This is a genomic window from Candidatus Binatia bacterium (assembly GCA_036504975.1).
GTDB lineage: Bacteria > Desulfobacterota > Binatia > UBA9968 > UBA9968 > JAJPJQ01.
The window spans coordinates 1-54,406 of record DASXUF010000170.1; the positions used below are offsets into that span (position 1 = coordinate 1).

Consider the following 54,406-nt stretch of genomic DNA (forward strand, 5'->3'; position numbering starts at 1 on the left):
GCCAAGGGAATCGGGCGCTACATCGCGCACAACTTTGCCCGCGAGGGGGCCAAGGTCGCTATCGCCGACATCGACGTGGAACGGATGAAACAAACCGAGAACGAGCTGCGCGAGATCGGCGCGGACGTCTTCACGCGGAGATGCGACGTGCGCGTGGAAGATGAAGTACGTTCGGTGATGAAGGATGTCGCGGCGCGCTACGGACGGATCGATGTTCTCGTCAACAACGCGGGCATCGTGACCCACTTCGGCTGGGGCGTGCCGCGCTGGCCGGTGATTCGCGACATGGACAAGAGCTTTTGGGATAAGGTCATCGAGACCAACCTCGCCGGGACCTTTCTCTGCACCAAGCACGCGCTGCCGTTCATGCAAGAGCAACGCGCGGGCCATATCATCAATCTTTACGGCGGCAGCCCGCCCAACACGATCGGTTCTTGCGTCTACTCGGTTTCCAAAGACGCGATCCGAACCTTCACCCGTTTCGTCGCCGAGGAAGTGAGAGAATGGAATATCTGCGTCGTCGCGGTCTCGCCGGGAGGCGCGATCGCGACGGAAGACGCTCCCGAAGAGGTGCGAAAAAAAATGCCCGGCCCGGAGACGGCGGGAAATCGCTTCGCCCTCGCGGCGGAAGCAAGTATGGAATTGAGCGGCCAGCGCCTTACGCTCAAAAACGGGCGGTTGGAGGTAGATCCGCGGTAGGGGCAGGCCCCCGTGCCTGCCCGGCGTGTGGGCGACCACGAGGGATCGCCCCTACGAATCTTTGCGCAAGCGAATCCGTCTTCTGACTATGGAACCAGAATCGTCTTGAGCTTCGCCACCCAGGCCGGCTCCAGCTTGAACAAGTCGGTTACGATCGTCTCTATCTGCCCGCCGGTAACCGGCTCGATATCGAGATTGCCTTTCTTCGCCTCCGCGAGAAACTCGGCGTCCTTCAGCGTATCCGCCAATGCCTTGCGCAATATCTGGACGCGATCCTTGGGCGTTCCCGGCGGTAAAAAGTACGGCCGCGTAATCGTCGAGATGTCGTGAATGCCGTACTTGAGCAGTTGCCGCGATTCGTTCGTCTTGGCGAAATCGACGGCCAACGGGACATTGGAAATTTCGGGCAGCTTTTTCGGCATCGCCAAAACCACAACGGATACGTCGCCCTTTTCCAGCCCGGCCCGCCACATCGCCTTCATCGACTCCCACGCCCAGCAGCCACCGGCGAGCTCGCCGCTTTCCGCCGCCAGCTTGATATCCGCCGTCCCTTTGTACGGCTCCACGACCTTTAGCGGCAGACTGAGCGCCGCCTGAAGAACCCGCGCAACGTCGGACGCCGTACCACCCGGTCCCACGCCGCCGAGCTTCAGCGGCTCTTTCGCGGCCAGCCATCTTTCTATACTGGTGACGCCGCTCGCTTTCGTCAGCACGCACACGGGATGGTCCACCGCGGGCGCGCCGATGAATTCGAACTTGCGCCCGTCGAACTCGATCCCCTTCGCGCCCATGATCTGTTGCATGAAGAGCCCGCCGATATTGTTGCCGATCGTGAGTCCGTCGGGCTTCGCCTGCTTGAACATGTAGTTGGCCTGAACGATGCCGCCCGCGCCGGTCATGTTATCGACGACGATCGTGGGATTTCCGGGGATGTGCTTTCCGAGATGCCGTCCGATCGCGCGGCTGTAGGTGTCGAAGCCGCCGCCGGGCGCGAAGGCCACGATCAAGCGCACGGTCTTGCCTTCGTAGGGCGCCGCTGCGTGGACGGCTCCGATCGCTGACACAAACGCAAAAATAATTCCTAGGTACATTCGAATCATAACGGGCCTTTCAGTTTATTTTAGACTTTCCGACCACCCGGAAATCTATTGCAGGATCTCCTTGAGCTGGGCCACGAGCCCGGGCTGAATCTTGAAAAGACCGGCGACGGTTTTTTCCACTTCTTCGCCGGTCAACGGATTCGTGTCGAGCTGCGATTTTTTCGCCTCCGCCTGAAAATCCGCATCCTTGAGAACGTCCGTGAAGGCTTTGCGTAAAATCTGGACGCGGTCTTTGGGAGTTCCCGGAGACACCGCATAGAGCCGTGTGACCGCGGCCGGGTCGTGGATGCCGAACTTGATCAACTGTTTTCCGTTCTCGCTCGTCGCCAGGTCGATGGCGTTGGGCACGTTTTTCAGCTCGGGATGGGGCTTGGGATTGACCTGCAAAGCGATCGAAACGTTTCCCGATTCCAATCCCTGGCGCCAGATCACTTTGATCGATTCCCATTGCCAACAACCGCCCGCCACTTCGCCGCTCTCGGCCGCGAGGCGGATCTCGGCCGTGCCTTTGTATCCGGCAACCAGTTGAATCGGCAGATGAAGGGCCTCTTTCAAAATCTTCGACGTGTTATAGGTCGTGTCGCCGGACGCGACGCCGCCGAGCTTGACCGGAGTCTTGGCGGACTTGAGTTGCTCATAAGTCGCAGCGCCGCTCGCCTTGGTGAAGGCGCACGCGCCGCTGTCCTGCGTGGGCACGCCGAGGTATTCGAATTTGCGCGCGTCGAATTCTATGCCCGGCTTGCCGATCACCTGGTTAAGAACCTGGTTGCCGTGAAAATTGAGGATCGTGAGGCCGTCCGGCTTGGCGACCTTGTACACGTGGTTGGCCGAGATGAGGCTCGCCGCCCCGGTCATGTTTTCCACGATGATCGCCGGATTTCCGGGTATGTGCTTGCCCATATAGCGCCCGATCACCCGCGAGTAGGTGTCGAAGCCGCCCCCCGCGGAAAAGCCGACGACGACGCGAATCGTCTTGTCCTTGAAAAACGTTTCTTGAGCGAGGGCGGAAGCACTCAACGAAGCGAGAGTTAATAGCGCAAAAATCCCCACGACAAGTCGATGCATAAAAGTTTTCTCCTCTAGATCGAATCCTCCAGCCGCCTCATAACTTTAAACTGGAACCGTTGTCAATCGTCGTGCCTATTGCAATCCGGGATCTGTCATTAGAGATCTGCGGTTATGAATCGCGGCAGGACATCGCGCGCGAACCGCTCCATCGATTGCAGAACCAGCGTGTGGGGCACGCTGCCGATGTTCATCCAGGCGAGAATATGACGGGCGCGGGTTTTCGCGGCAAGCTCGCTGAGCGCCGCCGCCGCACCATCGGCGTCACCGACGACGGCGTGCTCGGCGCATACGCGATCGAAGGTCAAGTCGCCCGTCGCCGTTTTTAGCAACCGCGGCGGCAACGGTGATCCGCGACCGGTCAGCCAGTCGATGTAGCCTTTTCTCATCTCGGCGATCGTCCGATAGTAGCGCATGATCCCGTCGCGCGATTGCGCTTCGGCTTCCCTCGCGCTCCCGGCCAGGTGCATCGGCACGAGGAGGCCCAGCTCGCGCTCCGCGCCGTCATGGCCATTCCTTTTGAGGCCTTCCCAATAGGAATTCGACAGCTCGATGACCTGCTCCCGCGTGCGCGTGTGAATCGGTAGGAAGAGATTCACGCCCATCCGCGCGGCAAGCTCGACGCCTTCGTTGGAGCTTGCCGCGATGTAAACGGGCGGATGAGGTTTCTGCACCGGCTTGGGATTGACGACGACCCCGGGGATTTTGAAGAACCGCCCGTCGAACGAGAGAACTTCTTCCGTCCATGCCGCCTGGATGACCCTGAGACTCTCTTCCACAATCTCATGCGTCGCTTGATGATCGGCGCCGAAGCATTCGTAGACGCGGCTGTGCGGATGACCTCCGCCGGCGGCGAAGTCCATGCGCCCGTGTGAGAGCAGATCGAGAGTCGCCGCCTGCTCGGCAAGCTGGACGGGATGGTGCACGGGCAGCGTGTTGACGGCGACGCCGAGGCGGAGCCGCTTGGTTCTCTGTGACGCGGCGCCGAGCACGGCGTACGGCGCTGAGAGCAAAGACATTCCGGGCTGGCAATGGATCTCGGCGATCCAAAATCCGCGAAACCCGAGCGCGTCCGCAAGCTCGGCCTGTTCGAGAAACTCTTCCAGCCGCTCCACCGGCACGGCTCCCGCGGGACACTGGATTTCGGTAAACAGGCTGAATTTCACGGAGCGCGCTGGCTGCGGTTAGACTTTCCAACCTAAGGATAGATCGACACGCGTGCCGACCGGGTCGCGGACGAATCCTTCGGCGAAGCGCCCGTCTCTCGGAAGCGAATCCGCGCCCTTAGTGGCGCCGGCTTCGATCGCCGCGTGCATCGCTTGCTCGACGTTCTCGACTTCGAAACCGAAATGGAAGATGCCTTCCGGCCGCCCGCGCGCCGGCAGGATGGCGAGATTGACGTGGCCGTCGGATAAATAAATCGCGTCCTGCTTCTCGCCGCTCCGGGCAACTTCCTTCATGCCAAACGAATTGCGGTAAAACTCCGCCAGCTTGGGCGGGTCATTAGTGAGAAGCGCAATGTGACGGATCTTGGCCATGATTGTTCTCCTTGTTTGTAGGGGCGACCCTCCGTGGTCGCCCAAATACCGGGCAGGCACAGAGGCCTGCCCCTACATTAAGCTTTGTCCTTTTTATCCGCCAGTCGCTTGGCCGCCGCGGCAAGCTGTTCGATGATCGGCAGCTCGACGCCTGAGCGGCGCGCCAGATCGCCCGCCAGTGGAACGTCTTTTTGAAAAACGTTTCTACCGACGCGCGGCGCCGGCGCCGGCAAAGAAGGATCAAAGGTGTGCCGCCACCGATCGCTGGACCGTGTCTCGTCGAGCCGCTCCAGCATCTCCAGCACTTTCGGAAACTTCAGCCCGGCGGCCTCGCCGAGTCGAAGAGCTTCATGCATGACCAGCGTTTCGGCGCCCGAAGTTAAGTTTTTGATCAGCTTGGCCGTGTTGCCTGCGCCGGTCTCGCCCATGTGGATGACTTGCTTCGACATCTTGAGAAGATGCGGCTGCGCGCGCTCGAAGAGTTTGGCCGGTCCGCCGACGACGAAGGTCAATTCGCCGGCCCGCACCGACTTGGGCACGCCGAGCATGCAAGCGTCGATAACCGGCACGCCGCGCTTCGCGGCAACCTCAGCGACTCGTCGCGTTGTCTGCGGCAGGATCGTGCTGTGGAGAATGACGAGAGTTTCGGGCTTCGCGTTCTCGACGATTCCACCCTTCCCTACCGTACATTCCAACACCTCCTCGTCAGTGCGCACGACGACATCGACGATCGTCGATTCCTGAGCGACCTCGGCCGCGCTATTCACTATCTCGGCACCCAGCGTGCGCGCCGTTTCCAGCGCGGCTGCGTCGATATCGAAGACGGTCGCACGGACGCCGGCGAGCTTCAAGCGCTCCAGCAGCGCGCTCCCCATTGCGCCGACGCCCACCATTCCAACTCGTTCCATCATCGTCTCCTAGGATAAGCAGCACCAACAGCAACCCTGTAACAGCGCGCACGGGGGTTTCTCGCAGGACCGATATGTCCTCGCGTGGCTCGGAATCTCAAATTGCAGATTTCAAATCTCAGATTTGTAATTTGAGATTTGAGATTTGAAATCCCGAAGGACTTGCATCGGCCCGGAGAGAGACTCAACGGTCGGGCGGACGGCATATCAGAATTCACCGGCCTGCTAGTCGACGATCTGTCCGTCGTCGCGTCCGCCGCCGTGCTGATAGACGATCCTCTTGCCCGTCTTCTCGTCGATCTCATTCCGCGCGCCGCCCGCCTTCGCCAGATCTTCAGCGGTCGGTTTCGGGCTGTTGCCAAGCAGGACCATCGGCTCATCGTAAGGATTCGAGCCTTCATAATATTCGTGGGCGGGAATGCTGAGAATCATGCCGGGTGAAAGCTCGTGCGTCTCGTTCAGACCTTTCATGATGCCGCGCCCGGTGACCACGTAATACGTCCGGTCCGAGGGATGGTTGTGCATTCTCTGCACGTCGCCGGGCGGAAAAAAGAGCAGCCACGTATGCAGGTTGTCTCTGCGGAAAAGATCGATCCTGCGTTGGCCCTTCTTCCTCTCCTTGGCGGTTTCCTTAGTGTCTAAGAGCTTCATGCGCACCTCCTTTGGCTCCGGATTCGATCCGGAGCTTGTTGAATTATTGATAGATCTTGTCGATAAAGCCCGACTTCCCCAGCTCGGCGATCAGCGAATTGTCGATGAATTGTTCCGGCTTCGCCGTCTTGGCCGCCGGATTGGCGGCAAAATCGAGCATAGTCTGCACGCCCGCGAGGGACACATAAGGCACTTTTTCCCATGCCGGCAGAAATGTTCTGTAAGTCTCATCAAGAGCATCCGCGTCGGTCAACTTGGTGTACTTGCCGATCGCCTGCTTGGCCTGCTCGGCATCCGTACGCGCGATCTTGAGCCCCTCTAAATATCCTTGCAGATAGCGCCGGACGCGATCGGGATTTTCCTTCAGGTATTGCCGGCTGCTCGCAAATGCCACGTGAATCATCGGAATATTTTTCTCGGTTATGTTCACCAACTCCTTCAGGCCCGCTTTCCGCGCCCTCAACGTCGTCGGCGCGGAAATGACTCCGGCGTCGATGTTTCCTTGCGTCAGCGCAGTCATAATCGCCGGAATGCCGTCGAGGTGCAAGACTCGAATATCCTTTCCCACGGTCATGCCGCCCTGTCGCGCCAGGATGCGCGCGACGAAGTCCGTGGTCGAGCCCGGTTGAGTCACGCCGATGACCTTGCCTTTCAAATCGGCGAAGCTTTTCAACTCCGGCTTGCTGTAAAGCGAAAACACGGCGCGATTGAGCACTCCCAGCATAAAGACGACGTCATGACCGGCGAGTCCCGCCTCGATCAGCTCGCCGCCCGGGTTGCAAATGTCCAGGCTTCCGGCGATGAGCGATTGGGTCGCGGTGGCGGGCAGGATGTATTTGAGATCGACGTTGACGCCGTATTTGCCGAAGAGTCCTTTGTCTTGCGCAATCCAGATCGGCGCAAACGCCCCGCTCACCGCGGCGTAGCTCGATCGGATCGTCACGGGCTCAGCGGCGCGCGCGGCCGCCGTCGCTAGAAGAAAAGTCAGCGCGCACGCGAGAACGCGGAGAGGTCTCGTCGGCGTAAACAATCCTATCCCTTTCATAGCACCCCGCGCCTTTCTTACCATCCGATCGCGTAGCCTTCTCTTCGCGGATCGGCAGCGCCCATCCAAGCGCCGCCGACCGGATCGCGCGTGATCACTTGCGCCGCGCCGAACGACCAACGGTCGACGACCTTTACCTTATGGCCTTTCCGCCTTAGTCCCTCGATAACTTCGGCGAGAACACCTTCTTCCATGCGAAGCTCCTCCGGCAGCTTGTCGCGCGGCGGCGTGCCGGGCATGTGGCTCCAGCGCGGCGCCTCGACGGCGGACTGCGGGTCGCTGTCGTGGTCGAGGAGCTTGTGAAGTATCTGAAGGTTGCTCTGCGGTTGATCGTCGTTGCCCGGCGTGCCGCCGACAGCGCGGAAATCCCCGCCGCGAAAGGCCATGTAAGAATTCAGCGTGTGCGCCGGTCTCTTTCCCGGCTTGAGCGCGTTGGCTTTCTTTTCGTCCAGTACAAAACTGCAGAGACGGTTGTTCATCGCAACGCCGGTGTCGCCCGCAATGACGCGCGAGCCGAACGGGGCGAAGACGCTCTGGATCAGCGAGACGACGTTGCCGTCGCTGTCGGCGGCGCAAAGATAGGTCGTGTCGCCGCCGGCCGAAGCCGCGCGAACCGTGGGCTTCGCGTCGTCGGAGATTGCGCCGCGTCTTTTTTCGGCGTGCTCTTTGGAGATCAAGCGCGCAATCTGCGGATCGCCGAAGCGCGGATCGTCGAGGTGCGCGAGGCGGTCCGCGAAGGCGATCTTCTTGGCCTCGATCATCGCGTGGATCGCGTCCGCCGGCTCCATCCGCGCCAACGGATAGCTTTCGATGATGTTGAGCATCTCCAGGACCATGAAGCCCTGTGAGACCGGCGGCTGCTCGTAAACCGTGAAGTCGCGATACGAAGTCTTGAGCGGCTCCAGCCACTCGGCGAATTTTCCCTGAAGATCCTCCGTACCGATGATCGCGCCTTCGGCTTTGAGCGCGCTGCACATTCGCCGGGCCAGCTCTCCGCTATAAAAGGCGTCCCTGCCTTTTTGCGCGATTTGCTCCAAGGTCTGCGCCAGACCCTTTTGAACCAGGATCCTTCCCGGCGTCACCGAATCCATGACCTTTCGATAATTCAAATCGACCAGCGGAAAAGATTTGCTGAACTCGCCGATGCGTTTGCTCAAATGGTCCGAGATCGGAAAGCCGTCGCGCGCGTAGTGAATCGCGTCGGCCGCGATGCGTCGCAGCTCCAGTGTGCCGTACCTGTTGTGCAGCTCCATCCAGCCGTCCACCGCGCCGGGCACGGCGATGCTGAGCGGCCCTTCGCTGGGTATTTTCGCATGGCCATGCGCGCGGAAATACTCTATCGTCGCTTGCTTCGGCGCCGGCCCGCTCGCGTTCAAAGCTTCGACCTTGCCGGTCTTCTTCATATAAACCAACACAAAGATATCTCCGCCGGGACCCGAAGTCTCCGGCGTGACCACGCTCAAAGCAAGCGAAGCGGCGAGCGCCGCGTCGACCGCGTTGCCGCCGTCGTGCAGCATCCTCATGCCCGCGAGCGACGCGAGATAATGGCCGGAGGACACCATGCCGTTCCGGCCCATCACGACCGGCCTGCTTGTTTTGCCGAAGTTCATGACGCGAAACGGAGAACCCTTGCCGCGTTGAAGCCGAGGATTTTCTCCTTGTCCTCCTTTTTTAGCTCCAGCTCGGAGAGCGCTTTCAAGCTATTCTTCACCAGAACACAGCCGTCTTCCGGACCATAAGGGTAATTGGTGCCGAGGACCATCCGGTCAGGTCCGAAGAAGTCCAGCACGCATCGGAGCGTGGACGACGGATGATCGGCCGTGTCCACGTAAAATCTTTTAAAAGAGTCCAGCGGATTTTCCGTGAGCCCGTACCTCTGGCGGATCTCTTCTGTCCTGCCTTTGTAAATATTGATCGCGCGCTGGGCGAAGAACGCCAGCACGCCGCCGACGTCGGCGACGACGAAATTGATCTCCGGAAATCTTTCGAGCACCCGTCCGTAAACCAGACGCGTCATGGCCACCGTAGAATCGAAGGCCCAGCCGAAAATCAGCGTCGGCATGATGTCCAGGCCGACGGCCGCGGTCGCCAGCGGCGCCGTGGGATGGAGATAGACCGGAAGCCGAAGTTTTGCGAGCCGTTCGTAGAGCGGAAAAAGCTCCTCGCTGTCGAGCGCCCTGCCGTTGAGATTCGTAAAGCAGCCGAAGCCCCGGAGGCCGAGACCGTTCACGGCGCGATCCATCTCGTCCAGCGAAGCGCGGATGGACGATGTCGGCAAGGTAAAGAGACCGGCGAAACGCCGCGGATATTTCCTGCACAGAGCTGAGAGCGCGTCGTTAGCTGCGCGAGCGAGCGAAACCGCCCCCTCACCTTCGAAGCGGTCCGCACCCGGTGCCGGTATGCTTAGAACCTGGACGTCGATACCGAGTCTGTCCATGTGCTCGATCCGCCGCTCAACGTCGCGTCCTTGAAAAGTGGCGGTATTGATCCGGCAGCCGAGCTTGCGGTCGTAAAAATAGCGCATGCCGCTGTGCGGGTCGGGCGGCTCCAACACGACCTCCCCGTTCAACCGGTCCATCTCGGCGATGTAGCTTTCAGGAAAAACGTGGGCTTGAAAATCGATCACCATAACGAACCTAAAGTCACCATGCCGAAGTCGGTCCAAACCCCCTCTTAGTCTCCCCCTTTGTAAGGGGGAGATTCAGTGGGGGTACGCTAGAGTCCGTAGAGCGCCCGCGGATTGTCATCGAGAATCTTATCGATCACATTTTTGCCTAGCTCGCCGGTTTGCTTGAGCGTCCTCAGCGCGTCGAGCTCGCTCGCCGTGTCCGCGTGGCCGTAGTCGGAGCCGATCACGAGATTATCGGGCCCTGCGTATTGGAGAACATAAGGTAAATCGTCGTCCGTCTGGCAGGCGACGTAGATCCGGTTCTCCCGCAGAACGTCTTTGGCCAAGCTTTTTCCTCTGCGTTGCCAACGCCGGGCGATGTCGTGAAGGGCGTAGGGGATCCACTGGGCGCTGACTTCGATGAAACCGAGCTTGAGGTTGGGGAATCTCTGCGGAATGTTTTCAAAGATAATCGAATGGAACGATCCGACCACGGCCAGCTTGAATTTATTGAACCCGCATTCGCGCTCGAAGAAATCGTGAACCGCGAAACTTCCCGTCGCCGAGTGGACGCAGACCGGCATATCGAGCCGGCTCGCCTCTTCGTAGAGCGGAAAAAAATAAGAATCGGAGAGAAGCCTGTCGCCTTCCAGGCCGCGGATGAAAATGCCGCAGGCGCCGTTTTCCTTTGCCCACCTGGCTTCGGCGAGTGCTTTTTCCATCGTCAGCAGCGGCAGCACCGCGACCCATCGGAGCCGCCCCCGCCCCTCTTTCCAGATATCGGCGAGCCAGCGGTTGTAGCTCCGGCAGAGCGCCAGTTCTACTTCCGGTTTGGTCGTGAAGGGCCGTAGGAAGACCGTAGGATAGAGGACCTGGACGTCCACTTGCAGCTCGTCCATGTGCTTGATCCGAGCCTCGATGTCCGCCATCTCACGCGACGCTTGAGGCGTGTCCGCGCCGACGTTGCGCGCCTTACCGTGCAGCCTGCCGTCGATCAGCCATGACTCGCCGCCGCTGTCTTTCTCATTCGGCGTCGCGACAACCCGGGGCCTGAATTCGCGCTCCGAGTCGAGCATGTAATCCCAAGTCCGATCGGTTTCCAGGACGTGGGCGTCGGCGTCGATCGTGGGCATAAACCTAACTTCGGCTCCCCGGTCCCAACAAAGCCGATTCGGGCGTCGAGCGCTCGGTCTTGGAACCGAGCGAGCTGCCGCATTTTTGGCAGAGATATTCGTAGAGGTCGCCGTCGGGCAGGACAAGGAGCAGCCGTTCGCGCACCGGCATCGCCCGGCCGCAGCGGTTACAGTGAAGGAGCGAGGCCCTGAGCTGGTCGAATTGCTTTTCCATGGTTGCCGTCGCGCTCGTTACACTTGGTCCAGGGAATCACAAACGCGAGTCACGATCACGCTTTATGATGCGCCTCCGCCGCTTCCGTCTGAGCTTTGGTCTGCTTCACCACTTTATCGACGAGATGAGGCGGCAGCTCTTCGTAGTGGGAGAATTCCATCGTGAAGCCGCCGCGGCCGCTGGTCATGGCGTTCAAGTCCTGCGAGTACTTCAACACCTCGGCCATGGGGACCCGGGCTTTGATGACTTCGGTATGGCCGCGGGTCTCCATACCTTCCACTTTGCCGCGCCGGCTGTTCAAATCGCCGATCACCGCACCCATGCTCTCGTCGGGGACGGTGATGTCCATGTGCATGATCGGCTCGAGAATGATGGGCTTGGCTTTGTCCACGGCGGCTTTGAAGCCCAGCGACGCGGCGATCTTGAACGCCATGTCGGATGAATCGACGTCGTGGTACGAGCCGTCGTACAGCGTCGCCCTAACATCGACCATCTGATATCCCGCGAGGTGTCCTTCGGCCATCGCTTCGCGGATGCCTTTTTCCACCGCGGGGATATAGTTTCGCGGAATCGCGCCGCCCACGATGTTATCCACGAACTCGAATCCCTTGCCGCGCGGCAGCGGCTCGATCTTGATCCAGGTGTCGCCGTATTGTCCCCTGCCGCCGGATTGCTTCTTCAGCTTTCCCTGCGAGCTGGCGCTCGCTTTAATAGTCTCCTTGTAAGGTACCTTGGGCGCTTTTAATTCCACTTCCGCGCCGTATTTTCGCCGCAGTTTTTCAACCATGACTTCGATATGGAGCTGCCCCATGCCGGAGAGGATAAATTCCCTCGTTTGCGTGTCGCGATGCATCTCGATCGTCGGGTCCTCTTCCATCAGCTTGTGCAACCCTTGCGATAGTTTTTCCTCGTCGGCTTTGGTCTTGGGCTCGAGCGCGAACGATATCAGATGGGTGAAATGGCTGAGGCCGTCGAATTGAACCGGTGCTCTTTCGTCGCACAGCGTATCGCCGGAAGAAACGTCTTTTGGCTTGGCGGCGGCAACGATCTCGCCTGCGACCGCTTCGTGCACGCCCTCCTGTTTCTTTCCCTCGAGCCTGAACAGGTGACCGATCTTCTCTTTGCCCTGCTTGTTGGGATTGTACAGGGTCATGTCCGTCGCGATCTTTCCCGAGACGACGCGCATGATCGAAAGCTTGCCCGCAAACGGGTCGATCAGCGTCTTGAACACGTACGCGGAAGCCGGCGCGGCCGGATCCGGCGCCCGAGTTTCAGTATCGCCCGTCACCGGATTCTTGCCCGTAAACGCGCCCTCTTCCGGCGGCGACGGCAGATAATCGATGATGGCGTCGAGAAGCTGCGCGACGCCGATCTGGCGAAAAGCCGAGCCATAGAAAACAGGAAACAGCTTGCCTTTGAGAACCGCCGCCCGGATTCCGCACTTCAGCTCTTCCATGGGAAGATCCTGCGCCTCCAAATATTTCTCCAGGAGCGCGTCGTCGGTCTCGGCCACGCTCTCCATCAGCAGAACGCGCGCCTCTTTCGCCCGGTCGGCAAGGTCCGCCGGAATCTCCGTCTCCTTGAATTTTCCACTGTCACCCTCGAAAACCAAAGCTTTCATCGTGACGAGATCGACGATACCCTTGAAGCCTTCTTCCGCTCCGATGGGAAGCTGGATCTCCACGCCTTTCGTCTCGAGCCCGGAGAAGATCGCCTCCAGCCCCTCGCGAACGTTCGCCTTCTCCCGTTCCATCTTGCCGATGAAAATAAGCCGGCTGATGTTTTGCTCGTTGGCGCGCTCCCAGAGTCTTTCGGTCTCGACTCTGAGGCCGGCCGACGGGCTGAGAAGCAGCACCGCGCCGCGAAACGCGCGCATGCTGTTCAGCGTGTCGGGGAGAAAAGTCGCGTATCCCGGGGTATCGATCAGATACACGCTGGACTTTTTCCAGGGCACCGAGTGGAACGCAGTAGAGAGCGAGATGTGCCGGTGGACCTCCTCCGGCTCGAAATCGAGAATCGAAGTTCCGTCCGCGACACGGCCGGCCCGTTGCGTCGCCCCGGCGGCGAAGAGCATCGCCTCCCCAAGGGAGGTCTTGCCGACCCCGCCGTGACCCAAGATGCCGACGTTGCGCAGCTTGTCTGTTTCCATCATCTGCCGCCGACCTCCTTTTTGAGTTCTTGCGGTCTCTTCTTCAGATCCTGGAGTGAATTTCTCTGGTGAATGATTCTGAGGCCGTCGAGCGTGAGAAACTCGTCCACCTCGTCGATAAACGAGCACTCGGGCGCTATGACGCTCGCCAGCCCTCCGGTCGCGACGACTCGCGCTCGCGTGCGGCTCTCCTTTTGCATTCGCTCGACGATGCCGTCCACCAGGCCGACGTAGCCGTAAAAAACGCCCGACTGGATCGAGTGCACCGGATTCTTGCCGACGATCTCCTTCGGCTTGACGATCTCCACCCGCGGGAGCTTCGAAGCCCGCTGAAACAGCGCCTCGACCGATATCAGCAGGCCGGGCGCGATCGAGCCGCCGACGTACTCGCCTTTCTTGGAAATGAAATCGAACGTCGTGGCGGTGCCGAAATCGACCGCGATACAGCAGTCATGATATCTTTCGTACGCGGCGACACCGTTGCAGATGCGGTCCGCGCCGACTTCCTTGGGATTGTCGTAGAGAATGGGCATGCCGGTCTTGACCCCCGGGCCGACGACCAGCGGCTTGACCCCGAAAAACCTTTCTCCCAACTCCTGGATCATGCTCATCATCGGCGGCACCACGCAGGAAGCGATGATGGCATCGACCTGGCCGCAGGCGATGCCGCCGGAGGAAGCCAGATGAGAGATGATGACGCCGTACTCGTCGGCGGTCCGCTCCGCCTGGGTGACAAGGCGCCAGTGGGTGACGAGCTTTTCGCCGTCGTAAATCCCCAAGACGATATTGCTGTTGCCGATATCGATCGCCAGAAGCATGGTTCGCTCACGATTCGATCGGAATAACCTCGCCCGCGATAATTTTCCTCAACGCGCCGCTCTCCTCTTCCAAAATCAGGGCGCCGTCGCCGTCGATTCCCCTGGCGATCCCCGACAAACGCTGATCCGCTATTTCCACCGCTACCTTTCGGTTCCGGAGGTCGAAGAAGCCCTCCCAGCGACCAGCGATCCAGGGAAATCCCTTATCCTCCAATTCCCCATAGCATCTGTCTAGGTCGTTAATCAATTGCCCCGCGAATAGGGTCCGGTCGATCGGCTTTCCCGTCAGGATGAGCAGCGACGTGGCGCGCTCGCGGAGCGCTTCGGAAATCGATTCAGCCGGCAGGTTAAGATTGACGCCGATGCCGATGACAACGAAGTGAACCCGATCCGTTTCGCAAGAGGACTCGGTCAGGATCCCGGCCAGTTTCTTTCCGCCGACCAGGATATCGTTGGGCCACTTGATCGACGGCGGCGTCGCGAGAAAGGATTGCACGGTCTCCGCGAGGGCGACCGCGGCCATGAGCGTGAGCTGCGACGCGCTGGCCGGTGGGAGCTTCGGCTTGAGGATTACGGAGAGGTAGAGGTTGAGAGAAGGAGGCGAGAACCAGTTTCGCCCCATGCGCCCTTTGCCTTGCGTCTGGCTCTCGGCGATAACGACCTCGCCCTCCTCCCCTCCCTCTTGAGCGCGCTTGAAGGCGAAGCGATTAGTGGAGTCGATCTCTGAGAAGTAGTGAATTTTCTTTGCCAGCCGCCGAGACCCAAGCCCGTTCCGGATCTCGTCCGGGTTTAACGCTTTGGGCTCCGGCATCCCTTGAATCCTTCGACCCTCTCCTTATTCCTCTCCCTTCTAGGGAGAGGGAAGGGTGAGGGTTATTTCACCGCCGTGACTTTCATATTGAAATCGACCGCCGGGGCGGAATGAGTCAGCGCGCCGACGGAAATGAAATCGACTCCGGTCGCCGCCACCTCGCGCAGCGTTTCGATGGTGATCCCGCCCGACGCCTCCACCCAGGCGCGCTTGTTGATGAGGCGCACGGCCTCGGCCATCTCCTTCGGATTTACGTTGTCGAGCATGATCACGTCCGCGCCCGCTTCGAGAGCTTCGCGCACCTGGCCGAGGTTCTCGCACTCCACTTCCACCTTGGCCATGAAAGGTGATTGTTCGCGAACTTGCCGGACCGCCCCAGCGATCGACCCCGCGGCGACGATGTGATTGTCTTTCACGAGCGCCGCGTCATAAAGCCCAAACCGGTGGTTGGTGCCCCCGCCCATGCGGACGGCGTATTTTTCCAGCGTGCGAAAGCCCGGAGTGGTCTTCCGCGTGTCGATGATCTTACACGGAAAGTCTTTAACCGCGTCCACATAACTGCGGGTCAACGTCGCCGTGCCGGAAAGGCGCTGGAGGAAGTTCAGCGCCGTTCTTTCGCCCATGAGCAACGCCCGAATCGGCCCTTCGGCTTCCGCCACTACGGTTCCTTGCTTTACGGACTCGCCATCGCGACACAGGCGGCGGACTTTGACGCCGGCGTCCAAATAAGAAAAAATCTTTTCGATCAGGATCAGGCCGGCGACCACGCCGTCGCGCTTGGCGCGAAACAGACCCTTGCCCCGCGCCTCCCATGGAACCGTGCTCAAGGTCGTGATATCCCCCGCGCCGATGTCTTCCTCAAGGGCGCACCGGACAAGCTGCTCGATCTGCGGCGTAACGACAATATCCATCCTTAAGTCTTTCCCTCCGCCTGTTCCACCTCGCGGATCCTCCCGAGGCTCAGGTTCAGCGTGCGAATTTTATCTTCGAACTCTTCCGCCTTTTCTTTTTCCCGGCGCACCACCTCTTCTTTGGCCTTGGAGATGAAGTCTCCATTGCCGAGCTTCCGCCGGACGCGCGCCAACTCTTCCTCGGCGCGGCTCAATTCGCGGCTGAGGCGGGTCTTCTCTTCATCCAGGTTGATCATATCTCCGAGCGGCAAATAGATCTCGGCCTCGCCGACGACGGCGGTGGCCGCCCCGCGCGGTCTCTCGCCTTCGGTCAAGTATTCGACCGCGCCCACGCGCGCAAGCGCGCGCAGATAGCGCTCCTGCTGGCGCAGAAACTCAAGCTTCTCATCCTCTCCGAAAAGAATGACTTTCACCTCTTTGGAAGGCGGGCAGTTCATCTCGGCGCGGAGATTTCTGACGGCGCGGATGATTTCCATGAGAAAGGCCATCTTTTCCTCTATCTCCGGTTGGATCCAACTCGGCTCGGATCGAGGATACGCCTGGATCATAATGCTGCCGCCGCCTTGATGCAGCGTCTGCCAGATCTCCTCCGTCACAAAAGGCATGGCCGGATGGAGCAGGCGGAGAATTTGATCCAGCAGGAAAACCAGCCGTTGACGGACTTTTGTCCGCGCGACGGCGTCGCTCCCGTACAGTCGCAGCTTCGCCATCTCGACGTACCAGTCGCAGAATTCGCCCCAAACGTATTCGTACAACCGCTTGGCGTATTCGTCGAAGCGATAGTTTTCCAGGGCGTCGGTCGCCTGTTGAATCGTCTCGTTAAGCCGATGCAGAATCCAACGGTCGGCCAGTTCGAGATTCTCGTCCGCCGGCGGCCGCTCGGAAGCGACCGGCGCGGCGCCCAAGTTCATGAGAACGAAGCGCGAGGCGTTCCAAACTTTGTTGGCGAAGTTGCGGCACATCTCGGTCGTCGTGGAACGGAGAACTTTATTGTCCTCGACGTCGGCGTCGAAGCGGACGTCCTGCGTGCTGCTGCACTGGTAAAGCAACGCAAACCGGGTCGCGTCGGCGCCGTACATGGCGATGAGCTCCAGCGGGTCGATCCCGGTGCCGAGAGATTTGCTCATTCGCTTTCCGTCCTTGGTGAGTATCGTCGGGTGAATGAGCACGTGATGGAACGGAATCTTCCCGACAAACTCGAGGCTCGTCATGATCATCCGCGCCACCCAGAGGTAAAGAATTTCCCGGCTGGTGATGAGCAGGTGGGTGGGATAGAAGTAATCCATCTCCGGCGAACGCTCGGGCCATCCCAGAGTGGCGAAAGGCCACAGCGCCGAGCTGAACCAGGTGTCCAGAACGTCGGGGTCCTGTTCGAGGTTCGCGCCGCGACATTTCGCGCACCGAGCAGACGGTTCGACCCGGACCATGATTTCGTTGCAATCGCGGCAAGTCCAAACCGGAATCCGATGTCCCCACCATAATTGGCGCGAAAGAGTCCAGTCGCGAATATTTTGCAGCCACTCGATCGAGTAACCGCGAAAACGATCCGGAAAATATTTAACCTCATCGCGCTCCAGCACCGGGATCGTGGACTCGGCCAGCGGTTTCATGTTCATAAACCACTGCTCTTTAGGCAGCGGCTCGACGATCGTCGCGCATTTGTCGTGGGTCGGGATGTTGTACTCATAGGCATCGCGCTTGACCAGGTAACCGCCTTTTTCCAGCGCCTCCAGGACCGCCCGCCGCGCCTCAGCGCGATCGAGGCCGACAAAACGGCCGGCCTCCGCCGTCATCCGTCCGTCGTCGTCGATGACCCTGACCAGCGGCAGCTTATGGCGCGAGCCTACTTCGAAGTCGTTGGGATCGTGGGCGGGAGTGATTTTTACCGCGCCGCTGCCCATTTTAGGATCGGCATATTCATCGGCGACGATCGGGATCAAACGATCCATCAGCGGCAAGACCACTTTCTTGCCGATGTGAGGCTGCCAACGCCGGTCCTCGGGATGAACGGCCACGGCCGTATCGCCGAGCATCGTTTCCGGCCGGGTGGTCGCCACGACCACTTCCCCGCTTCCTTCATGCATGGGATAGCGGATGTACCAGAGGAATCCCTGGGTGGGAACTTCTTCAACCTCCAGATCCGAAATCACGGTCAGGCATTGCGGACACCAGTTGACCATGCGCTCGCCGCGATAGATCCAGCCGCGCCGGTAAAACCGCACGAAGGCTTCGAGCACGGCCTTGTGGTAGGCGTCGTCGAGCGTGAAGCGCGTCCGCCGCCAGTCGTAAGAGCAGCCCAGAGCGCGGAGTTGCTTCAGGATCGCGCCGCCGTATTTTTCCGTCCACGCCCAAATGCGCTGCACCATTTCGTCCCGGCCCACGTCCCAACGGTTCTTTTTGTCCTGCCGCCAAAGCTCCTGCTCGACCTTCATTTGGGTTGCGATGCCGGCGTGATCGGTGCCGGGAAGACAAAGCGCGTTGTAACCCTGCATGCGCTTGAACCGGATCAGCACGTCGTGAACGCTGTGCTGGAGGGCATGGCCCATGTGCAGCTCGCCGGTAACGTTCGGCGGCGGGATGGTAATGCAGTACGCCCGCCGCTCTTCTTCTACGTCCGCATAGAAGTATCCCTGTTCCTCCCACCGGGAGTACCACTTTTCTTCGACGGACTGCGGCGCGTACGCCTTGGGTAATTCCATGGCTATCTTGGCTTTTCCGGTGATTTCCGATCTTCGGTTGGCGGCTCTTCCTCGACGACTTCCACGAGATCGATGAGCTCTGGCTCCCTTCCGGCTTTGGCCTTTCGCGTAGAAATTTTACGCTCCTTTCGTGCGCTCGCAGGCGCCAGAAGTCCGGCCACAGCCGACTGCAACGCTCCGCTTTCGATCGGCTTCAAGACGACGGCCAGCTTGTCCCGTTGGGGATGCGACGAATCGCCGTCGTCGATCCAGACGACCGGAACCGGAGAGGTCTCGATCGCGCGAGTCATTTCCAGTGAGAGCTTATCGCTCTCGCGCAATGCGGCCGCATCGAAAATGAGGAGATCGATTTCTTTGAGCGCGCCGATAGCGGATGGATCCGCCGTCTCCGCCACCTGGACGTCGTGTTCGGGAAAGAGAGAGAGCGCGATTCCTTGCTGCAACACCCGATGCGGCTCGATGAGAAAAATTTTACCCATGAGTGTAGTTATAAAAAGCGCGCGTTAACTTGACAAGGTGCCGCTCCCGAGTAAGATAGGAAAAGTTTCAGGCACGCCGCCTAGCGTGCGAAAGTGGCGGAATTGGTAGACGCGCAGGATTCAGGATCCTGTGGGCTAACACCCGTGGGGGTTCGATTCCCCCCTTTCGCACCATTCATTCTTCTGAGATTTATCACAGACGTTTGAATTTCTCTAACGATCCTTGATCAGGCCGTTGGGAAAGCCGTGATGTGGGAAGCGGTTTAGGCGCGCCTGGCGGTGACGCCTCCGTGAAGACTGCGAGATGGCCGGATGAAGAAAAGATGGACTCTTGCTCTAGGTTTGGCTTTGATGCTGGCCGGCTGCGAAAAAAAATCGGACGAGCCGGCGAAAGCGGCGGGCGAGGGAGATCCGAACCGCGGCCGGGCGGTCTATCTTGCCAACTGCGCCGCCTGCCACAACCCGGACCCATCGAAAGATGGACCGCTCGGACCCGCGATCAAAGGGGCTTCGCGCGAGCTGATCGAAGCGCGCGTGCTTCGCGGGACTTACCCGCCCGGCTATACGCCGAAGCGAAAAACAACCGCCATGCCCGCCCAACCCTACTTGGAATTGTCGATACCGGACCTGGTGGCTTTCCTGCGCTGACTCCTAGTGGAAAAGAACCACGAAGAGCAGGTGCAGGATCACCGTCAGTATAAATCCCGACCAGAGCGCCCCTGATACGGTATCGAGGGGCTTTTTCGTGCTTCCCTGCAAGCCGGATAGAGCGTTCGCTTCTATGGCAGCGATCATCAATCCGGCGATCACCACGAGTCCGGCAATGCTGCCGGTCGTTGGCTCGCCAAAGCCCGGCATGTGCCGAGCTCCCATGTAAAAAAGCATGGGTATGGAAAACACAACGTTGGTGCGCGAGGCAAGCGCCGCCCGGCGTCCGCAGTTGGCGGCTTCCGGAATCGGCTGGCCTCCCTGCGCGGCTTGCGTCGCGGAGGCGATCACGACTTTCTGGTTAGGCCAAATCACCAGCCAAACGTTCAGGAACATGATGGTTCCCAGCGTTCCGCCGAGAGTAATCGCCCAACCATACGTCGTACTATAAAATCCCTCGACTCCGGATTGAGCGATGTAGTGAATGTACATCAGGAGTCCGGCGATGAACGTCCCCATCGCTCCCCAACGGAACCACCAGAGCGCGCGCGGTACCAGTTTCTGAATCGCCGCGCTTCGAACGCCGGGCTCGGCTTCGGCGAAGAACGGCGTCTGAACGAAGTTAAAATAATATAAAAGTCCGATCCAGGTAATGCCGGCAAGAAAGTGTACCCAACGCAGAAAATATAACCATAGTTCCATGATCTTCCCCTCCTTCTACCCTACCTTCCAGGGCCGACGAGATTTTTACTTTATGCTTTATATGAACGGTGGGTTTATTTTGTCAAGGCTAAACTGCCCGCCGCTAATGAGGAAGCTTGCCTTCTTTCGAGCCTGGAAAAGCATCGAAGGCGCTCAGCTTCTCCGCCGCCCTGAAGCGGAGCACGTCGATGAGACGCGCGGCGCGTTCCTGCAGAGATTTTGCCTCCAGGAGACTCTGCTTTTCCACCGGCGCAATGTCGAAAGAGAAGCAGCACAGATTCAACCAAGTCGCCGCGTCGATCGTAGAGTCGGAGAGAATTTTCAACAGAGGCGAATCCTCTTCTTGAATCGTTCCGCGCGCCAGCTCGAGGATCTCCCCTTGGAGTGAAGCGATAGCGGTCGTCTCGACCGCGGCAAGGTCGTCTCGAAGCGCGACTTTTGCCTGGCGATAGGGGGTCTCGCCCAAAACCTCTTCCTCGATTTCGTACTCGGTCAAGCCGTGTAAAAGAATATTGTACCGCCCGTCGGGCAAGGGCGTAACGCCGACGATTTTTCCCAGGCATCCGACGCCGTAGATCTCGGGATGGGCGTAATAATCTTTTTCCCAATCGCCTCTGAGCAGCGCCATTCCGATCAGCCCGCCGTGGGTTATCGCGTCGCGCACCATCTGCCGGTAGCGCGGCTCGAAGATGTGCAAGGGGAGCCGGAGCTTGGGAAAAAGAACCACGTTGGGAAGGGGAAAAACGGGGATTACGGACGCCGGCTCCGACATATCTCCTCGACTGCTCGCCCCGGAATCAGACCACCGACTCGCTTGAGCCTCTGCCATTCTACTAGCACAGGCGCTATACTGGGTTCAATGTAAATTCGGCTTGACCTGCTGTCGGTTCTATGCCATTTTGCCCCGGTACAACGCAGGTCCCGGAGTCCCTGGTGCTGCAACAACGAAAAAGAAAATCCCCTCATTCAGCTTACGTCGCCGATTTGTTAAAGAAGTCCCAGTCGCTCGCCGAAGCCGTCGATCCTTTCAGTTGCGTCGCCGACGAGCTCGAGCTGGTCGAGGAAAATCTCGCGCGATCCATTCGCTCCGCCGAGCAAACTCTCACGGATATCGCCGCGCACCTGATCTGCGGCGGCGGAAAACGGATCCGGCCCATGATAACGCTGCTGGCCTTCCGCGCCTTTGGCGGCAAAAAGGTCGAGGACATCGTCGATATCGCCACCGCCATCGAGCTGATCCACACCGCCACGTTGCTCCACGACGATATTATCGACGGCGCCGAGACCAGGCGCGGCAAGGAATCGGCCTACAAAAAGTTCGGCCTCAAATCGACCCTGGTCGCGGGCGACTTCTTGTTCATCAAGGCCTTTGAGTTTGCCGGCAAGTTCGACGAGACCGTGGTCCAGTGGACCGCCGACGCATGCACGCGCCTCACCGAAGGCGAGATTCTCCAGGGCTTCTTCAACCGCAACACCGACGTGACGGTCGACGATTACCTTGAGATCGTCACGCGGAAAACCGCCTCTCTGTTTCAGACCGGCGCTAAGATCGGGATCTATCAGGCGGGAGCGAATTCTTCCCTGGTGGAAGAAATGGACCGGTACGGCCTCAACCTCGGGATCGCATTCCAAATCATCGACGACGTGCTGGACGTGATCGGCCACAAAGAGCTGCTGGGGAAACCGACCGGCATCGATCTGCGCGACGGCAATCCTTCGCTCCCGATCATCCTGGCGAAGAACGCCAAAGAGCGGGCCGTGATGGAAGCCTTTGAGTGTATGCACCCAACGGACGAAAAAATCCGCCAAGCCATCGACGCCATCGGCCAGGGAAACATCATCGAGGAAGCCCGGGCGCTTTCGCGGCGCTACGCGGAAAAGGCGCTGGGCCCGGTCAAGAAGCTTCCCCCCTCTCTTTACCGCAACGCGTTGAAAAGCTTGATTCAACTGATCACCGAGAGAAATTTTTGATATCCGGCTCGGCCGGTGTCAGTCTTCGTCCTCCCCAGATAACGATGTCTTCATCCGAGCGCCCGCGCGCAGAGCACGTCCGAGGAATATTCGACCGCATCGCGGGCCGATACGATCTCCTCAACCGGGTCATCAGCTTTCATCTCGATACCTATTGGAGAAAGAAAGGCGCGGCCGCGGCGCTCAGCGGCGGCGCGCGGCGGGTTCTCGACCTAGGGACGGGCACCGGCGATCTCGCATTCGCCGCAGCCGAAGCAATCGGCCATGGCGGCAAGGTCATCGGTCTCGATTTTTCCGGCGAGATGCTCCGTCTGGCGATGCAGAAAAAGCGCAAGCACTCGAGCGGGGGAAAAACTTTCTACATCCAGGGAACGGCGTTGGCCCCTCCCTTCGCGGACAGCACGTTCGATGCGGTCATGACCGCGTTCGTCCTGCGCAACGTCGCCGATCTCCGGCTCTTCTTCCGCCAAGCCTATCGCCTTCTGAAGCCGGGCGGGCGGCTCGTGACGATGGACATGTTTCCGCCGTCTTGCGTCCCGTTTGCTTTTTTCTACGATCTATATTTTCACCGTTTGATGCCGTGGATCGGCGCGCGCCTGGCTCACGATCGCGAGGCCTACCGCTATCTTTCCGCTTCGGTGAAAGGATTCGATTCCCCGGAAACCATCGCCGCGATGATCGGGCAGGCCGGATTCGAGAACGTTGCGACGCGGAAGTTTTTAAACGGCGCGGTCTGCCTGCACGTCGGCGACAGGCCGGCAAAAGGTTGAGAGCGGCATGCAGGCCTTTCCGGCGAGTTTCTTGCTGCTCTTTCATCAGGTCGCCTTGGGCGGGCTCTTCGCCGTCGCCGCCACTCCATTCCACGAGCTGTCGCGCGGTTTCTATAAATCCACGGGAGGAGTCCTGTTCGTCGTTGGAGTTCTCGGCCTGGCGGGAAAAGCGGATCTCCACCGCAGGTCTCTCTCCGCCGATCCGAGCCTCGGAAGCGCCGTCGAGCTATCGCTCCATTTGCTGTTCATCTTGTCGTTCGCTCTTTATCTCTATTCGCTCTGGGGGGAGCGCGTCGTTTTCAGGGCGCGGACTTTTACCGCCTCTCTTTTCATCGGCTCGGCCGCGCTGGCGATAAGCGCGCGCAACTTTTACGACGCGCCTCTCGGGTCGCTGGAGACCTTGCTTTACCCCGCGAGCTTTTTTCTCTCGGCGCTGCTTTTGGGAGGCGTTACCGTGGGGATGTTGATCGGCCATTGGTACTTGATCGACACCGGCCAGACGATCGAGCCCTTCGTCCGGATATTCAAATTTTTCTTCGTCGCGCTGCTGCTGCAAACATTTTTCTTCCTGCTGCTTTTGCCGCTGCTTTATTTCTTCGGCAGCGCGAACACCGTCGGCAAGCTTCACGCCCTCTGGGAGAACCACCACCTGCTGTTGATCAGCCGGCTGCTGACCACGCAGGCGGGATCGTTGATTCTGTCCTTCATGATATGGCGGACCTTGAAAATACCGCACACGATGGCGGCGACGGGGCTTTTCTATATCGCCCTACTGGGGGTTTTTGTCGGCGAGATCCTCGGGCGGCAGATCCTGGCTTTGACTTTCCTGCCTTTCTAAATCGCCGCCGGGCGGTGGCGGCTGAGGTCGTGCGTATGCCTTGATTTTCGTTATCCGAAGGCCCTTCGACGTCCAGCCGAGATCGTAACCGACCTCCATGCCTTCTCTGAGATCGGCGGTCTTCTGGACCTCGCCCACGAGGATGACCAGGTCGTAGGCAAACTGGACCTCGCGCCCGCTCTCGGTTCGAACCACGCCCATGTTGTTGCTGGGAAAGAGCTTGCTGATGGTCCCATGGTGAAAGAGGTCCTTCGGGCGACCGGTCTCCTGGTTTTCTTCCGACAAGCTCAGGCCTCCCTTAAGAACTTTTCCGCGCCGCTCGCTTCGCCGCCAATAGGCTCCGCGCGCGGTTCGCGACCGCGGCGATGAGATGCCCCATCTTTGGATGCTCGGGCTCGATGTCGGCCGTGAGCCCGAAGTGTCGCAGCGCTTCGCTGCACACCGGCCCGATCGAAGCGATCACGACCTGCGGTAGAGCGCTGCGGAGTCCGCGATCCAGCCCGTCATCGGCGGCGATCTTGAAGAGATGATCGACTTGGGTCGCGTTGGTGAAGAGCGCGACATCCGCGCGGCCCGCGGTGATCTCGCGCGCGGCCGATCGCAAGGGGCCCGTGTCTTCGGGCAGCGCCCAGCGATAGACCGGGACGGAAAAGACTTCGGCGCCGAGCGCTTTGATCCCACCCAGCAACTCAGGCCGGGTGATGCCGTACTCCTGCACGGCGACTCGCTTGCCTTTCAAGTCTCCTATTTTAGCCAGCGCCGTTAAAATCTCTCTCCAGGTGTTGGGCTCGGGCACCGCGATTTGAGGATTGAGACCGATCTCCTTCAACGCCGCAACCGGCTTTGGGCCGCGGGCGACAAGCACTGCGCCGCCGAGAGACTTTGCCAGCTCGTCGCGGGAATAAACGGAAGAAACGGCTTCGATCAAGGTGCGCGCGCCGACGCCGGTGAGAAAGATCACGAGATCGACCTTTCCGGCCTGAAGGTCGCGCATGAACTCCAGCGCGGCCGTATTCTGTTCCAAGGGAAGCTCGCGCATCGAAGGCGCCACGATCGGCTCGCCGCCGTAGTTGCGGATCAGCGCCGCCATCTCGCGGCATCTGCGGCTCTCGAAAGAAACGACCTTCAGCCCTTCAAGGCCGGCTTGTGAGTTGGTCTGCATCTTGGAGGGATTTTGCGGCCCGCGCGGCGCCCGTGTGCGGGAAAAACCATTGGAGCCGGTTCCTCAGCTCCACGACGTTTCCCACGACGATCACCACCGGAGGACCGAGGCGCCCGGCTTTCTCGACGATATCGGAAAGCGCGCCCTCGACGACCTGCTGCTTCCCGGTCGTGCCCCAGCGAATCGCCGCCGCGGGCGTATCGGCCGAGCGGCCGTGGGCGACAAGCTCGGAAACTATATGCGGCAGGTTTTTGAGACCCATCAATATCACCAGCGTATCGACCACGGTCGCCAATCCCGCCCAGTCTATTTTCGCGCCGTCCTTGCAGGCGCCCTTAGACGCTTCGTGGCCGGTGATGACCGCGAACGAAGACGAAAGCTCGCGATGCGTCAACGGTATGCCCGCGTAGGCCGGAACCGCTATCGCCGAGCTCACGCCGGGCACGACCTCGAAGGGAATGCCCGCGGCCGCGAGCGCCTCGGCCTCTTCTCCGCCGCGGCCGAATACGAACGGGTCGCCGCCCTTGAGCCGAACCACCCGGAGCCCGCGGCGCGCGTGCGCGATCATGAGATCGTTGATCTCCGCTTGCGGCAGGCTGTGAAATCCCGTTTCCTTGCCGGCGAAAATTCTCAGCGTAGCGGCGCGCGCCTCTTCCAGCAGCGCCGGATTTACCAGGCGATCGTAAATGATCACATCGGCGCCGCGCAGCAGGTCGAGGCCGCGCACCGTGAGCAGCCCCGGATCTCCCGGACCGGCGCCGACGAGATATACTTTTTCAAGCTCCATGACTAAGCGCTCACCTGTTCGCGGAGATAACGTTTCGCGCCTTCGATGTCTCTTGCCTGAACCAGGCTGCGCAAGCTGCCGTTCAACGCCCGGCACCAAATTTCCGGCGGCGCGCTTATTCCCCGCTCGCGGAGCTCGCGCCGCACCTCTGCGACGATCTCGGAAAGGATCGCGTAATCTTCGGTGAAGTACCGCTCCAGCTCTTCCCTGACGGCGCGCGCGAGGGCCGGACTGGAGCCGCCGGTCGCCACCGCCACCACCAGTTCGCCGCGCCTGAGCACCGAGGGAAGAATAAAATCGCACTGCGCCGGATCGTCGACAACGTTTACCCAGACCCCGCGCTCCTCTCCTTCCCGCTTGACCGCGGCGTTCACGGCGGCATCGTCCGCGGCGGCGAACGCCAGTTGAAACGGCGCCAGGTCGCCGTGGTGGTAGACTCTTGCTTTGTGACAAATTTTTTGGACCCCGGACCAGGCGTGAAGCCGGTCGGTTACGGTAGGACTGACGAGCGTCACCTCGGCGCCGGACTCGAGCAGTTTTTCTACCTTGCGCTCGGCCACGGGCCCGCCGCCGACCACGATACAAGGCCGCCCTTGGAGATCCAGGAAGATCGGATAATATCCCATCGCCAATCCTCAGATTAAGTCAATCGCGGGGCCAAGTCCAGAGACCAGCCAGGCAGGGCGCTTTGCCGGGCTCAACCGTGCTTTAAAAAGACGCGCAGGTTTCGCGGCCGTACGAATACGCGCTCGCCCTCGCGCAATTCCAATTCCTCGTAGCGCTCCCGCGTCAGCTCGGCCTCGATCACCTCGTCGCTGTCCACGCGGTCCAGCTCCAGGCGCACCAGCGATCCCACGCCGCGCACGTCGCGGACGATCGCCTCGATCACCGCGCCTTCGCGCACCCGGTCGAGCTCGATGTCGTGCGGCCGGACGTACGCGACCGCGGGCGCGTCATGCGCGCCGTCGTGCTCCGGAACTTCGATCTCGATGTCGCCGATCTGAACGCGGCCGGCGTGCACGCGGCTATGGAAGAGATTCACGTTGCCGAGAAAGTGATAGACGAAGGGAGTCGCCGGATGGTTATACACCTCTTCCGGCGTGCCGATCTGTTCGAGCTGGCCCGCGTTCATGACCACGACGCGGTCGGCCACTTCGAGCGCTTCTTCCTGGTCGTGCGTGACAAAGACGCTGGTGATGTGTATCTCGTCGTGCAGCCGCCTGAGCCAACGCCTGAGCTCCTGCCGGACCCGCGCATCGAGAGAGCCGAACGGCTCGTCGAGAAGGAGAATCTGCGGCTCGACCGCCAGTGCGCGCGCCAGGGCGACGCGCTGGCGCTGGCCGCCGGAAAGCTGCGAGGGAAGGTGGTCCGCGAGCCAATCGAGCTGCACCAGCTTGAGAAGCTCATGGACCTTCTTGCCGATCGTGCTCCCGTCGGGGCGGCGGTCGCGCGGCCTCACGCGCAATCCGAAAGCGATATTCTCGAAGACCGTCATGTGACGGAAGAGCGCGTAGTGCTGGAAGACAAAGCCCACATGGCGGTCGCGCGCGCTCCTCGTCGTTGCGTCCTCGCCGTGAAACAGGATCGTGCCGCTGTCCGGGAATTCCAGACCGGCGATGATCCGGAGCAGCGTCGTTTTGCCGGAGCCGGACGGCCCGAGCAGCGCGACCAGCTCGCCCGACGGCACGTCCAGAGTGATATTTTTGAGGGCGGCGAAGGCGCCGAAGGCCTTGGTGACGTTCCGTACTTCGATACCCATGTCGTCTCCTATTTTACCGGCGTTCTGCCGCCGCTGGCAAACTGGCGTCCCGCCTTCCATTCGACAAAGCTCTTGGCAGCGAGCGTGATGAGGGCCAGCAGCGCCAGCAGCGACGCCACCGCGAAAGCCGCGACATATTGGTACTCGTTATAGAGGATCTCTACGTGGAGCGGCATAGTGTTGGTGAATCCACGGATGTGGCCAGAGACGACCGATACCGCGCCGAACTCGCCCATCGCGCGCGCATTGCAGAGAATCACGCCGTACAACAGGCCCCACTTGACGTTGGGTAGCGTGACCCGAAAGAACGTCTGCCAACCGCCGGCGCCGAGCGTCACCGCGGCCTCCTCTTCTTCGCTGCCCTGCGCCTGCATGAGAGGAATCAGCTCTCTCGCGACGAATGGAAAAGTCACGAAGATCGTTGTAAGCGCAATGCCCGGCACAGCGAAGATGATCTTAATCCCGTGCTCGGCGAGCCACGGCCCGAGCAACCCCTGCATGCCGAACAGCAGCACGTAAATTAGTCCTGAGACCACCGCTGAAACCGAGAACGGCAAGTCGATCAGAGTCAGCAAAACATTCTTGCCGACAAAATCGAACTTGGCAATGAGCCACGACGCGGCGAGCCCGAACATCAGATTCATCGGCACGGCGATCGCCGCGATCAACAGAGTCAGGCGAATGGCGGCGAGCGCATCGGGTTCGCCGAACGACGCGAAGTATGCTGCGATACCCTTGCTCAATGCTTGAGCGAACACCACCACCAGCGGCACGAACAGAAAAAGAGCTAGGAAAATCAGCGCGGCGCTGATCAGTACCCAGCGCACCACGGCCGGCTCGGTGGTCGCGCGGGTCGAAGCGAGCCGTTCACTCGGAGCTTGCCAGGTCATTTCCGTCAGCATGAGAATGCTTTCTCCATCATTGCAACGCGCTGCGACGGCCGCTCCACCACTGGAGCAGATTGATGATCAGCAACAGCGCAAATGACACCACCAGCATGACGACGGCGATCGCCGTGGCGCCGGCATAGTCGTATTGTTCCAGCTTGGTGACGATGAGCAGCGGGGTGATTTCCGTACGCATCGGCATGTTGCCCGAGATAAAAATCACCGAGCCATACTCGCCCACCGCACGGGCGAACGCCAGGGCGAAGCCGGTCAGCAGCGCGGGCAGCACCACGGGAAGAATAACGCGCGCAAAAGTTTGCCAGCGATTGGCGCCCAGACTGGCTGCCGCTTCTTCGACTTCCTTGTCCAGGTCTTCCAGCACCGGCTGCACCGTGCGTACAACGAATGGCAGGCCGATAAAGCTAAGCGCGATCACGACTCCCATCGGTGAATAAGCCGCCTTGACACCGATAGACTCCAGCGGCGCCCCCAGCCATCCGCGGCTGGAATAGACGGTTGTCAAAGCTATCCCGGCCACGGCGGTCGGAAGCGCGAAGGGAAGGTCCACCAATGCGTCGATGATTCGTTTGCCCGGAAAGCGGTATCGCACGAGCACCCACGCCACCAACAACCCGAAAAATGCATTGATGGTCGCGCCGATCAGCGACGCGCCAAAGGTCAGCCGGTAAGAGGCCATCACGCGCGGGTCCGTAACTATGCTCCAGAACCGCTCCCAGCCCAGTGGGATCGTCTTGAAAAAAGCTGCCGACAATGGAATTAACACGATCAAGCTCAGGTAAAGCAGCGTGAAGCCCATCGCCAGACCGAATCCCGGCAAGATGCTGCGCCGCTTCAAAACTATAGCCATCGAGAGTTCCGTTTGTTACTTCCGGCCCGGTTGATAGATCTGATCGAAGATGCCGCCGTCGGCGAAATGAATTTTCTGCGCCTTTTGCCAGCCGCCAAAAAGTTGGTCGATGGTAAAGAGCTTCACATTGGGAAACGTGGAGGCATGTTTCTTCGCTGCCTCCTCGAGCCTGGGCCGATAGTAATGCTTGGCCGCTATTTCCTGACCTTCGGGTGTATAGAGATATTCCAGATATGCCTGGGCTACGGCGCGGGTTTTCTTCTTGTCCACGACCTTATCCACAATCGAGACCGGCGGCTCGGCCAGTATGCTAACGGACGGCACTACGATCTCGACTTTGTCCGGCCCTAACTCCTTCACCGCCAAGAAGGCCTCGTTCTCCCATGCGAGCAATACGTCGCCGACGCCGCGCTCTACGAATGTTGTCGTGGAACCACGAGCGCCGGAATCGAGGACGGGAACTCTTTGAAAAAGCCCGGTGATGAACTGTCGCCCTTTTTGATCGTTTCCACCGGCCTTGTTCTGTTCGTAGCCCCAGGCGGCCAAATAGTTCCAACGTGCGCCGCCGGAAGTCTTTGGATTCGGCGTGATCACCGATACTCCCGGCTTGAGAAGATCCTCCCAGTTCTTGATGCTCTTGGGGTTGCCTTTGCGCACCAGAAACACGATCGTTGAAGTATATGGCGCGCTGTTGTGCGGCAGGCGCTTTTGCCAGTCTTGAGGGATCAGCTTTGCCTTTTCGTGCAGCACGTCGATATCGTAAGCCAGCGCAAGAGTCACGACGTCGGCTTCCAAGCCGTCGATGACGGCGCGGGCCTGGCTGCCGGACCCGCCGTGCGATTGCCTGACCTTGACGACTTCCCCGGCCTTTGCCTTCCAGTGTTTCGCAAATGACGCGTTGAGCTCTTGATAGAGCTCGCGCGTCGGATCGTAGGAAACGTTCAAAAGGGTTACATCGGGCCGGGCAACGCCGGGCAGCGCGCCCCCGAGAGCCAAAACCAGAGATGCTAATACAGTGGTAACTTTGGTTCGAAGCATTTTATTCTCCCCTTAAATGACGAAACAGATCGAAATTAATCCCGGCGTTTGCCGGACGCAATCCTCCCTCTTTCTGCTGTGTCGAGAGGCGGGAGGCTCAACGGCGCTACCAGGAGAGACAACAGCGCGGCGCGTAGTATCGCTTCGCAAAAGAGGAAAGTCGCGGGTGATCGACAGGCGAGAATCGGCTCATTGGAATGACCGCCGGACCGGCCGCCCAAATTGGGGTTCGAACTCCGCTGAACCGGCGTGTATCTGTAGCAAAACCGTTGATAATTTGTCTTCCTTCGAAAATGCTATTTTCCAGACGCGGCCTCTTCAGTATGGACGTGGAGACCGCATTCTTTCGTCTCGGGATTCTCCCACCACCATCTACCGGCGCGGATGTCCTCCCCCGGCTTGACGGCTCGAGTGCAAGGCGCGCAGCCGATGCTCGGATAGCCCTGATCGTGCAGCTTGTTGTAGGGAACATTATTCTCCCGGATATAATCCCAAACCTGCTTGCGGGTCCACTCGACCAACGGATTTATCTTGGCCATACCGCCGTGGCTCCGGTCTGTCTCTACCTTTAGGATATCGGTCCGAGTGGGCGCTTGTTCCCGACGCAAACCGGTCATCCAAGCGTGGAGATTTTTAAGCGCGCGATTAAGCGGCTCGACCTTGCGAATGTCGCAGCACAGCTTGCGGGACTCCACCGATCGATAAAAAAGATTGAGCCCCTGCTCGCGCACCATTTTCTCGACTCGACTCGCATCGGGGAAAAACACTTCCACTTTTATGCCATACCGATCGCGCATCGCGTCCATGCAATCATAGGTCTCCTGGTTCAACCGCCCGGTGTCCAGGCTAAAAATCCGGAAGTCCGCGCCGCGCAGACGATGCATCATATCGATCAGCACCGATTCCTCCGCCTGAAATGAACAGGCGAGCGCGATGCGAGGATGGTATGTATCCAGGGCCCACTTGAGAAGCCCTTGAGCGTCGAGCGCTTCCAGATTGTGATTCCCGTTGCCGTTGCGACTCGTTTTGTCTGCTAGCGACATCTTCCCCTCCCGGATGTTAATTGACGATCCCCATATTTTTAATCAACGTTCCGACATCAAACGGATCGGCAGCCTTCATATGTAAACCAAACCTCCGCCGAGAATCCGGCTCTCTTTCGAGAGAGAAATCAGATCCCGCGTACAAAACCCGCGCCAAAGCCTCGACGTCGGGACGAATTGCAGCGAAAGTATCCTCGGTATTCGGCGCCAGCAGGCGATCATTGACTAGGACATTCGCCTCATCACCACGAAACCGCACCCGACCTTGCAGTAACGGCTCCAACTCGATTCTGCGGCAATATTCGAGCGCAGTCATGAACGCCGCTTGCAGCTTCTCGCGGTTGGAACCCACTGCGGGTTGCTTCCGGCTGTAAAGTAAACCCCACCGATTGTCGCTGTTATCGATGCCGACATTCGCTTCGTGAGCAACCAGCAAGATTCCGGTGCCGGCGGGAACATGACTATAGTCGGCCAGATCGTAGTATTCCCCATCCGAATCTTGTATCCAGGAATTAAAAATTTCAATGAAAGACTCCGCCTGAATCGGGCTCGGGTCTGCAATGAAGATTTTCACGTTGATTTTCTGAAGATCCATGGACGTTCTCTTAGGCGCGTTTCGCCTCTGAAGTCGCCGTGCCGCCGGCGCCCTCCGAGCTGATCGTGCTGCTGAGCTTGTTGTAGCAGCTATGCGCCGCGTCGATGAAAAGTTGCGCCTCCTGAAGGCGCTGGAGAGCGGTCCCTTTTTCCATACCGTTCAGGTTTTGTAACCCGTCTCTCGCCTTGAACAAATAGTCCGCGAACGTGCTGCCGGCGTACTTGTCATAGAAAAGCTGTGTGTCGCAAAAGCGTTGCCGAAATTCGGCCACGATAATCTCTTGGTCGTCCGACGCGTCGTAATTCTGCGTTTTCACCAACGCCTGCGCCGCGCGCACCATCGCACTATAAGCCGTCGATACGGCTTTTCTTAAATCCCCGGCGTCAAACCAAATCTGCGCTTCGAACAGCTCGCGCTCGCTCGCCGCTAAAGTGAACTGCGCTTGAGAAACAACTTCCCCGGCGCACTCCCCTACGCCCATATCGTTCAAGGTAAACGCCCTCGGGTCGCCCCAATCGCTGTAGAACGACGGCGAGACTTCATGAGCGGGAACCTGCATCAAATCGTCCAGCATAGCCTTGGTCTCTTTTTTTCCGATTCTGCCGATGAAATCTTGAAAGCTCTCGCCTTTTTGGCGCTCCGTAACGTACCTATCGGTTACGCGAGTCACCACTTCGGGAATTCGTTTTGAAGGCACAGCTCCGATGGCGAGACCGTACGCGCCTGCATTGTCCTTCAGCTTTCCGCCCAGCATGACCTGGAAGTGGGGCACGGTGTAGCCGTTGATGTTCCGGCTAATTCCATAAAAGCCGATGTCTGCGATGTGATGCTGTCCGCAGGAATTGAAGCAGCCGCTCACCTTGATCCGAAGATTCTTCACTGCCTGATCGAGCTCGAAGCTCTTCTCGCTCAAACGGCGACGCAACTCCTTGGCCAGCCCCCGGGATGATGCTATTCCCAATTTGCACGTGTCGGTTCCGGGGCATGCGGTGACATCCACGATAGTTCCGGCATTCGGTTCAGCCAATCCGATCTGCTTTAACGCACCGTAGATCTCGGGAAGATCGGTCTCACTCACCCATCGCAGAAGGATATTCTGCTCCACAGTGGTTCGAATCGTGTCTTTGATAAAGCGGCGGGCGATATCCGCAAGCGTGCGCAGTTGATCCGCGGTAATGTCGCCCAATGGAAGAGTGACGGTGGCGGCGGCGTATCCACGCTGTCTCTGCTTGTATACGTTCGTGGCATACCACGCATTGAATCCCTCCGGACGCTCCCCGCCATTTAATGCCGTTCCGCCCTTCAGCGGAGTTTCGACCTGCCCGCGAACGCCGGCAAGATAATCCGTCCACCCGGCATCCGGTGTTAGCTTTTGCCGCTCCTCGAGGACGAGCTGACGAAATTTTTCAATTCCAAGATTGGCGACCAAAAATTTGACGCGCGCGCGCGCCCGATTGCGCTTCTCCCCCAAGCGGGCAAAAACTCGCGAAATAGATTGAGCCATGGGGAGTAGCTCTTCCTCAGGAAGAAAATCGTCGAATAGTTTGGCTTTGTACGGGACCGCCCCGAGGCCCCCGCCGACGTAGAATTCAAAACCTCGCCGCTCTATTCCGTCGTGTACTTCCGTCTTGGCGATTGCACCCAGGTCGTGCATGCTGGTCAAGCCACAGGGGTACTGGGCGCAGCCTGAAAAGGCCACCTTAAATTTCCGCCCGAAATCTTGCGTATCCGGATGACCCAGCAAGAATTTGGAACAGGCTTTCGCATAGGGAGTTACGTCAAAAACTTCGTCGCGGCAAATTCCGGCAAGAGGGCAGGCGGTGACGTTGCGGACGACATTCCCGCATGCTTCTCGAGTCGTGATACCAACGGCAGCCAACCGCCGCATCAAAGAAGGCGTGTCGTCGATGTGAACGAAGTGATACTGGATGTCTTGACGGGTCGTAACATGAGAAATCGCGTCGGCGTATTCTTCCGATAAGTCCGCGAGGACTTCCATCTGTTCGGGATTCAGACCGCCGAAAGGAACCTTGATGCGCATCATTCCGGGCGCGTCCCAAGCGGTTTCCGGCCCCTTCGTTAATCCTCTCGAAGCTAATTTGAGTTTCTGAATCTTTCGCCCGTCGTGTCGTTGCCCATTGTCGTAGCGTTGGCCATAAATCCCGCGTCTCAAACGAGTCTCCGCGAAAACTCTTTCGTCGATTTTGCCCTGCTTTCTTAGCTCGATCTGAGTTTCGAAAATATCGATCTCGCGTCCGATATCGGACGGCACACGGCTGCCCAGATGGACTTTCCAGCGTGGGGATTCGTTCATCGTAATGCTCTAGTTTATTATAATTCCGATTCCACTAATCAATTAATACCGCAAAAAATTTTTATGTATCAATTAGGCATTTTATACCAATTCCGATCATGAAAGTCAAGATTCCTTTTCTAAGCGAAAGGAGCTATGTTTTGGGCTGCTTTTGCTGGGCAATTCTCCCCTGTAATTCCATGAGAGCATCTAATACTGCTTCAGGTCGAGGCGGACATCCCGGCACGTAGACATCAACGGGAATGACTCTATCAATTCCCTGTACAGTCGCGTAGTTATCATAGAACCCCCCGCTAGCTGCACAGGCACCGAATGCCATCACCCATTTGGGTTCAGCCATCTGCTCATATACGCGTTTCATCACCGGCGACAGCTTTTGGTTGACAGTGCCGATAACCATGAGCAGGTCTGCTTGTCGTGGACTGAAACGTGGCAGCAAAGCACCGAACCGATCAATGTCGTAAGGAGACATGGACAAAGACATGTATTCCATGGCACAGCACGCCGTGGCAAACGGGTAGGGAAAAATCGAATACTTGCGTGCCCAGTTAATCGCGCTCTCTACTCGCGTTAGAACCACAGCCTCCACCAGCAAACGATCTTCGGCGGGACTTCTTTTCTGTGGGCTTAATTGCATAAGGAGACTAAGGAGACTATAACCCGGCGCTCTGAAAATACAACGTCGCCACCTTCGAACGCCATTCACCTTACAATCCTTTTTTGCCTTTTTGCTTGACAATCTGGGAACCTCATTTTACTCTGGCGACATTAAACAACAATGGAAAGGGAAGTCCCGCAAAGTTGATCCCCTGACGAAATCGGAGAAATAACTCATGACCATGGAGGGAAAAAGGATTCTGGTTGTCGAGGACAATGAAGATACCCGCGAGATCCTTCTCTATCGCCTTAAAAGTATGGGGGAATATGAAGTTCTGCTCGCATCAAACGGGAAGGAGGCATTGGAGATTGCAACTCGATCGAAACCCGATCTTATTATCATGGATCTCAAAATGCCGGTTATGGATGGTTGGGAAGCCACCAAGGCTCTGCGAGAGACGAACTGGGGAAAAGACCTGCCAGTTATAGCTCTAACGGCTCAGGCGATGGAAAGGGATGAGGAAAAAGCTTTGAGCGCCGGCTGCAGCGATTATATCGCCAAACCGATAATGGACTATGCGATACTAAAAAGAAAGATAGAGAAATTCTTGAAATAACTAGCCCAACGTTCTCGCCACATCCATTTAGACTTTGACTACGTTGACAGCCTGCGGTCCTTTCTCACCCTGTGCGATCTCGAATTGAACCACCTGCCCTTCGTTCAGTGTTTTAAATCCGTCACCTTGAATCGCACTATAGTGGACGAAAACGTCTCCTCCGCCCTCCTTTTCAATAAAACCGTATCCTTTAGAGTTGTTGAACCACTTCACCTTCCCAGTCGGCATACCTGTTACCTCCTGCTCACTTGACTAATTTGGACAAGCAACGAGCCCAGCTAAGAACCCCTCCTAGTGGCCCGGGAACATAGAACCTGCCCCCAGATTTGAATTTTGCAATACAAAAAGACCAAATCTGTTTTCCTTGGGGTGCGACATTAGATAAATGGCCCCTCTTTTGTCAAGCAAAAAAACTGGTAATTGGGTCGATGTTGAGCCCCTCGACGCAAAATCGACCGTTTTGTTACAGGTTCCTTTATTTTTAAGGCTAGCCGCCAAAGAAGATAAAATCACCGAAAAATCGGCGCAGATGACTTCTGAAGGGCGGCCCATTCTGACCGGGCTAACTTTAGGGGAACCAACCAATTATTGAGAGGGATATTATGCCTAATTTTTTAGCAAAGACTAAGTTATTGTAACTAAAGGATTAATCTAGATATTATACAACTTGTAAACAGCTGTTATAATCTTGATTGACATCGCCGGGTTTTTAAAATATATTGAGCATATCTCGTGATTCGTCACATACTGCCGGTTAGCGTACTGCTTAGCAAACAAACATATGGCGATCTACACAGCCCTCAATAAAAGGGACTGCGCGCGAATTGCTGACGAATTCGGCCTGGGAGATCTAGTCTCCTACACCGGCATTCGCAACGGCTCGGTTAATACTCATTATCTTCTAGAGACGAAGCGAGGCCGCTTTTTTGCAAAGATCGACGAAGTAAAAAGCGAACTGGAGATAAAGCAAGAGCTTGAGCTTTTGCTTTATCTCAGAAAGCAAGGGTGTCCATGCCCTCAACCTCTTCGGAGTAAAAAGGGGCGTTACTACCAAGAGTTTCACGGAAAATATATCTCAGTGAGCAAATATGTCGAGGGGGTAGAGATCTCCTTAGAAAAGTTTACTCCGACTCAACTCGAGGTCGTCGGACATGCCTTGGCGGATCTTCACCTTATAGGAAGGGGATATAAAAAGGGCATCGACAACCGTTTCGGATTCACAAAGATTTTGTCTATGTACCGAGAGGTTCGGCGCCAACTGCCTCTACATCTAAAACATATCGTACGCGTTCTAGATGATGAAGTGGCTTATCTGGAGAACTATCTGGATAACAATCTACCGAAAGGTATCATTCATGGCGATCTTTTTCCGGACAACCTGAAGTTCAAAGGATCCAGATTGGCAGGGATCGTCGATTTTGAGGCTGCTTGCAGGGGGAAGTTGATTTATGATCTCGCAACGGCCGTCAATGCTTTTTGTTATATAGAAGGCCGCTACAGGATTGATCGCTTCGAGCCTTTAATAACAGGATACGAAAGCCTGCGCCCGCTTTCGCTTCCCGAATGGGACTCCTTTCCCAATGAACTAAGATTTTCCGCCTTGCGATTTACCATTACCAGGATCAAAGATTTTTATTTACGAAAATGCGACGAGAACCAAAGGGTTTTTAAGGATTTTAAGGAGTTTTTCGAGCGCTTGCTGATCCTACGAAGAGAAAAAACCGGCGGTATGGAAGACATCTTGTTGGCTATGGCGACAGGATACGATTATCGCAAGTACCAGAAATCAAAGCCCTCAAAATAAACTGTTTCCTTATCGTCGCCAACGGCTATCTCTCATTTTCCACGGCTTGCCTGCCTAATTTTCGGATCTTGATCAATGTATCCTGACGTATTAATCGAATCAGTGAAAAAAATGTAATTAACGCGCCGATCAAAAACAGCAGCCTACCGCCACTAAGAACAACGTAATAAAAATCCATCTTGACTCGCGCCGCATTGTACCTTTCACGGTCTTCGTTGATCCGACGGAGGACCTCTTCGTTTTTCTGCTGGTCCAACTCCTGAAAACTCCGATAGCTTTCCTCCAGGCCTGTTTCCGCCGTCTTGCGCAGCAGGCTTTGGTATTTTGTTAGTTCAACTGCTCCCGCAACCCAATTACCGACGCCCAAGATTAAGAGTAAGAAACCTGCGACCAGCGTGTAGCTGGAATAGATGTCCCGAGCTTTCATATAGATGAACCTACAATAACGAATCTGTCCCAAAACGTCAATTTCTTTTACATTTCAAGATGACTTGAAGTAAAAGACTCGGCGGCTTACGATGAACCAAGATGCGCACTTACGTTATCGGTGACATACACGGCTGTTTGGACGAGCTTGTATACCTGCTCGAAGCTCTTCCTCTCGAAGCTCCGGACCGACTGATTTTCTTGGGTGACTATGTCGATCGTGGTCCAAATTCGAAGGGAGTAATCACGTACCTTCTCCACCGCCAGCAAACCAGAAGCGAAGACATGGTATTCCTAAAGGGGAATCACGAGGACATGTTTCTGTCCTTTCTCGGCCTTCCCGGCAAGTACGGCGATATGTTCCTTTATAACGGCGGCGGAGCCACATTGGCCAGTTACGGAGCTTCTCCGCATCACCCTCAAGAGGAAATTTTGCCCCTGATTCCCCCGGCGCATCTCAAGTTTTTACATGAGTTAAAGAGCTATTACCTGACCCAGCCGTTCTTATGCGTTCATGCGGGAATTCATCCGAATAAGCCGCTCGACCAACAGCAGGAAGAAGAGATGCTCTGGATCCGGGACGAGTTCATCCTTAACCGGCATCTTCTTCCCTATACGGTCATATTCGGTCATACTCCGCAAGAGAAGGTTCTGTTTCATTTGCCTTATAAGATTGGTTTGGACACCGGCCTGGTGTACGGTAATTTGTTGAGTTGTTTGGAGCTGAAACAAAAAGTCCTTTTTCAAATCGCGCGAGGAAAAAAGAAAGTGACAGAAAAGTCGGTCAGGAATCATTGGGGCGAGGTGTCATACTAACCTACCTTGACATTACTTCCGTTCGGTCAATAATAAGGACCTGCTTGTCCTGGCTGTAATCCCAAGGGCATTCAGCCTTTCAAAAATATCATGGCGGTGTAGCTCAGTTGGTCAGAGCACGCGGCTCATATCCGCGGCGTCGTAGGTTCGATTCCTACCACCGCCACCAACTTTAAACTGGGTTTGATGAGCCCAATCGCCGAAAACTCCGCGGTGGAGTTTCTCGTCTAACTAAAATCTCGATGTGACCGGCTAGGGACTAGCTATGGAACGTAAAATGAAATTGGGAGACTACGTCGTGGCCTATCTTTAAGAAGATCGGCGTCTCCCATCTTTTCGGCATTCCGGGCGACCTAGTCATCAATCTGTTCTTCAAGTTTGGCCGGCCCCGCGGATTAAAAATCGTCACCCTCTCTCACGAGCCAGCTATCGGATTTGCCGCCAACGGCTATGCCCGCAGTACCGGCGGCCCGGCGCCATCTGCGTCACGTACGGCGCCGGCGGCCATAACATGGTCAACCCCATCGCCGGCTCCTTCGCCGAGCGTGTGCCTATCCTGATTATCAGCGGCAGTCCCGGCGAAGAAGAGCGCAAGCTCGGAGTATTGATCCACCACCAAGCTAAAGAGATCGAATCCCAGCTCCGTATTTATAAAGAAGTCACCTGCGCCGCCAAAATCATCGACGACCCTCAGCGCGCCGCGCTCGATATCGATAACGTGATCCGTTCGATCTGGCTGAACCAGCAACCGGAATATTTAGAAATCCATAGAGACATCGTCAACCGAGAGATCCCCGTGCCCAAAAAAATCGCTTTATGGAACGGCGAACTGCCTTATCCGCATTCCGACCGGCGTAAGCTCGATGAAGCGGTGCGCGATACGGCGGAACGCTTCAACCGGGCGCGCCGCCCGTTGGTATCGGTCGGCATCGAAGCCTACCGCTTCAAGCTCGCCAAAGAAATCTTAAAGCTGGCGGAGAAAATGGGCGCTTCTTGCTGTACCTCGGTCCTTGGCAAGGGAGCGTTTCCGATGAACCATCCTCTTTTCATGGGGGTGTATATCGGTGCTCTGAGCCCGCGGACCATTCGCGAGAGAGTCGAAAAAGCCGAGCTGATCATCGGCTGGGGATGTTTCTTACCGATATCGAACTTGGAGGCAGCCAGCCGCCGGAGGCGCTGAGACATCGCTCCATCTGGGCGGTCGAGAATAAAGTCAACGTCAGTTTTCACACCTACACCGACGTTACTCTACGCGATTTCGTCCACGGTCCGGCAAGCCGCATCGGGAGAAGGTCATTTGCAGCGACAACCTCGGCGCGCCCCAAGCAGGAATTAACCGCCGTGTGCGGGTTGCCGACATGCTTCGCGAGAGCAACCGGTTCCTCGCGCAGCGCAAGAAGTTCATGGTCGTGCGGAGTCGGCCGATTCTCTTTTTGGAGGGATCGACATCAAAATCAGCAACGACGGCCTCTATCTGGCGCAAGGTTTCTACGCCTCCATGGGCTTTGCCGTTCCGGGCGCTCTGGGCGCTCAGATCGGCACCGGTCTCCGGCCCTTGATTCTTACCGGCGACGGCGATTTTCAAATGACGGGCGTCGAGATCGCTCACGCGCTCCGTTACAAGACCTCCTCACCCTCCCCTCCTGGCGCTACGCCGAGCTAGGAGTCTGCGCGGTAGAACGTGCATGCACAGCGCGGTGAGTTGCAGAAGTTCCTATGATAGGCGCGCTTTGAACCTGTGCCTTAGTCAAAACTTTACCACAGGTACATGCAGACACTCACCGGCGCACTCCCCGCCTTTTTCGACGCGGGGCGAAATCGATTTCATGTTCCAAGGACCCACAGCCGACGCACGTTTATGGCCAAGCACACCAAGCTCCATTCGCCTCGGACTTTACTCAACCCGCGTAAACTGAATTGGCGGAATCCGAGCACATGCTTGATCCAGCCAAATACCGGCTCGGGGATGACCTTTCGCCGCCGGTAAGACGCCATTCCCTCCGGGCTCGCCAGCCGCTCGGCCATACGTGCGCTAGCTGGATAGAACTTCGGATCGATCGTCGCCTGCTGCTTGCCTTCACGACCCAAGGCCACCAACACCTCTACTCCTTTTTCTTCCAGCACGGCAAAGGCTTGCTCAGAGCGATACCCCGCATCCGCTAGCGCTCGCTCGGGCAACCGCCCGACATTTTTCTTGACCGCCTCCATCATCGGCAAAAGCTCTCCATTGTCGGCCGCGTTATTGGTGATCGCGCTGGCCACGATGATCCGACTCTGCCCGTCAACCGCCGCCTGCGCGTTATAGCACTGCTCAATGCCCAAAGGCAACTCCTCATCGGCTTGATCCACACCGAAACGCCTGTCCTCTTGGGCATCGGTTGTGCGGGCGCGCTCCAACAGCGCTTCAATTTTCCGCCTAAGCTCTTGCTCCTGCTCCTTCATGCGCCCATAGCTCATCGCCTTGTGCTTGCTCGCATTAGCCTTAATCTTGGTGCCGTCCAATCCAATCACCCCAAGCTTCACCAACCCCAACTCTCTTGCCAGCCTAACCACCTGCACAAACAATTCGGTGAGCTCCGACAAATGTCGAACCCGAAAATCACAGATCGTGCGATGCGAGGGAAAATTCCCCGCCCCGAGCATCCGAAACGCTACATCCTCGAACAACTTCCTTGCGATCTTGTGCGAAGAGAACACTCCCGTGGCATACCCGTACACCAAAACCTTCACCAGCATCGCCGGGTCATACGCTGGTTACGCCGCCCATCGCCTTCATAAGGAGCATAAAATTCCTGCAAGTCTAGCTGATCGATTATTTCCATCACAAAATACGCCAAGTGATTCTCAGGCAACCATTCTGAAACCGAAGGCGGCAGCAAAAAGTCCTGCTTCGGCTCGTAGGGAAGGAAGGATGTCGGCATCGCTTAGACCTCTCTCATGAGATTTCCCTCGGTTATACTCGTTTCCTGATCACGTGCAAGAAATTTCTGCCGCGCAGACTCCTAGCCCGTCTCTGGGGCGGCCGTGGCTTTCGGGTGGAAACTGTGGCACAGTTGCGCCGAGCCCTCGAGAGGCGGCCAAGAGTTCCTCTTTCGCAATTATGGAGGTCATGACCGGCTCCGGGGACCTTTCTCCGATTACGCTGAAATATATTCGCGCTTCGGCCAAAAAGGCGCAGATCAAAAACCAGGCTTGAGTCGGCGTGTTTTCGCGACCTATACTTAATCCATGATCGATCAAGAGCGCCTCAAGAATCTGCTCATCGAATTGATCCGTATCGACAGCCTCTCGCGTAAAGAGCAAGCCGTGGCGATGCGCTTAAAGCGGGAGCTGGAAGGTCTGGGCGCCGAGGTCTGGATCGACGATGCCGGAGAAAAGGTCGGCGGCAACGTCGGCAATCTGATCGCACATTGGGACGGCGGCACGCCGGGCGCACGGCCTTTTCTACTTTCGGCCCACATGGATACGGTGGCTCCGGGAGAGGGGATTACGCCGGTGCTCGAAGGAACTATTTTGCGAAGCGACGGGCGGACTGTGCTCGGCGGGGACGACAAAAGCGGCGTCGCCATCATCTGCGAGGTGCTGCGGGTCTTGACGGAGAAAAAACTTCCCTGCGGCGGCATCGATGTGGTATTCACCATCTGCGAGGAGGCGGGTCTTATCGGCGCGAAGTGCCTTGACGTGGCCCGCTTACGGGCGCGCACCGGTCTCGTGCTCGACAGCGACTCCGTCGGATTCCTTTTTACCAAGGCACCGGCGGCCAACCGCTTCGAGTTTCTCGTCCACGGTCTGGAAGCGCATGCCGGTGTTTGTCCCGAAAAGGGTATCAGCGCGATTCAAATCGCCGCCGAGGGCGTCTCCCGCATGAAGCTCGGCAGGATCGACGCCGAGACCACGGCTAACATCGGCGTGATCGAAGGCGGAGTAGCAGTCAATATCATTCCCAACTCCGTGCTGCTCAAAGGCGAGGCCCGAAGCCACAACGAGGAAAAGCTCAAGCAACAAACCGCGCACATGATTCGCTCTCTCGAAGAAGCGGCCGCGCGACACGAGCTGAAGTTCGACGGGCAAGTCTTCCGCGCCAGCGTCGAGGCGAAAGTCGAGCGGGATTACGACCGTCTGGACGTGTCCGACGACTCACCGCTCGTGCGTCTGGTCCGCGCGGCGGGCAAGAATCTCGGCGTAGAGGTCAGCACACAGGCGACCGGAGGCGGCTGCGATGCCAACGTTTTCAACAAAAAAGGCCTCGAAGTGGCGAACCTGTCCACGGGGATGCGCGAGATTCATACTGTCAAAGAATGGCTCGACCTGAACGATCTCTATCTGTCCGCCCGGATGGTTTTGGAGATCGTTCGACTAAACGCTCAAAGTTAACAGTTTCGCGTCTCGAGTTTCGAGTGAGCGAAATCATCTCCCTCTCGGAGCCCGAAACTCTGAACCCGAAACATCGCATTAGTTATGGACGGAGAAGAAATCGGGCTGCTGCTCAGGCAAGAGCGCGGACAGTTTCTCGAGTTTCTCAGCGCCTACGAATACAAAAAAGCTTCAGCGCAAAAAAAAACCAGCGACGATTTAGCCCGCGACATCGCCCGCCTGGTCGGCGGCATGGCGAACGCCGACGGCGGCGTCCTCCTCATCGGCGTCGAGCCGGACAAGAGCGTCACCGGAATACCCCACTCTCCAGACGAGATCCAGGCGCTGATCCAATCGCCGCAGACTTCTTTGCGCCCTTCGCTCAATCTTTCGTGCCAGCGAATCCAGCTCGGCAACCTTTTGCTGATTAAATTCGAGGTCGCCGCCAGCTCCGAAGTGCACCGGATCGCCGGCGGCCGGGCATTCTATCGAATTGCCACGGAGAATCCCGCGCTCCCTCCGGAACAGATCCAAAGCTTAAAGGAGAGCAAGAGACACGTCTTCTACGAGCGCCAACATGTTTTGCAAGCCACCCTCGAAGACCTGGACATGGCGGCGGTCGCCGCCGTCGCGGAAAAAGTAAGCGATCCCCGGAACCCTCAGACGGTGCTGAGCCACGCGTACCATCTCATTGATGACTCCCGACTGAAACCGACGTTGACGACGGCGGCGCTGCTGTTGTTCGCCAAGGATCCGTCGCGCTGGCACCCTCGCTGCGGCATCGACTTCGTCAAATACGAGGGGACGGAAAGGCAACACGGCAGCGCGTTCAACGTGGTCAAGCGCATCCGCTTCGAAGCTCCTCTGTGCCGTCTGATCGACGAGACGGTCGGCCGCGTGAAGGAGCACATCCGCGAGCGAACCATATTGCATGATTTGTTTTTTCGCGAACGCCTGGAGTATCCGATCTTCGCCTGGCAGGAGGCGCTGGTTAACGCGGTCGCCCACCGGGACTACAGCTTAACCGGCGCTCCGGTGGAGCTCTGGATGTTCGACGACCGCATCGAAGTGCGCAGTCCCGGGCTGCCGCCCTCCCCCGTTACCATCGAGCACCTTCACCGGCAGCAAAAAGTGCACTTCTCGCGCAATCCGTTGCTCGTGCGCGTGCTCGCCGACCTCGGTTATCTGAGAGAAATGGGAGAAGGAATTCCGCGGATGTTTCAGGAAATGGAGCGACACGGACTCCAGGCGCCGGAGTTTTCCACCGCAGGTTTTGTCTTCACCGTAACGCTCCGCAATACGCCGATCTACGACGGCGCGACGCTCCGATGGCTCAACCAGTTCGGCACGACGACGGTGAACCTACGCCAGCGGCGCTTGTTGGCGTATGCTTATTCGCACGGAAAATCATTTTCCACGACGGATTATCAGCGGGTCGCCGAGGTGGACCGTGACACCGCATACCGCGAGATCCGCGTGATGGTCAAGCAAGGAATCGTCGCTCCGGTCAAGCCCAAGAGCAGGAGTTACCGGATCATCGAGCGGCTCTAATGAATTTTTCTGAGTTGGCAAAACTCGCCGGCAGCTACGTGGAAGCTCGGGCGATCCAGGCGGCGCTGGAACTCGGCGTCTTTGAGGCTCTGATCAATTCACAGGAGGCGGGCGGTATCGCCGCCGCGATCCGTTGCGACGCTCGCGCCACGAAGCTTCTCCTGAACGCTCTGATCTCGATCGGTCTTCTGACTCGGGAAGAATCCGTTTACTCTCTCAACGAAACCTCTTCGACTTATCTGTTGAAGGGCTCGCCGACTTATCTCGGCGGGATGATCCTGTTCGATTCTTCGCTCTGGAAAATTTGGGGCGATTTGGAAAAAAGCGTGCGCAGCGGAAAGCCGGCGCGAACGCCGGACATGTATCAAAGCGATCCAAATGAAACCGAACGGTTCATCGACGCCATGGACTCGCTCGTCCGGGCCCGCGGCGACGCGGAGATGCTCGCGGAGGCGCTCGATCTTAGCGAAGTCGGCGCGCTGCTCGACGTAGGCTCCGGTCCCGCCACCTATCCGATCTTTCTCTGCCGCAAACACTCTGACCTGCGAGTGACTGTCTTCGACCTCGGCGCCACACTGAAGGCTACCGAAAGGTTCGTGGACGCCTCCGGCGTAGGCGATCGCATCAGGCTCGTTCAAGGCGATTACCGGCGCGACCCGATCCCGGACAAGTATCAAGTGGCTTTTCTCTCCAACATCATTCACGGCGAGGGCGCCGAGGAGAATGAGAAGCTGATGGCAAAGCTCTACGCCTGCCTCGAGCGGGACGGCACCATCATCATCAAGGATCACATCCTGGACGATTCTCTGGCGCGCCCAAGCCACGGCGCACTGTTCTCTCTGCTCATGCTGCTCACAACCGAGCGAGGGAGGTGCTATTCTTTTAACGAAGTAAAAGGTTGGCTGGAGAAAGCCGGGTTTCAACGAGTCCGCGAGGTTCCCCTTCCTCCGCCGCTTACTTCTTCCCTCGTGATCGGAATGAAGCCTTAGATCGGAGAGCACGCCATTTGAGCGCTTCGGAAGAGACAGAACAAAACCGGCTCAAGTCGATCATCGACGCCTACCGCCCCATCTGTCTGTGCAACAAAATTCGCCAAGGCACCGTCGTCAAGGCCATTCAAGGCGGCGCCGATAGCTTCGACAAAGTCAGCCGGAGAACCGGTGTGGGAACCGGGCCATGCGGGGCGGCCAGATGCGGGCCGATGGTGCGCGGAATGCTGGGCGAAGAGGTCGCGGCCTGCCGCGACTGCGGCTGGTCGATCCTCAAATCGACCGCGCCGCCGGTTTGCCCGCGCTGCCACAGCGACCAATCTTGATGGTCAGCGGACGCTAAAAGTGGCAGGGTTAAAACCCAAATGGTATGGTACGGGCTGACAGAGGCGTAGATGGCAAGCGCGATTGAGGGCATCGATCACGTCGGCGTGGTCGCCTCGGACATGGACCGGGCAATTCACTTTTACACTTCGCTCCTCGGCTTTTCTTTGCTCGCCCGCTACAGACCGAAGACGACTTACCATCGGGAGATGGCCTATCTCCGATTTCCCGGAAGCTCCGGCGCCAAGCTCGAGCTTTACACGCTGGCTCAGCCGCCGGCCGGAGAGCCGAGCTATGATTACAAGCTGGGAATGAGAGAAATCGCGCTGCGTGTACAGGATGTCGCGCGCGAGGTCGAGCGCTTGAGAAGCGCGGGCATCGAGATTCTTGCCGAGCCCGTCCGCTCTGAGGCTCCCGGCGTGCCGGAAGATTCTCCCGTAAAGCGGCGTACCAGAGCCGCCATCAAAGCTCCCGATGGAGTCATCATCGGACTTTATAGTTGGGGATGAGAATTAAGATGTCTCGAAGCAGCGATGAAAGAATCCCGGTCACCGTGCTCACAGGATTTCTGGGAGCCGGAAAGACCACGCTGTTAAATCGCATCCTCACGACCGAGCACGGCCGGCGCGTCGCCGTCATCGTCAACGAGTTCGGCGAGGTCGGCATCGATCATCATCTCCTGATCTCATCCGACCAGGAGATCGTCCAGATGAACAACGGCTGCATCTGCTGCACGGTGCGCGGCGATCTCCTCCGCACCCTCTTCCGGCTCCTCGAACAAAAGTCGACATTCGACACGCTGATGATCGAAACGACGGGACTAGCTGACCCGGCGCCGGTAGTGCAGACTTTTTTCATCGACGAGCGCATCCGCAGTGAATTCCAGCTTAACGGCGTCGTCACCGTAGTGGACTCCAAGCACGTCTGGCAGCAAATCGATCACTCCCCTGAGGCGCGCGAGCAGATAGCCTTCGCCGATCTGGTGCTGCTGAACAAGATCGACTTGATTTCCCCGGAAGACTTGTCCGAACTGGAATACAAGATCAGGAATCTCAACGGCGCGGCGCGAATCTGCCAGACGAAAAACTCCGACGTCGATATCGCGACCGTCCTCGATCTCCGCAGTCTCGCGCTGGAAGCCAAAGCGCAAAACCATTCCGACGATCACCGCCACACCGAGGACATTTCCACGGTTTCCGCTGTGACGGCGGGCGATCTCGACGGCCTCAAGGTGAGCGAGTGGTTCCGCTCCGTCATCAACGAGCAGGGCGCGAATATTCTTCGCATGAAGGGCATCCTCAACCTCCGCGGCGACCCGGATCAGTTCGTCTTTCAAGGAGTTCACATGCTCTTCGATGGACGGCCCGGCAGGCGATGGGAAAAAGACGAGGAGAGAACCAACCGGCTGGTGTTTATCGGAAGGAATCTCGACGAAGAAAAGATCGTCGGCGGCTTCAAAGCCTGCTTGGCATCGGGGAACGGCCAGGCTTCAACGGGAGTCGATCCCTTCGGCCGCGACCCGCTGGACACATCGAACTTTACGATCGATCAGATACGATACTGGACCCGAGATAATCTTCAGTTCCCGCCCGACGCGCCGATCGTCGTCAAAGAAGTCCCCTGCGTCAAACCCGGCTGCCCGCCGATCGAAACCGCTATCATCGTCTTCCTCAAAGGCGAGCCTCCCCGATTTTTCAAGATTCAACGCACCATCAACGACGTCACCTTCGACGACGTATACAATTTGATCGAGAATCCCCTCCCCTGCTGCTGAGAGAACAAAACTTACATTAAGAAAAGCGGGGTCGGTCGGAGCTTCCCAGTTCTGGGATCAAGACTAAACCCGAGCGACTCTAGAGCAACAACGCCTAGAAGCGAGCCATCGCTCTTTTCGCCGAAGATGACCGGGGTTGGAGCCTGACGGCCATTGATGCGGATAAACGCGTTGCCTACGTCTCGTGTGATCGTCGATCCATCGGCCAGAGTAAAAGTCTCGGTCCCATAGGGCCGGATGCCTACAGACCTTAGAAGCTCCTTGGGCACGATACTGTACAAAGCACCCGTGTCAGCCAGGAGCTTTCTTCTTCTCTGACGTTTAAGGTCGGCGGGGTTGGCAATGGCTACGTTAACGTAGGTCAGGCCCATAACGATTTTTTATAGACAAGACCGGACAAAGTCAACTGGACTGAGGTGCGCCACGCACTCGTCGCGATCTTCCGCGATGTCACCTTCGACGACGTGTATAATCACCCCACTCCCCTGCTGCTGATTCCGTATCTTCGAAAAAGGTTCTTGACCTAACCTGCGCTTTCGCAGTATGGATGCCAACCAGGCACCTAATTAACTTGCCTGGAAAGCGCCTATGGACACTGGCGAGTGCCGGCCTAGATAGGCTGCGGATGCTTCAAGGGATATAGCCAACGACTCGCAATTGTGGAACCGGTCTTTGCCAACATCTGCAGCACGCTGGGGCTCAGGCGATTCAGTTTACGAGGCAAGACCAAGGTGGACACTCAGTGGAAACTCTTCTGCATTGTGCACAATCTATTAAAAATCCACCGCTATGCTCCGGGATTCACGTAATCGATGACGTAGGTGTAAATGGCACTGGCGGATCACGAGTCATGAACAAGCACAAGCAAGTTGAAAAGAAAATTGAGGGCGGGGTTCGTGATTAAGGTCTTTACCAATAAAAAGCCTTTTAAAAACCTACTTTTTCTACAGGCTCGTTAGGCATTTTAGAACAGGAGAAGAGCCGTGCCCGATGCAAGCTGCCTTACGGAGAAGTATTCGGGGCTGGAATCGAACTTATGGACTCCGTGCATTTATAGTTTTTTCCGCAATCATCAGCCCGTATTGCCAGTGTCCGCTTGCATCGCCGCGCCATCCTCAAATGGGCCGTGGTACGAGTCCAGGAAACCGGCTCCCGATCTCAAAGGTCGTTGGAGAGCTCTTGCAGGAACCCGGCCCGGACGACTTTCTTATGCGAATTGGTGCGGCGTTTGGGCTCAATCTTATCAACGCTCCTGGCCGCCACACGACGATGGGGGACATCGCTGGAATACGTCCTGATATAGCCCTATTACCATTCGAAGTTTGATGGCAATCAAGGTGCCGGAGGTGCCTATGTCGCTTGTGTGAACTGGCTTAACGAGATGGGCGTCCCTTGCGAGTATCTTGTGATCCATGCATCTCGTGGTGCGAATATCCTACCCCCGCCAGTTGCGGCTCAAGCGCACGACGTTAGCTGCCAAGCCTTCAGCGCGAAGTAAGAAATTTATAAACCTACCTGATCGCGCGGGGTCAGGTGAGCTGAAAGTTTACAACTCTACTGTTCAGGTCGAACAGTAAAATCCACGCCGCCGCTCGGACCGGGCTTGAACGTGACCAGATAGCGAATCGGCTTGCCACAGCGGTCGATCGTCCAGCGCTCGATGGCGGTGTAATCCGCCGCCGTTGCCTTCTTGACGACCTCCGTATCGACGACCTTGCGCTCGCAGCGTTCCCCGCTGCCCGCCTCAAGGACTTGAATAATCTCCATCACGTCGCCCTGCACTTTCGGTGACGCTCTAGTTTTTTCAGGCACCGGCGCCGTCGCAGCCGCGCACGCCGCCAATACAAAAACGACCGGGAGGAGCGCAAAACACTTGATGCGCCGGACCATCTATCAAGCCTACGGGATCTCCAGGAACACCGGGCAATGGTCGGAGGCGTAATCTTCGTTGTTCACTTCGGGGAAGCGGGGGAAGCGAAAGTCGACGGGAATCGGGCTCGGATCGTTATCCTTGCGCTCGAAGCGCGAGCGCTTCGGTCCCGGCTTCAAGTCGGAGAGGATGTGAGAAAAGCTGATCCCGCGCCGCTCGATGCGAGGAATCTTTCCGGCAGTCTCGGCGGCTAAAGCCGGCGAAAGCAAAATATAATCGAGCTGCGATACATTATTCGCCGACCGGAACCAATGGGTCCAGCGATCTTCGAGCTTTGGAATGCGCTTCAGCGGGTCCACCAAGCCCGATCCGGCAACGAGCGGCTGGACCGGCTTCGACAGCGGCTCGTCGTTCATGTCGCCGACGACCGCGAACAGCTCCGTGTCGAACTTCGAGCCCGGAAACCGTTCATGGACGATTTCCAGCACTTTTTTCGCCTGACGCTCGCGCAGCGCATCGCCCCGCTCGCGCTCCTCCGCGCTCATCGCGAATTTCGACTTCAAATGGTTGATAAACAGCGTGAGCCTCCGCGAGCCGCTCTTGTTGAGCGCCACGACGACCTCCAGACAATCTCGCGAGAAAAGAAAAGCCTTTTTCCCGCCAGGTGGATCGGGGTCGAGCTCTTCCATGTTGCTGCGAACCGACAGGATCGGCAGCTTCGAGAGGATGGCCACGTCGATCTGCCGGAAGTCGCGCGAGTCGATCAGCAGCGCGTAGCGATAACGTTTGTTGAACAGGTTCTTGTCTTCGTTGAATTTTCTGAGAGCAATGAGGCTTTCCACTTCCTGGAGACAGATAATGTCGGGAAAAGATTGCCCGTCATCGGTCAGCGCCCGAACCGCGAGCTTGCGCTGCGTCTCATTGAAGAGTTCAAACAGTGCCGGATTGTACACCGGCAGATAACCGAAGGCCGGGTCCGGCGTAAGGCTCTTGCTGCCCATATCCCCGGGAAACTTCTGGCCGAATCGGTACCTCACGAACAGATTGTTCACGTTGAACGTGCAAAGCGTATGCGCCATGACTAAGCTTCCTCCCTTCAGGCACCGTCGCGCGCGAATGGTGTCCTTGCCTATCTCCGACTCGAAGCAACCCTATTGCCTCTGGTTATCTCTGTCAAGTTCTAATGGTGAAGAAATTGATCGACAGCTTTCAGGATTCCCTCCTCCTCCGGACGAAACCAGCGAATCTCCTTGTCCGAGCGGAACCAGGTGAGCTGCCGCTTGGCGAGATGGCGCGTATCGCGCTTGACGAGGGTAACGGCTTCATCGAGGCTTAACTGTCCACGGAGATAAAGCCCGATCTGGCGGTAGCCGACGCTTTGGAGGGCCGGAAGGTCCAAGCTGTATCCCTTCTCCACCAGCCCCTTGACTTCTTCAACGAGTCCCCTAGCAATCATCTCGTCGCAGCGCCGATTGATTTGATCGTACAGCTCTTGGCGCTCGCGGTTGAGGCCGATCTTTAGAACTTCGAACTCGCGGTCGGTAAAGCCATGCTCCTTTTGCCAAAGGCTGATCCCCTTTCCCGTTATCTGGAAAACTTCGACAGCCCGGATGATTCGGTAGCGGTCGTTGGGGTGAATCCAACGGGTAGCTTCGGGATCGACTTCACGCAAACGCTCGTAAAGCACACTCAATCCTTTTTTCTCGGCTTCTTCTTCCAAGCGTTTTCTTATCTCCGGGTTCTTGCCGGGGCCGACAAAAAGTCCCTGGATAAGCGCTCGCAGGTAAAGACCAGTCCCGCCGCAGACGATAGCTTTCTTCCCGCGCGCAGAAATCTCTTGAATCGCTTTCAGCGCCAATTCCCGATAAAGAGCCGCGTTAAACTCACCGTCGGGATCGACGATGTCGATGAGATGATGCGGAACCTTCCGCCTTATAGAGACGGCCGGCTTCGCCGTGCCGATATCCATATGGCGATTGACGAGCTGTGAATCGGCGTTGACGACTTCGCCGTCTACTTTTAAGGCGATATCAACGGCGACTTCGCTCTTGCCAACGCCGGTCGGACCCAGAATGACGACGAGTTTGGGCTTCATAAAAAGGCGTTAGGCGAGAGCCGAGAGGCGTGAGTCTAAAACTCAAATCCGTTTAAACATTCTCTCTAGTTGTTGCTCCGAAAGCTCGATCAGAACCGGGCGGCCGTGGGGACATTGAGTGGCGAAGTCGATCTGACCCAGCTCGGCCAGGAGAGCCCGAATTTCTTCCTTTTCAAGCCTCCTGTGAGCGCGGATCACGCTATGGCAGGCGATGGTCGCCAATCGGTCTTCCAGTTCCTCGCGTACGTCCTCGCTCTCCCCCACCTCCGCGACCTCGGCAATCATCCGGCGCATCGCCTCGCGATAGTCGCCCGCCGGAAGCAGGGCCGGGACGGTTCGGATCACGTAAGAATCGCGGCCGAATTTTTCCACGCTGAAGCCGACGCGGTCCAAAAGCTCCAACCGCTGCTCGAACAACGCGGCCTCGCCCGCCGGTAGCTCGAGGACCTGCGGAATCAGGAGATTCTGGCGCTCGATCTCGCCATTGCCGAGCTGGCGACGCATCCTTTCGAAGGCGACGCGCTCGTGCGCCGCATGCTGGTCGATCAGCGCCAGCCCGCGCGGAGAGGAGCAGATGAGATAACAACCGAGAAGCTGCCCCAGCACTTCCAGAGAGGAGAAAAAGCCGTCGCGCGCGAGCGCCGACTCTTCCAATGGCCGGGTGAATTCGATGCGTTGCACGGGAGCGTCGCTGATCCGGGGTTGAACGCCATAGGAAGCCGTCGGCTCGCGCACCGTTCCGCATGCCTCTCGTCCCAAGCTTGAAATAAGATCCGTTGGGCTTTTGGCTTCGTTTCGAAGCCCTTCCCTTACGGCTTCGGCCACGGCCTCATGAATCTCGGACTGCCGGCGGAACCGCACCTCTTGCTTCGCGGGATGGACGTTGACGTCGACGTCCTTGAAGGGCATCTCGAGAAAAAGCACGACCGCCGGATACCGTCCTTTCATGAGCAGCGTCTCGTAACCTTGAAGAATCGCATGCGTAAGAACGCGGTCGCGAACGAAGCGGCGATTCACGTGCGCCGTGAGATAGCGCGTGCCGGAAAATGAGCTGGGCGTCTTGCTGAGAAATCCGCTGATCCTCAACTCGCCCTTGGTCCAGCCGAAAGGGACCATCCCTGCGGCAATCTCGCGCCCCAGCACCTGACGCAGGCGGTCGCGCGGCTCGACGCCGCCCGGATAATCGCTCAGCAGACTTCCCTGGTTGTAGAGCCGAAAATGGATCTCCCGGTGGGCCAAAGCCGCGTGATTGATCACGTCGCAGATATGGCTCAGCTCGGTCGCCGGAGATTTCATGAATTTTCGCCGCGCCGGCGTGTTGAAGAAAAGCTCCCGCACCTCGACGCTGGTTCCGGCGGAGCATCCGGCCGCGACCGGCTCGCCCGCCTTGCCTCCCTCGACGCGCAACCGGCATCCTGCTTCCGCCTCGCGCGTGCGCGACAGGATTTCCAGCTTCGCGACCGAGCCGATGCTCGGCAGCGCCTCGCCGCGAAAGCCGAGCGTCGAGATGCGCCACAGGTCGTCATCGCCGGCAAGCTTGCTGGTGGCGTGCCGTTCCACGGCCAGCGGCAGCTCCTCCGCCGCGATGCCGTCGCCGTCGTCGCTCACGCGGATGAGAGAGATTCCGCTGCCTTCCACCCAGACCGATACCTCGCGGGCGCCGGCGTCGAGCGAGTTCTCCACCAGCTCCTTGACGACGGACGCGGGACGTTCTATGACCTCGCCCGCGGCGATGCGCGCCGCCAGGCTATCCGGCAAGCGAATGATTTTCATGTCGCGAACCTCTCGCTCAACCATAGCGCAGCCATCGAGAGGCGGTCAAGAAAATTGGTAATGGTTCAATTTGAATTCAACAACATTTCTATGTAGGGGCAGGCCCCTGTGCCTGCCCTGCCGTTCGGGCGACCACAGGGGGTCGCCCCTACGAAATTTTACAAACTGAACCACTACCAGAAAATTGCGACTATTGACATGCTCAACGGGACGACTAAGGTGAACTCGGCTAGCGGTTGGAATAGTTCTCAAGGAGGTCCTCGTGAAAAGTAGAACTCTCTTGCTGGTTTTCTTTCTTTGTGCCCGCGCCGGTCTTCTCGGGGCCGGGCAAGAAGAACCGTCCGTCGAGATGACCGTCAAAAACCTCATGTTGGACCCTTTCACCCAGTCGCCGGTCGTCCTTCTGGAGAGCGCCAAAGAGAAAAAGTCGTTGCCGATCTGGATCGGCGCCGAAGAGGCGACCTCGATCGCGCTGGAGATCAAGAAAGTTGCCATGCCGCGGCCCAACACCCACGACCTCATCCGCAATATTCTCCGGGGCGTCGGCGGAACGATCCAGCGGATCACCATCACCGACTTGCGCAACGACGTTTACTACGCGACCATCGCGCTCAGGCTCAAGGGCCAGGAATACCAGATCGATTCGCGGCCGAGCGACGCGATCGCCGTCGCGCTCAGAATGAAAGCGCCGATCTACGCCGCGGCCAAAGTCCTGGCCAGGGCCAAGCCGATCGGCCCTCTGGAGAAAACCCAAAGCGAAATGCAGCGGACCTTGGGCATTCAGACCCAGGACCTGACTCCCGATCTCGCCGGTCTCTTCGACCTCAAAACCAACGGCGGAATTCTCGTGGCCGACGTGGAGCTCGGCGGACCCGCCTCGGCGGCCGGCCTTCAGCGGGGGGATGTGATTCTAAGAGTGGACGAGAAGAGCTTGCAGAAAACATCCGAGCTGGAAAGCTTTCTTCAAAGCGCGAAAAAGGGCGCGCAGTTGAAGATAGAAGTAATGAGAAAGGGCAAGTCCATCACGGTCGCGGTGAACTTGCCCTGACTCAACACTCAAAATTCAGAACTGATGACCACCGCCTAAAGGCGGTGGGTTCCTTTCCGTCTAAAGACGGCTGAAGACCCGATGAAACTACTCTTCAATCTTGAAATCCTCGTCGGCCTCGGAAGGTTCCTGCCCTTGTGTCGCTATGTATTGCGCAAT

Annotated in this window: 53 protein-coding genes, 2 tRNA genes and 4 pseudogenes; 21 read left to right on the forward strand and 38 right to left on the reverse strand. The window is 57.9% G+C overall.

Features of this window, described 5'->3' with window-relative positions; genetic code table 11:
• A partial coding sequence (locus VGL70_20570) for an SDR family oxidoreductase (protein HEY3305926.1) occupies positions 1–699 on the forward strand: 699 nt, incomplete at its 5' end.
• A gap of 86 nt (positions 700–785) precedes the next feature.
• Here VGL70_20570 and VGL70_20575 read toward each other — a convergent pair.
• From VGL70_20575 to VGL70_20655, 17 genes are all read right to left on the reverse strand, one after another.
• Positions 786–1,763, reverse strand: a complete 978-nt coding sequence (locus VGL70_20575; protein HEY3305927.1) for a tripartite tricarboxylate transporter substrate-binding protein — start codon at positions 1,761–1,763, stop codon at positions 786–788.
• Between the two features lie 81 nt (positions 1,764–1,844).
• On the reverse strand, positions 1,845–2,864 hold the full coding sequence (locus tag VGL70_20580; protein HEY3305928.1) for a tripartite tricarboxylate transporter substrate-binding protein: 1,020 nt from the start codon (positions 2,862–2,864) through the stop codon (positions 1,845–1,847).
• 98 nt (positions 2,865–2,962) lie between these two features.
• Positions 2,963–4,030, reverse strand: coding sequence for an LLM class flavin-dependent oxidoreductase (locus VGL70_20585; protein ID HEY3305929.1), 1,068 nt, complete (start codon positions 4,028–4,030; stop codon positions 2,963–2,965).
• An 18-nt stretch (positions 4,031–4,048) separates the two neighbouring features.
• The gene (locus tag VGL70_20590; GenBank protein ID HEY3305930.1) at positions 4,049–4,402 is read right to left on the reverse strand and encodes a VOC family protein; all 354 of its coding nucleotides are present in this window, start codon (positions 4,400–4,402) and stop codon (positions 4,049–4,051) included.
• Positions 4,403–4,479: 77 nt separating this feature from the next.
• Positions 4,480–5,313 carry an NAD(P)-dependent oxidoreductase gene (locus tag VGL70_20595; GenBank protein HEY3305931.1) on the reverse strand — a complete coding sequence of 278 codons (834 nt, stop codon included), beginning with the start codon at positions 5,311–5,313 and terminating at the stop codon, positions 4,480–4,482.
• A gap of 222 nt (positions 5,314–5,535) precedes the next feature.
• Complete coding sequence (locus tag VGL70_20600; protein ID HEY3305932.1) at positions 5,536–5,961, reverse strand: cupin domain-containing protein; 426 nt, start codon at positions 5,959–5,961, stop codon at positions 5,536–5,538.
• 43 nt (positions 5,962–6,004) lie between these two features.
• Positions 6,005–7,006 (reverse strand): ABC transporter substrate-binding protein, encoded by a 1,002-nt coding sequence (locus VGL70_20605; protein HEY3305933.1) that lies wholly within the window; start codon positions 7,004–7,006, stop codon positions 6,005–6,007.
• Positions 7,007–7,023: 17 nt separating this feature from the next.
• A complete protein-coding gene (ggt, locus tag VGL70_20610) occupies positions 7,024–8,616 on the reverse strand; it encodes a gamma-glutamyltransferase (GenBank protein HEY3305934.1) in 1,593 nt (530 codons plus the stop codon).
• A complete protein-coding gene (locus VGL70_20615) occupies positions 8,613–9,635 on the reverse strand; it encodes an amidohydrolase family protein (protein HEY3305935.1) in 1,023 nt (340 codons plus the stop codon). Before VGL70_20615 ends, ggt begins: the two co-directional genes overlap by 4 nt.
• An 86-nt stretch (positions 9,636–9,721) precedes the next feature.
• Complete coding sequence (locus VGL70_20620; protein HEY3305936.1) at positions 9,722–10,747, reverse strand: amidohydrolase family protein; 1,026 nt, start codon at positions 10,745–10,747, stop codon at positions 9,722–9,724.
• 4 nt (positions 10,748–10,751) lie between these two features.
• Complete coding sequence (locus VGL70_20625; protein HEY3305937.1) at positions 10,752–10,961, reverse strand: cytoplasmic protein; 210 nt, start codon at positions 10,959–10,961, stop codon at positions 10,752–10,754.
• A 55-nt stretch (positions 10,962–11,016) separates the two neighbouring features.
• Positions 11,017–13,110 carry an elongation factor G gene (gene fusA, locus VGL70_20630; GenBank protein HEY3305938.1) on the reverse strand — a complete coding sequence of 698 codons (2,094 nt, stop codon included), beginning with the start codon at positions 13,108–13,110 and terminating at the stop codon, positions 11,017–11,019.
• Entirely contained in the window at positions 13,110–13,928 is an 819-nt protein-coding gene (locus VGL70_20635) for a type III pantothenate kinase (GenBank protein ID HEY3305939.1), read from the reverse strand. The genes fusA and VGL70_20635 overlap by 1 nt, the downstream gene beginning before the upstream one ends.
• 7 nt (positions 13,929–13,935) lie before the next feature.
• The gene (locus tag VGL70_20640) at positions 13,936–14,739 is read right to left on the reverse strand and encodes a biotin--[acetyl-CoA-carboxylase] ligase (protein ID HEY3305940.1); all 804 of its coding nucleotides are present in this window, start codon (positions 14,737–14,739) and stop codon (positions 13,936–13,938) included.
• A 62-nt stretch (positions 14,740–14,801) separates the two neighbouring features.
• On the reverse strand, positions 14,802–15,650 hold the full coding sequence (gene nadC, locus VGL70_20645) for a carboxylating nicotinate-nucleotide diphosphorylase (protein ID HEY3305941.1): 849 nt from the start codon (positions 15,648–15,650) through the stop codon (positions 14,802–14,804).
• Between the two features lie 2 nt (positions 15,651–15,652).
• Positions 15,653–18,349 (reverse strand): valine--tRNA ligase, encoded by a 2,697-nt coding sequence (locus VGL70_20650; GenBank protein ID HEY3305942.1) that lies wholly within the window; start codon positions 18,347–18,349, stop codon positions 15,653–15,655.
• A gap of 2 nt (positions 18,350–18,351) precedes the next feature.
• Positions 18,352–18,828 (reverse strand): hypothetical protein, encoded by a 477-nt coding sequence (locus VGL70_20655; protein HEY3305943.1) that lies wholly within the window; start codon positions 18,826–18,828, stop codon positions 18,352–18,354.
• 87 nt (positions 18,829–18,915) lie between these two features.
• Here VGL70_20655 and VGL70_20660 point away from each other — a divergent pair.
• A tRNA-Leu gene (locus VGL70_20660) sits at positions 18,916–19,002 on the forward strand.
• Positions 19,003–19,140: 138 nt separating this feature from the next.
• Entirely contained in the window at positions 19,141–19,476 is a 336-nt protein-coding gene (locus VGL70_20665) for a cytochrome c (GenBank protein HEY3305944.1), read from the forward strand.
• 3 nt (positions 19,477–19,479) lie between these two features.
• Here the strand turns inward: VGL70_20665 and VGL70_20670 are convergent, their stop codons facing one another.
• On the reverse strand, positions 19,480–20,178 hold the full coding sequence (locus tag VGL70_20670) for a urate hydroxylase PuuD (protein HEY3305945.1): 699 nt from the start codon (positions 20,176–20,178) through the stop codon (positions 19,480–19,482).
• A gap of 103 nt (positions 20,179–20,281) precedes the next feature.
• A complete protein-coding gene (locus tag VGL70_20675; GenBank protein ID HEY3305946.1) occupies positions 20,282–20,950 on the reverse strand; it encodes an LON peptidase substrate-binding domain-containing protein in 669 nt (222 codons plus the stop codon).
• 161 nt (positions 20,951–21,111) lie between these two features.
• Here VGL70_20675 and VGL70_20680 point away from each other — a divergent pair, with 161 nt between their 5' ends.
• Genes VGL70_20680 through VGL70_20690 form a run of 3 tightly spaced genes read left to right on the forward strand, consistent with a single transcriptional unit; the run spans position 21,112 to position 23,757 of the window.
• Complete coding sequence (locus tag VGL70_20680) at positions 21,112–22,149, forward strand: polyprenyl synthetase family protein (GenBank protein HEY3305947.1); 1,038 nt, start codon at positions 21,112–21,114, stop codon at positions 22,147–22,149.
• Between the two features lie 44 nt (positions 22,150–22,193).
• Positions 22,194–22,919 carry a ubiquinone/menaquinone biosynthesis methyltransferase gene (locus tag VGL70_20685; GenBank protein HEY3305948.1) on the forward strand — a complete coding sequence of 242 codons (726 nt, stop codon included), beginning with the start codon at positions 22,194–22,196 and terminating at the stop codon, positions 22,917–22,919.
• A gap of 7 nt (positions 22,920–22,926) precedes the next feature.
• Positions 22,927–23,757 (forward strand): hypothetical protein, encoded by an 831-nt coding sequence (locus VGL70_20690; protein HEY3305949.1) that lies wholly within the window; start codon positions 22,927–22,929, stop codon positions 23,755–23,757.
• Here the strand turns inward: VGL70_20690 and VGL70_20695 are convergent.
• From VGL70_20695 to nuoB, 12 genes are all read right to left on the reverse strand, one after another.
• Positions 23,689–24,042 (reverse strand): hypothetical protein, encoded by a 354-nt coding sequence (locus tag VGL70_20695; protein ID HEY3305950.1) that lies wholly within the window; start codon positions 24,040–24,042, stop codon positions 23,689–23,691. The genes VGL70_20690 and VGL70_20695 overlap by 69 nt on opposite strands.
• Before the next feature lie 13 nt (positions 24,043–24,055).
• Positions 24,056–24,919, reverse strand: a complete 864-nt coding sequence (locus VGL70_20700; GenBank protein HEY3305951.1) for a uroporphyrinogen-III synthase — start codon at positions 24,917–24,919, stop codon at positions 24,056–24,058.
• Entirely contained in the window at positions 24,891–25,706 is an 816-nt protein-coding gene (gene cobA / locus VGL70_20705) for a uroporphyrinogen-III C-methyltransferase (protein HEY3305952.1), read from the reverse strand. Before cobA ends, VGL70_20700 begins: the two co-directional genes overlap by 29 nt.
• 2 nt (positions 25,707–25,708) lie before the next feature.
• Positions 25,709–26,332: a bifunctional precorrin-2 dehydrogenase/sirohydrochlorin ferrochelatase gene (locus VGL70_20710; protein ID HEY3305953.1), complete on the reverse strand. Its 624-nt coding sequence runs from the start codon at positions 26,330–26,332 to the stop codon at positions 25,709–25,711.
• A gap of 71 nt (positions 26,333–26,403) precedes the next feature.
• Positions 26,404–27,465, reverse strand: a complete 1,062-nt coding sequence (locus VGL70_20715) for a sulfate ABC transporter ATP-binding protein (GenBank protein ID HEY3305954.1) — start codon at positions 27,463–27,465, stop codon at positions 26,404–26,406.
• 8 nt (positions 27,466–27,473) lie between these two features.
• A complete protein-coding gene (cysW, locus tag VGL70_20720; protein HEY3305955.1) occupies positions 27,474–28,367 on the reverse strand; it encodes a sulfate ABC transporter permease subunit CysW in 894 nt (297 codons plus the stop codon).
• Between the two features lie 16 nt (positions 28,368–28,383).
• Positions 28,384–29,220 carry a sulfate ABC transporter permease subunit CysT gene (gene cysT, locus VGL70_20725; GenBank protein ID HEY3305956.1) on the reverse strand — a complete coding sequence of 279 codons (837 nt, stop codon included), beginning with the start codon at positions 29,218–29,220 and terminating at the stop codon, positions 28,384–28,386.
• Between the two features lie 15 nt (positions 29,221–29,235).
• Positions 29,236–30,258, reverse strand: coding sequence for a sulfate ABC transporter substrate-binding protein (locus VGL70_20730; protein ID HEY3305957.1), 1,023 nt, complete (start codon positions 30,256–30,258; stop codon positions 29,236–29,238).
• Between the two features lie 296 nt (positions 30,259–30,554).
• Positions 30,555–31,301 carry a phosphoadenylyl-sulfate reductase gene (locus tag VGL70_20735; GenBank protein HEY3305958.1) on the reverse strand — a complete coding sequence of 249 codons (747 nt, stop codon included), beginning with the start codon at positions 31,299–31,301 and terminating at the stop codon, positions 30,555–30,557.
• A gap of 16 nt (positions 31,302–31,317) precedes the next feature.
• Entirely contained in the window at positions 31,318–31,896 is a 579-nt protein-coding gene (locus tag VGL70_20740) for a hypothetical protein (GenBank protein ID HEY3305959.1), read from the reverse strand.
• 10 nt (positions 31,897–31,906) lie between these two features.
• The gene (locus VGL70_20745; protein HEY3305960.1) at positions 31,907–34,210 is read right to left on the reverse strand and encodes a nitrite/sulfite reductase; all 2,304 of its coding nucleotides are present in this window, start codon (positions 34,208–34,210) and stop codon (positions 31,907–31,909) included.
• A 133-nt stretch (positions 34,211–34,343) separates the two neighbouring features.
• A complete protein-coding gene (gene nuoB / locus VGL70_20750; protein ID HEY3305961.1) occupies positions 34,344–34,847 on the reverse strand; it encodes an NADH-quinone oxidoreductase subunit NuoB in 504 nt (167 codons plus the stop codon).
• Positions 34,848–35,043: 196 nt separating this feature from the next.
• Here nuoB and VGL70_20755 point away from each other — a divergent pair, with 196 nt between their 5' ends.
• On the forward strand, positions 35,044–35,424 hold the full coding sequence (locus tag VGL70_20755; protein ID HEY3305962.1) for a response regulator: 381 nt from the start codon (positions 35,044–35,046) through the stop codon (positions 35,422–35,424).
• 27 nt (positions 35,425–35,451) lie between these two features.
• Here VGL70_20755 and VGL70_20760 read toward each other — a convergent pair whose 3' ends face one another.
• The gene (locus VGL70_20760) at positions 35,452–35,652 is read right to left on the reverse strand and encodes a cold-shock protein (protein HEY3305963.1); all 201 of its coding nucleotides are present in this window, start codon (positions 35,650–35,652) and stop codon (positions 35,452–35,454) included.
• Positions 35,653–36,205: 553 nt separating this feature from the next.
• On the opposite strand from VGL70_20760, the gene VGL70_20765 reads away from it, so the two are divergent.
• Positions 36,206–37,228, forward strand: a complete 1,023-nt coding sequence (locus tag VGL70_20765) for a homoserine kinase (protein HEY3305964.1) — start codon at positions 36,206–36,208, stop codon at positions 37,226–37,228.
• 25 nt (positions 37,229–37,253) lie between these two features.
• Here the strand turns inward: VGL70_20765 and VGL70_20770 are convergent, their stop codons facing one another.
• Positions 37,254–37,655 carry a hypothetical protein gene (locus VGL70_20770; protein ID HEY3305965.1) on the reverse strand — a complete coding sequence of 134 codons (402 nt, stop codon included), beginning with the start codon at positions 37,653–37,655 and terminating at the stop codon, positions 37,254–37,256.
• 101 nt (positions 37,656–37,756) lie between these two features.
• Between VGL70_20770 and VGL70_20775 the strand changes: the two genes are divergently transcribed.
• The 5 genes and pseudogenes from VGL70_20775 (at position 37,757) to VGL70_20795 (ending at position 40,133) form a co-directional block, all read left to right on the forward strand.
• A complete protein-coding gene (locus VGL70_20775; GenBank protein ID HEY3305966.1) occupies positions 37,757–38,470 on the forward strand; it encodes a metallophosphoesterase family protein in 714 nt (237 codons plus the stop codon).
• Positions 38,471–38,562: 92 nt separating this feature from the next.
• A tRNA-Met gene (locus VGL70_20780) sits at positions 38,563–38,639 on the forward strand.
• Between the two features lie 196 nt (positions 38,640–38,835).
• A pseudogene (locus VGL70_20785) lies at positions 38,836–39,041 on the forward strand (thiamine pyrophosphate-binding protein).
• A gap of 300 nt (positions 39,042–39,341) precedes the next feature.
• Positions 39,342–39,650: a hypothetical protein gene (locus tag VGL70_20790; GenBank protein HEY3305967.1), complete on the forward strand. Its 309-nt coding sequence runs from the start codon at positions 39,342–39,344 to the stop codon at positions 39,648–39,650.
• Positions 39,651–39,968: 318 nt separating this feature from the next.
• The gene (locus tag VGL70_20795) at positions 39,969–40,133 is read left to right on the forward strand and encodes a thiamine pyrophosphate-dependent enzyme (protein HEY3305968.1); all 165 of its coding nucleotides are present in this window, start codon (positions 39,969–39,971) and stop codon (positions 40,131–40,133) included.
• A gap of 161 nt (positions 40,134–40,294) precedes the next feature.
• Here the strand turns inward: VGL70_20795 and VGL70_20800 are convergent.
• A pseudogene (locus VGL70_20800) lies at positions 40,295–41,391 on the reverse strand (IS1182 family transposase).
• 307 nt (positions 41,392–41,698) lie between these two features.
• On the opposite strand from VGL70_20800, the gene VGL70_20805 reads away from it, so the two are divergent.
• The 7 genes and pseudogenes from VGL70_20805 (at position 41,699) to VGL70_20835 (ending at position 48,270) form a co-directional block, all read left to right on the forward strand.
• A complete protein-coding gene (locus tag VGL70_20805; GenBank protein HEY3305969.1) occupies positions 41,699–42,844 on the forward strand; it encodes a M20/M25/M40 family metallo-hydrolase in 1,146 nt (381 codons plus the stop codon).
• Positions 42,845–42,928: 84 nt separating this feature from the next.
• Entirely contained in the window at positions 42,929–44,374 is a 1,446-nt protein-coding gene (locus tag VGL70_20810; protein HEY3305970.1) for an ATP-binding protein, read from the forward strand.
• Positions 44,374–45,363: a methyltransferase gene (locus tag VGL70_20815; protein HEY3305971.1), complete on the forward strand. Its 990-nt coding sequence runs from the start codon at positions 44,374–44,376 to the stop codon at positions 45,361–45,363. The genes VGL70_20810 and VGL70_20815 overlap by 1 nt, the downstream gene beginning before the upstream one ends.
• A gap of 17 nt (positions 45,364–45,380) precedes the next feature.
• Entirely contained in the window at positions 45,381–45,689 is a 309-nt protein-coding gene (locus VGL70_20820) for a (2Fe-2S)-binding protein (protein ID HEY3305972.1), read from the forward strand.
• A gap of 69 nt (positions 45,690–45,758) precedes the next feature.
• Positions 45,759–46,196: a VOC family protein gene (locus tag VGL70_20825; GenBank protein ID HEY3305973.1), complete on the forward strand. Its 438-nt coding sequence runs from the start codon at positions 45,759–45,761 to the stop codon at positions 46,194–46,196.
• Between the two features lie 8 nt (positions 46,197–46,204).
• Positions 46,205–47,155 (forward strand): annotated as a pseudogene (locus VGL70_20830) (GTP-binding protein).
• 944 nt (positions 47,156–48,099) lie between these two features.
• A pseudogene (locus VGL70_20835) lies at positions 48,100–48,270 on the forward strand (transposase).
• Between the two features lie 745 nt (positions 48,271–49,015).
• Here the strand turns inward: VGL70_20835 and VGL70_20840 are convergent.
• From VGL70_20840 to mutL, 4 genes are all read right to left on the reverse strand, one after another.
• The gene (locus VGL70_20840; protein HEY3305974.1) at positions 49,016–49,351 is read right to left on the reverse strand and encodes a hypothetical protein; all 336 of its coding nucleotides are present in this window, start codon (positions 49,349–49,351) and stop codon (positions 49,016–49,018) included.
• Between the two features lie 9 nt (positions 49,352–49,360).
• A complete protein-coding gene (locus tag VGL70_20845; GenBank protein ID HEY3305975.1) occupies positions 49,361–50,410 on the reverse strand; it encodes an endonuclease/exonuclease/phosphatase family protein in 1,050 nt (349 codons plus the stop codon).
• 101 nt (positions 50,411–50,511) lie between these two features.
• Positions 50,512–51,426 (reverse strand): tRNA (adenosine(37)-N6)-dimethylallyltransferase MiaA, encoded by a 915-nt coding sequence (gene miaA / locus VGL70_20850; protein HEY3305976.1) that lies wholly within the window; start codon positions 51,424–51,426, stop codon positions 50,512–50,514.
• A 42-nt stretch (positions 51,427–51,468) separates the two neighbouring features.
• Positions 51,469–53,199, reverse strand: coding sequence for a DNA mismatch repair endonuclease MutL (gene mutL, locus VGL70_20855; protein ID HEY3305977.1), 1,731 nt, complete (start codon positions 53,197–53,199; stop codon positions 51,469–51,471).
• Between the two features lie 262 nt (positions 53,200–53,461).
• Between mutL and VGL70_20860 the strand changes: the two genes are divergently transcribed.
• Positions 53,462–54,247 carry a bifunctional nuclease domain-containing protein gene (locus tag VGL70_20860; protein ID HEY3305978.1) on the forward strand — a complete coding sequence of 262 codons (786 nt, stop codon included), beginning with the start codon at positions 53,462–53,464 and terminating at the stop codon, positions 54,245–54,247.
• The last annotated feature ends 159 nt before the right edge of the window (positions 54,248–54,406 follow it).

Excerpts from the sequence above, each read along its gene's own strand:
- VGL70_20770 (HEY3305965.1), bottom strand. The coding sequence starts at position 37,655 with ATGAAAGCTCGGGACATCTATTCCAGCTACACGCTGGTCGCAGGTTTC.
- VGL70_20625 (HEY3305937.1), bottom strand. The coding sequence starts at position 10,961 with ATGGAAAAGCAATTCGACCAGCTCAGGGCCTCGCTCCTTCACTGTAAC.
- mutL (HEY3305977.1), bottom strand. The coding sequence starts at position 53,199 with ATGAAAATCATTCGCTTGCCGGATAGCCTGGCGGCGCGCATCGCCGCG.
- miaA (HEY3305976.1), bottom strand. The coding sequence starts at position 51,426 with ATGAAGCCCAAACTCGTCGTCATTCTGGGTCCGACCGGCGTTGGCAAG.
- VGL70_20825 (HEY3305973.1), top strand. The coding sequence starts at position 45,759 with ATGGCAAGCGCGATTGAGGGCATCGATCACGTCGGCGTGGTCGCCTCG.
- VGL70_20595 (HEY3305931.1), bottom strand. The coding sequence starts at position 5,313 with ATGATGGAACGAGTTGGAATGGTGGGCGTCGGCGCAATGGGGAGCGCG.
- VGL70_20805 (HEY3305969.1), top strand. The coding sequence starts at position 41,699 with ATGATCGATCAAGAGCGCCTCAAGAATCTGCTCATCGAATTGATCCGT.
- VGL70_20715 (HEY3305954.1), bottom strand. The coding sequence starts at position 27,465 with ATGGGTATCGAAGTACGGAACGTCACCAAGGCCTTCGGCGCCTTCGCC.
- VGL70_20580 (HEY3305928.1), bottom strand. The coding sequence starts at position 2,864 with ATGCATCGACTTGTCGTGGGGATTTTTGCGCTATTAACTCTCGCTTCG.
- VGL70_20775 (HEY3305966.1), top strand. The coding sequence starts at position 37,757 with ATGCGCACTTACGTTATCGGTGACATACACGGCTGTTTGGACGAGCTT.
- VGL70_20615 (HEY3305935.1), bottom strand. The coding sequence starts at position 9,635 with ATGGTGATCGATTTTCAAGCCCACGTTTTTCCTGAAAGCTACATCGCC.
- VGL70_20620 (HEY3305936.1), bottom strand. The coding sequence starts at position 10,747 with ATGCCCACGATCGACGCCGACGCCCACGTCCTGGAAACCGATCGGACT.
- VGL70_20665 (HEY3305944.1), top strand. The coding sequence starts at position 19,141 with ATGAAGAAAAGATGGACTCTTGCTCTAGGTTTGGCTTTGATGCTGGCC.
- cysT (HEY3305956.1), bottom strand. The coding sequence starts at position 29,220 with ATGGCTATAGTTTTGAAGCGGCGCAGCATCTTGCCGGGATTCGGTCTG.
- cysW (HEY3305955.1), bottom strand. The coding sequence starts at position 28,367 with ATGCTGACGGAAATGACCTGGCAAGCTCCGAGTGAACGGCTCGCTTCG.
- VGL70_20640 (HEY3305940.1), bottom strand. The coding sequence starts at position 14,739 with ATGCCGGAGCCCAAAGCGTTAAACCCGGACGAGATCCGGAACGGGCTT.
- VGL70_20675 (HEY3305946.1), bottom strand. The coding sequence starts at position 20,950 with ATGTCGGAGCCGGCGTCCGTAATCCCCGTTTTTCCCCTTCCCAACGTG.
- VGL70_20815 (HEY3305971.1), top strand. The coding sequence starts at position 44,374 with ATGAATTTTTCTGAGTTGGCAAAACTCGCCGGCAGCTACGTGGAAGCT.
- VGL70_20690 (HEY3305949.1), top strand. The coding sequence starts at position 22,927 with ATGCAGGCCTTTCCGGCGAGTTTCTTGCTGCTCTTTCATCAGGTCGCC.
- VGL70_20655 (HEY3305943.1), bottom strand. The coding sequence starts at position 18,828 with ATGGGTAAAATTTTTCTCATCGAGCCGCATCGGGTGTTGCAGCAAGGA.
- VGL70_20745 (HEY3305960.1), bottom strand. The coding sequence starts at position 34,210 with ATGAACGAATCCCCACGCTGGAAAGTCCATCTGGGCAGCCGTGTGCCG.
- VGL70_20600 (HEY3305932.1), bottom strand. The coding sequence starts at position 5,961 with ATGAAGCTCTTAGACACTAAGGAAACCGCCAAGGAGAGGAAGAAGGGC.
- VGL70_20840 (HEY3305974.1), bottom strand. The coding sequence starts at position 49,351 with ATGGTCCGGCGCATCAAGTGTTTTGCGCTCCTCCCGGTCGTTTTTGTA.
- VGL70_20765 (HEY3305964.1), top strand. The coding sequence starts at position 36,206 with ATGGCGATCTACACAGCCCTCAATAAAAGGGACTGCGCGCGAATTGCT.
- VGL70_20740 (HEY3305959.1), bottom strand. The coding sequence starts at position 31,896 with ATGGATCTTCAGAAAATCAACGTGAAAATCTTCATTGCAGACCCGAGC.
- nadC (HEY3305941.1), bottom strand. The coding sequence starts at position 15,650 with ATGGATATTGTCGTTACGCCGCAGATCGAGCAGCTTGTCCGGTGCGCC.
- fusA (HEY3305938.1), bottom strand. The coding sequence starts at position 13,110 with ATGGAAACAGACAAGCTGCGCAACGTCGGCATCTTGGGTCACGGCGGG.
- VGL70_20760 (HEY3305963.1), bottom strand. The coding sequence starts at position 35,652 with ATGCCGACTGGGAAGGTGAAGTGGTTCAACAACTCTAAAGGATACGGT.
- VGL70_20755 (HEY3305962.1), top strand. The coding sequence starts at position 35,044 with ATGACCATGGAGGGAAAAAGGATTCTGGTTGTCGAGGACAATGAAGAT.
- ggt (HEY3305934.1), bottom strand. The coding sequence starts at position 8,616 with ATGAACTTCGGCAAAACAAGCAGGCCGGTCGTGATGGGCCGGAACGGC.
- VGL70_20730 (HEY3305957.1), bottom strand. The coding sequence starts at position 30,258 with ATGCTTCGAACCAAAGTTACCACTGTATTAGCATCTCTGGTTTTGGCT.
- VGL70_20795 (HEY3305968.1), top strand. The coding sequence starts at position 39,969 with ATGGGCTTTGCCGTTCCGGGCGCTCTGGGCGCTCAGATCGGCACCGGT.
- VGL70_20735 (HEY3305958.1), bottom strand. The coding sequence starts at position 31,301 with ATGTCGCTAGCAGACAAAACGAGTCGCAACGGCAACGGGAATCACAAT.
- VGL70_20710 (HEY3305953.1), bottom strand. The coding sequence starts at position 26,332 with ATGGGATATTATCCGATCTTCCTGGATCTCCAAGGGCGGCCTTGTATC.
- nuoB (HEY3305961.1), bottom strand. The coding sequence starts at position 34,847 with ATGCAATTAAGCCCACAGAAAAGAAGTCCCGCCGAAGATCGTTTGCTG.
- VGL70_20670 (HEY3305945.1), bottom strand. The coding sequence starts at position 20,178 with ATGGAACTATGGTTATATTTTCTGCGTTGGGTACACTTTCTTGCCGGC.
- VGL70_20605 (HEY3305933.1), bottom strand. The coding sequence starts at position 7,006 with ATGAAAGGGATAGGATTGTTTACGCCGACGAGACCTCTCCGCGTTCTC.
- VGL70_20810 (HEY3305970.1), top strand. The coding sequence starts at position 42,929 with ATGGACGGAGAAGAAATCGGGCTGCTGCTCAGGCAAGAGCGCGGACAG.
- VGL70_20845 (HEY3305975.1), bottom strand. The coding sequence starts at position 50,410 with ATGGCGCATACGCTTTGCACGTTCAACGTGAACAATCTGTTCGTGAGG.
- VGL70_20590 (HEY3305930.1), bottom strand. The coding sequence starts at position 4,402 with ATGGCCAAGATCCGTCACATTGCGCTTCTCACTAATGACCCGCCCAAG.
- VGL70_20685 (HEY3305948.1), top strand. The coding sequence starts at position 22,194 with ATGTCTTCATCCGAGCGCCCGCGCGCAGAGCACGTCCGAGGAATATTC.
- cobA (HEY3305952.1), bottom strand. The coding sequence starts at position 25,706 with ATGGAGCTTGAAAAAGTATATCTCGTCGGCGCCGGTCCGGGAGATCCG.
- VGL70_20650 (HEY3305942.1), bottom strand. The coding sequence starts at position 18,349 with ATGGAATTACCCAAGGCGTACGCGCCGCAGTCCGTCGAAGAAAAGTGG.
- VGL70_20700 (HEY3305951.1), bottom strand. The coding sequence starts at position 24,919 with ATGCAGACCAACTCACAAGCCGGCCTTGAAGGGCTGAAGGTCGTTTCT.
- VGL70_20635 (HEY3305939.1), bottom strand. The coding sequence starts at position 13,928 with ATGCTTCTGGCGATCGATATCGGCAACAGCAATATCGTCTTGGGGATT.